Raw genomic sequence first — 45,540 nt, forward strand, 5'->3', positions numbered from 1 at the left:
TGCGTTCTTTTTTATCTGCATGACGGATATTGCGCTGACGCTGGAGAAGTTCGGTCTGACGGAAGAAGCGTTCTGGCAACTGTGCGCGGCTACGATTATGGACTACCAGCGGGAGCATCCAGAGTATGAGGAGCGGTTCGAGTGGTTTGATCTTTTTGCCGAGGATGCGCTGATTGAAGAGATGACCAAGCGCCGCCTGTATGGGGACGGAGAGCTGTATTTCCGTAAGGTCAGCAATCCGCTGAAGTTGGCGAAGGACGTTTTCGGATGAGAACCAACACGCTTAAGGAGAAAATTGAACGTAAACAGCCAGTGTTCGGCCTTTTTGTCTCTATCCCGCATCCGGTCATCATCGAGATGATTGGACATGCGGAGTATGATTTTGTAATTATCGACCTGGAACATGCCGCAACGAATATGGAATCGGTGGAAGAGCTGGTTCGTGCTGCGGAACTGGCAGGGATGACCCCGCTGGTACGCATCTCAAAGGTAGAGCGAGCAGAGATTCTAAAGGTATTGGATTGCGGCGCACAAGGCATCGTCATACCTCATGTGGAACAGCGGGAGCAGGTGGAGGAAGCGGTTCGTCATGCGTATTATCATCCGCTTGGCATGCGGAGTCTGAACAGTGGGCGACCGGGGGTATTCGGCAAGTATCCACTCACCGGGTATATTCAGGAAGCGAATGAACAGGTGATGGTTGTACCGATGATTGAAAGTGTGGAGGGCGTCCGGCAAAGTGCGAGCATTCTATCTCATCCCCAGGTGAGCTGGGTACTAGAGGGGGCGGCAGACCTGTCGCAATCACTTGGCGTACCGTGGCAGACGGAACATCCAGACGTGCAACGTTCGCTAGGTGCATTACATGAAGCCGCGAAGCAGTGCCAGGTACCGTATGCAACGGTGGCCAGAAGCAAGGAAGGCATGGCGCTGTGGGCGGAACGGGGGGTATACATATACGTGTTGGGCGATGACAGGAATACGGCTTTTCGGGCGTACGAACAGAAACGGAATGACTATGGAAATGCGGGTGGATTGATATGAAATCAAGCGTATGGAATATGATCCATGAACTGCAAAAAGATAGTGAAGACCCGGTATGTGCTTATGTTTACGATCTGGCTGGTATTCAGAAGCAGGTCCGTCACATGCTGCACACGCTGCCCAGAGGCATACGGCTGTTCTATGCCATAAAGGCCAATCCGGATTCTCGAATTATTGAGGCTTTGCTGCCCTGGGTTCACGGGTTCGAGGTAGCATCCATTGGCGAGTTGCTCAAGGTGAGGAGCGTAAGTAGCGAGGTTCCAATCCTGTTTGGCGGTCCGGGGAAAAAGGAGAATGAGTTGAAGCAGGCTATCGAGCATCAGGTGCGTTTTATTCATGTGGAGAGCCTGCTGGAACTGCGGCGTGTCATCGCCATTGCTACAAGGAGAGGAGAGGAAGTTCGCATTCTGCTGCGGATCAATCTGAGAAGTAGCACATTGCCACGGACCCGGATTGTAATGGGCGGTGGTCCGAGTCCATTCGGCATGGATGAGGAGAGCGTGGAGGAAGCAGTCCGGGTCATTCGTGAGGAAGGTGCGGGTTCGATGCGTTTATGCGGATTTCATTTTCACTCGTTATCGAACAATGTGGACGCAAGACTGCATGCCGAGATGATCGAGCTGTATTTGCAAAAGGCGGAGATGTGGCAGCAGACATATGACCTGCATCTTGAAGTAATTAACGCTGGAGGCGGGTTTGGTGTCACATATGATGGTAGCCCCGGGTTCGACTGGTCCCTGTTCACATCCCTGATTGAGCGAAGTGAAGCTAGAGGGCGCCTTGCTTCACGCGGCATACAGTTGTATTTCGAGCCAGGTCGCATGCTTGTCGCTGACCACGGTTATTATGCGGCAGAGGTTACGGATATCAAAACATCGCATGGTCAGCATTTTGCCGTGTTAAGAGGAGGTACACATCATAATCGTCTGCCCGCATCATGGGGACACAACCATCCATTTCACATTATGTCTACGGACCGTTGGGGGCATTCGTTTGCAAGACCAGAGGTACGGGACAACAAAGTTCACGTGGTCGGAGAACTGTGCACACCCAAGGATCGTATGCATTCAGATGCGGAAGTAGAGCGGCTACGTGTAGGCGATATTGTTGTGTTCGAGAAGTCGGGAGCCTATTGCTGGACCATCTCGCATCATGATTTTCTGGGTCATCCGCACCCGGCATTCCATTATTTGACGGAGGACGACAACCATGTCAACAGTGATGAAGCGTGCCAGTCTACAAGACGCTGAGCGCCGGATTATGGAGGATCTGATCAATGCATTTCTGGCCGAGCAATTGCTTCCGCTGGAAGGGCATCCGTTCATTGAACTCTCTACTTCACCAGAACCGTTCCGCCGAATGTTTCTGGGGGATGGTAATGGAGGTCCTCCGCAGAGCGGACGAGGAATAGCTGACGGACTCGACGGCAATGTCGCAGGCAAGGATAAGCAGGATGAGAATGGAACAGGTAGGCATAGTGGACAGCTTATGCTGCATCGGAAAGGGATTTTGTTTCTGGTGGAAGCAGGCAAAAGGCAGGGATATCAATGGCTACAAGGTTCACCTGTCTATGGAGAGACACCGGATGGAGGATGGAAGCTTCTTGAATCTCCAGCAGTCGTAGGACAGGCTGTGCTTCGGATGACGCTTTCCGATGAAGCATACGCGCATCCCGGGGTTGCGGAATTCTTGACAGGCATGGAAATAGCCACCGAGCAATTGGCACTGGGACTCCAGCAAGTGCAAGGGCTGGGAGAACAAGTTCCGTTCAATGCCTACGATTGGTTTATCAAGGGAGAGCAGGTTGCAGCGCTACGAGATCGTCCATTTCACCCCACCTCTAAGGCCAAGGTGGGATTCACAGAAGCGGATGTGGCCCGGTATGCAGCGGAATTCAGGAAGGAGATCCCGCTGCGATGGGTGGCGGTGCGTTGGGATGCCGTACAACAGGGATGTGGGGAAGGGCTGTCCACACTGGATGTACTGGATGAAGAACAGCGGAGCAGGCTGGAAGCAGAATTGGCCCGGAAAGGCCTGAATCTGCAAGAATACATGCCCATGCCAGTACATCCATGGCAGATGGAGCATATCATCTTGCCGCGTTTTACTGGAGAAATCGCGGACGGCACCATCATTGTACTGGATATCGAATTGGGAGAGGTGCAGGCGACATCGTCCCTGCGCTCGATGGCTCCGATGGAGGAATCCACACAGATGCTCAAGCTTCCGGTCAGTGTGTTGTCTCTCGGGGCCGCCCGCTATCTCCCGGTGGTGAAGCTGCTGAATGGTCTGGCTGGGGAGAAGATGTTACGACAGGCGGTGGCCTGTGATGAATCGCTCACAGGTAAAGTGTGGCTCTGCGAGGAACGGAACTGGTGGGGATACATGCCGGAATCCATGGGATTGTTCGATGATCATCCTCGCCATCTGGCCGCCCAGATTCGCATCTATCCGCCAATGTTGCTGGAAGAAGGTGTGCAGGTCATTCCCATGGCTGCGCTTGGGGTGACGCTGGAAGGTCGCCATATGTTATCCGACCTGCTGGGCAGAGAATTAACCAGTGAAGAGGTCATGGGATTCTACACCGATCTGACGGCGTTATTCTATGATGTGGTGATGCGGCTGTTCAAGGTAGGCGTTGTACCCGAAATTCACGGTCAGAACTGCTGCGTGGTCCTGCGGGACGGACAGGTGAACGGCCTGTTATTCCGTGACCACGATTCCGTACGTTTGCATCAGCCGTATCTGGACAAACACGGCATTGCGGACCCGGGTTATCATATTCGGCCAGGATACTCGAACAGCTTGTATAATGAGACGATCCGCAAGCTGATCTTCTACGTGCAGTCGCTGGGCACGCAGGTGAATCTGGCTGCAATTATGGAAGCGCTAAGCGAGGTGTATCCTATCCCGGAAGCGAAGTTATGGGATATTACCGAGCAGGTGTGGAAGGAAGCGCTACGGGTGGTGCCGCTTCCCGAAGCTGACCGGGCCGAGCTGTTCCAAGCGGTATTCGAGAGCAGGGAGTGGCCGGTGAAGCTCATTGTCCGTCCGTTGCTGGAAGCGGACGGTGTGCCTGGGGCGATGCCATCGGGCAAAGGCACAGGGCATAATCCTTTTTACAAAGGATAGAGTTGTGGCTAGAATGTTAGTTTAGATAGGGTGAGCGATGACGGAGGTGACCCGGTGTAATCGGGTTGCCTTTTTTAGGTAAGAGTTCATTGATAGCAGTGAGTGCAGTCACATAGACACATACAAAAACATGACTATAATGAACACATAGTTAAAATTTAGTCTTTATGGAGCTGACGGCTCCAAACATCTCACTTACAAAGGAGAGAATTCATCTCATGAGCATACATTTAGAATTGGATTCCTTGTCCGTTGAAAGGCTAGAAATGGCCCTTTCAGGACGACCGGGAATGTTCAAGTTGTTTTATGACACCGAGGATTGCGGATGCAATGGCGTACTTGTCATCTTGGTTGTCACTACGCCGAATGCAACTGATAAAGTAGTTCAGTCTGAGCCTTATTCTTTTTGGGTAGATCGCCAGCAGGAGCAGCAGTTCGATAGCAGAATGCGGCTTGAGGCAGACCCTAGTTACCCGTCATTCAAGCTAAGCAGTGATGCCGGTATATTTAGTAGCAACATTAGAATTAAAGATGTCCGCATAAAATCGTCTGAGGAGTGATATGGAATGGAAAAGGATAATAGCGATGGGTAAACCATCCATTCAGAACTAGCACCAAACTCCAAAAGACGAACCTGATCCAGCCCAATTGGAAGAGGTTCGTCTTTTGCGTTATATTCAATTCGTTCCTCCAAAAAACGAAGTGTTTAGTGGGCTGCTCTGAAGTGGTACAATAACCTTTATGATAATCGGAGAAGGACGTTGAGAAGATGAAAAACTTGCTCGTTTCGGGCTATCGTGCCCATGAGCTGAATATTTTCAGTCAGAAGCACGAAGGCATTCCATATATTAAAAAGGCGATTGCAGGCAGGCTTATTCCCCTAATTGAAGAAGGGCTGGAATGGGTGATTACCCCCGGTCAATACGGGGTGGATTTGTGGGCCTGTGAGGTCGTTACTGCACTAAAACAGCAATATCCCCACCTAAAATGCTCTATTATGATGGCTTATCAAAATATGGAGGAAAAATGGAAAGAGGACAAAAAGGAATATTTTCAGCAGATTTGTGCCGAAGTTGACTATGTGGGAGTAGTTAGTCGTCAGCCCTATCAGGGAATATGGCAACTCAAGGCACGGGATGAACTCCTTTTCCGCAAAACAGACGGTTTATTGCTTGTTTACGATGAGGATGCCGGAGAGGGCAGCCCACGTTTTATGAAGGAACTTGCATTGAAAAAACAACAGGCAGAGGGCTATCAGTATATCAGCATCAGCTCGGAGGATATCCAGAGTATCGCGGATGAAGAAAGATTATTCATGGACCTCTGATTTTTAAAGCATTAGCCCGGATTTTTGAACAAAAAGGACGTGCTCGTCCCTTTACATTGATGTAAGCGCTATCATAAAATTTAAACAACAATAACTTATCAGTCACATAAAATAAATTTATTGAAAATACAAACCATGAAAGGAGCTAATGATTCAGATGAACAAAAGGTTTCGGTATGCTGCGTTGCTCTGTCTCGGTGTTATGTTGAGTGGAGTGGTCACCCCGATGGATAGCCAGGTCTCTGCTGCCTCTACGAGGCAAATGGAAAAGCTAAACCGTGGAGCCGTTGCTGTTAAGGTGCGTGAGGGTGTACTGGTGAGCTGGCGCTTGCTGGGCACGGAAGCGGATTCGGTCGGCTTTAATTTGTACAGAGGGACAAGCAAGGTGAACGATACGCCGATTACATCGAGAACCAACTTTTTGGACAAGGCAGGTACGACCTCATCTTCGTATACCGTTCGTGCCGTGGTCAATGGAGCAGAGCAGGCCGCTTCTCCTGCGGTGAAGGTATGGAACAACAACTATCTGGATGTTCCGATCCAGCAGCCCGCGGGAGGCACAACCCCGGATAGTGTGAACTACACGTACCACGCCAATGATGCCAGCGTAGGGGATCTCGATGGAGATGGCGAGTATGAGATTGTGTTAAAATGGGACCCTTCCAATGCCAAGGATAATTCGCAATCCGGTTATACGGGAAATGTATTTTTGGATGGCTACGAGCTGGATGGAACACGCAAATGGCGGATCGACCTGGGACGGAACATACGGGCTGGAGCCCACTACACACAATTTCTCGTCTACGATTTTGATGGAGATGGTAAAGCAGAGATCGTATGTAAAACAGCAGACGGCACGGTAGATGGTGAAGGTGTGAAGATTGGGGACGCTTCGGCTGATCATCGAAACACGAGTGGATATATTTTGAAAGGTCCCGAGTTTCTAACTGTGTTCTCAGGTGATACAGGCAAGGCTCTTAGTACGATTGACTATGTACCACCACGCGGAACGGTATCGAGCTGGGGAGATAATTATGGTAACCGTGTAGATCGTTTTCTCGCCGGGGTTGCTTATCTGGATGGCGTGAGACCCAGCATTGTGATGGCACGTGGTTATTACACCCGCACCGTTCTGGTCGCATATGATTGGCGGAACGGCAACCTGAGCCGACGCTGGACCTTTGACAGCAACAGCTCCACCAATGCTGGAACGGCTGGACAGGGGAACCACAGTTTGAGCGTGGCGGATGTGGATGGAGATGATAAGGATGAGATCGTGTATGGCTCGCTGGTTGTAGACGATAACGGAGCGAAGCTGGCTAACACGGGGATGGGACATGGAGATGCACTTCATGTTGGCGATCTGGACCCCGACCGTTCAGGTTATGAAGTGTTCAAAGTGAACGAGGACAAAAATGCCACCTACGGAGCTGCCATGTACGACCCGCGTAATGGAAATATTTTATGGGGCGTAAATACAGGCAAGGATACCGGAAGAGGCATGTCGGCAGACATTGACCCGCGGACTAAAGGGAACGAGCAGTGGGCACCGGGTATTGGTTTGCGTTCAGCCAAGGGACAGCTCATTACCAACACGCTACCGTCATCCATTAATTTTGGCATCTGGTGGGATGGGGATCTCCTCCGTGAACTGCTGGATCATACCTCATCAAGCGATGGAAAAATAGACAAGTGGAACTATACGAACTCGACTACTTCCAACTTGCTTACGGCAACAGGAACGAGTTCCAATAACGGAACCAAAGGAACGCCGTCCTTGCAGGCCGATCTGTTCGGTGACTGGCGTGAGGAAGTCATTTGGCGCAAAAGTGATAATTCGGCGCTGCGTATCTACACAACACCATACGAGTCAGAACACCGATTCTACACGCTTATGCATGATCCAGTGTATCGCCTGAGTGTTGTCTGGCAGAACGTAGCTTATAATCAGCCGCCGCACACCGGGTTTTATCTGGGAGAAGGGATGTTCAAGCCCCAGCAGCCGAATATATATACTCCTTGATATGTCGTTCGGTAGTGGTCTGAAAGCAGGTAGAATGAACAAGAACAGAGAGGGCTCCAAGCTAATTGGAGCTCTTTTTGTCATGACAGCCCACAAGATAACGTATGATTTCCATAAAAATGGGAACATTAGTTCTTATTGGTGGAACATATGTATGAAAAAGGAGGCGGAATCGGTGAGTTCTTTAACGACTGAAGCCATGATCGAGCTCGTAACTAATGTCGGATTCCCTGCTGCATTAAGTCTGATTCTGTTAAAATACATCCTTGTCACTTTGAGTCGCAGATTGGAGGAGCTGGACCGATCTGTTAAGCAACTGTCGCTATCCTTGGAAGAGATGGAGGCAAAGCAGTTGAAACAGTCAGAACAACCGTCCCCGGCAAATACGGACAAACTTCGTGCAGAATGAACAAAAAAAGGCAAATAGAAACAATTTAGCAACCCAATCGAGAAGCGAAATTCTTATAATAGAAACGTGTGCAGTTTATGCAGACATATGATTATGGAGGTGTATATGAGTATGAAAATAAATACGAAGCTATCCGCACTATGCATTGCGGCCACACTTATGAGCGTGGCGCAGGCCGCCGCTGCCGCGCCCGCCGTGACCGCTCCAGCGGAAGCGACGCAACCGAGCGTGGCCAGTCCGGCCGCATCCGTCCCAGCCCAGGTGCCAGCACCCGCAGCGTCTGCGCCGGCTACGATGCCAGCCCCGGCGCAAGCGCCGTCGGTTCCAGCCGCCTCGACCCCGGCCGCAGCCGCAGGTTCTGCCAAAGCCGCTACACCCGCAGCTCCGTCTGCACCAGCACAGCGTCCATCTACATCGGTAGCGCCAGCGGCTGCTCCGTCCGTACCGTCGACTGTGAAGCCGTCTAAGCCGCAACAGCCGTCCACTTCGGCGCCAGCAGCCGCGGCTTCCAGCGTGAAACCGACGCAGCTGGACAAGCTGAATCACGAGAGTGCGGTTCCGCTTGTGCTGGAGGCGCAGTCTCGTTATCAGTATGCGATCAGTGGTGGCAGCCCGGTGGGTGAGTCGTTCCAGTTGAACGGTAAAAGCTACCGCTATCTGTCCGAGGATATCGGCACGAAGACCAAGCTGATCAGCTATTTGACGCAGGCCTATACCAAACAGGCCAGTGAGCAATTTGTCGGCAAATTTTTCGTTGAAGTCAACGGCAGACTAGCTCAGTTGAACGCAGATGGCGGAAATTTGCTAGAGTTCAACCGGGCTACGGCGAAAATGGTGACCATGACTCCGGTGAAGCGCAGCTATCTGCTGACCGTGCCTTATCCGGCAGAAACCAAGCAGGCGAATGCGAAAATCACCGTGAATTTTGAAAAGGTCGGCAACTACTGGAAAATCAGCTCCGCACCGCATGTCATTTTCTAAATTAAGATTTTGCAACAGGCTTCATATGGGGTAAAGTGATGTTAAGGCTTGTTTCGTAAGCCCTAATTCAATACAGGGGAGTGCTGTGCAATGATGACACCCATTAAGGTAAAAGACGTTAAGGATATTGAAAAAATCAATCAAATCGTTTCGAATTATACCTATGACATCTGGATTCATGGCAAAAGCGGCATGGCAGATGCCAAATCCATTTTAGGCATGTATGTGCTGAAGCTGGATGAACCGCTAACTCTGGTTGTACCTGACAATGTTAATCCCAAGAAGCTGTTCAAGGAGTTGGAGGAATTTATCCATTTTCCTGCTCAAGAAGAATAAAAGGCAAGAAAGCACCTGCTCTATTACTAAAATAACGCAAAGAAGCCGTGGAACCCTAGTCCCACGGCTTCTTTTTTAGTGTTCTTCCTCGTCCAAAAACGGGAGATTCACCGAATAGTACATAACCCCCATAAGCAACACGCCGCCAACCAGATTTCCGAGCGTGACCGGAACGAGATTATGGATCACACCAGCGACAGAAACCGTACCCGGATGATCCAGCACGAGCGCAATGGCGAAAGTACACATATTAGCCACACTATGCTCATATCCCGAAATGAAAAAGCAGAACACAAACAGCATCATGGCAAACATCTTTGCGCCATTTTCCTTCATAAACATTGGAACAAAAAAGGCAAGACAGACCAGCCAATTACATAAAATAGCTCGGAAGAATAGCTGCATTGCAGGCGCTTCCATTTTATGCTCAACCACACTCAGTAGAAAGCTGTTCACGCTGGAGGAGTCAAACAGCCCGGTCAAGTAAATAAGGAGTGCAAATACCCCCGCACCCAGCAAATTACCGCCATAGCTGGCAGCCCATAATCGAAGCACCTGCCCCCAGCGCAGCTTTTTACGGAGCGCAGCATAAGTGTAATAGAAGGTGTTACCTGTAAACAAATCCCCGCCGCCGTAAGCGATCAGAATGATGGCCGCTCCGAACGTGAGTGCCGCCATGGGATAAGTGAATGGAGAATGCTCCATGTAAAAAAAGTTGCCCGTCTTGAAGGCTACAATAACGCCGAACCCGATGAACATACTCGCCAGCATGGAACGTGCCAAATACCGGAGTAGGCTCTGCTTGTAAATTTTGTACTTCTTCATGGCTAGCTGTTCGACATTGCGTAAGCCTTCCGTCTCCATATTTAAGGACAACCTCCTATTTTCTCATATGTAAGTCTTTAAACAGACTTTATTTTTTCCGAAACATGTCCAGTCTATCAGCAATCCTGTTAGCTTAACAAACCAAGTTTTTGCAGTCCGTACAAAATACCGTCTTCATCTGCGCGTTTTGTGACCATTTTAGCTGCGGCTTTGGCTTCATCACAGCCGTTGCCCATCGCGACGCTGTTATGTATAGCTGTCAGCATCTCCACATCATTTAAACCATCGCCAAAGGCGTATTGATTTTCATCGGCAATGCCCAGTCTGGACGTAATTTCGCGGATGCCCTTCGCTTTGGAGCCAGAATGAGGGACAACGTCCACAGAACTCGGATGCCAGCGCACAAAGTCAAACGCCTTGAATACCGCTTCATAGAAAGGCTCTTCTTCTGCTGTACACATCAACAGCGTCTGATAAATATCTCTTCCCTGGAAATAGAGCGGATCGTATCCAACTGAAATCTTGGCCTTCAGCGTTTGGACCGATCTCTCCACAAGCTCATCGTTAGGGATATTGGCCTTCATATCCATATGATCCATATATACGAGAGCATGATTATGTGTGAGGGCCAGATCGGTCATCGCTTGCAACGCTTCTCTGTTCAACGGATTGGTAGCGACCACTTCCCCGCGAAGCACGACATATTGCCCATTAAAGCTAACGTAGGAGTCAATTTCCAACTGCTCGCGGATATCTTTGAACATAAAAGGCGCACGGCCTGTTGCGATGGCCACCTCATGTCCCAGCTCTTTCAAAGCAAAGACGGCCTTTTCTGCCGTTAACGGCATTTTCTTGTCATCGTCCAGTAACGTACCGTCGATATCAAAAAAGATAATTTTTTTGTCTGACATGTCCATACACCTGACTTTCAATAATGTATTGTCGAAATGAACTCATATGGATTCATTATATCAAAGGAACTGCTTCTGAATACACAAATACGTATAAATCCTCATGAATGTCCGACCTCTATAGCTTACAATATGAAATAAGGATTACTGTAAAATATAATTTCTATCTCCTATTTTCTTAGATGGGATGTGATCACCATGACAAAAATCCAAGTCACACCGGAGCAGCTGGACAACGTGGCCTCCCAATTTGCCAATGCCCACGGCACACTGTATAACCAGTTAAACGGCCTGGATAGCACAATGAACCGCCTTCACAGCCAGTGGGATGGTATGGAGAGGAATCGTTTTTATAATGACTATCGTACGGCTAAATATACACTTTCTTCTGTATTAAATAAGGTTCAATCCATTGAAATTGAGCTGAAAAGCATCGCTTCGAAGTTTAGAAATGTGGATGGTGAAAGCACACGTGGCTTCTGGACAGCCCTAGCAGCGGCAATGAACGCTAGCGCAGCGCTGGCAGGCAGTGCAGAGGCTGGAGATCATGGTGGAGAAATTGCCAAGCAGCCAAAAAACATAGACGAATGGGATCAGGCAGACGCGGATAAATACCATCAATATGAGGAACTACTGAAAAACGCCGAGGCCGTCGGAGACAAGCAGGTTATGCAGAAAATTCACGACCAGATGAATGTCCTGCAGCTGCAATATGAAGACTCGGTTACCCGTACAGATTACAATACAGGAGAGACCTCTAAGATCACATCAGATTCCCTTGTCGCCGTCACCGAACTGACAGGTAAAGACGGAAGCAAGACGGATATATCTATAGATAAAAAAGGGAATGTTGTGAGTTACGAGCAAAATACGGATAAATACGATTACTGGGTCCAAAAGCATACCCAATCCGCCGGAGAGCACGCTCTAGGTAAAACGGCCCAGACCGTCACCGGATATGGAATAGGTCTTATTTTGTCGCGCGGGGCTGGTGTTAGTGGAGCAGGTTCGGGCATCGGTTCTGGCGCAGCCTCCGGCTGGGGGGAACACGTCGTCGGCATTGGTGGCGGCATGCTCAGTGACAAAGTACTCTTCTCTGTACCCGATGAGGGCGAAACCCGTACCATGATCTACCGAACGAATAAAGAAACGGGACATATTGAAAATATGGTCGTTGTCACCAAAGGTGAGAATGAAATGGAGTATCGCTATTGGGAGGATTATAACTAGGTCGTGAGCTGTGAACGATGATAACGTGAATAGGAGTATCTATAAAATCTACAGTCTTTTTTTCTGGAACAGGTGAGCGGCAGTTGGAAACTGTCAACTCGCTAGCTGGAGAAGTCTGTAGATTTTTTTGTTTACCAATTTTTTCGGAGTTGGTGAGAGGCACAGTGCTTCTGCTAAATCGGAAGGCTGTGCCTTTCTATCAACTCTACCATTTCACAGACTTGCAATTGGGGTACTAAATGATGGATGATGGAGGAGAGAGTTTTATGTAGAAAATAGGGCTAAAGATAGAGAGGATACCAATATTAAATAGATCGGATTTACCGTATTTTTGTATATTATTGTAGAAAAAGATCGTAATTCAGGTTATAGTAAAGGAAGAAATTAACTAGGATGCCTTTACCCAAATACGTAATTGTGGAGGGAAACATGAGTACATTTAAAAATTGGTTGAATACAACTAAAAAAGGACTTGGAGACCAAGTTAAGAAGTTCAAGAATAAAGATTTTATGGAAGCTGTTGTTGCAGGCTGTGCATTAGTAGCATTTGCTGACGGTACGATTAGTCCGGAAGAGAAAACAAAAATGGCCGGATACATAAATATCAGTGAAGAATTGAAAGTATTTGATATGGGTGAGGTCATCAACCGTTTCAATCACTATGTAGCGAACTTTGAATTTTCACCTCAAATCGGCAAACAGGAAGCACTGAAGGCGATTGGTAAATTGAAAGGCAAGCCTGAAGTAGGCCGACTCGTTGTTGGCGTATGTAGTGCCATTGGTGCAGCTGACGGTGACTTTGATGCCAATGAACAGCGAATTGTTGCTGAAATTTGTGGCGCGCTTGGTTTGAATCCGTCTGAATTTAGTCTGTAAATTTTACGGAAGGGAGGTGTGTTAATCAGTGGCTGTAATTAATCTGGTCAAGGGCCAGAAAATTGATTTGACCAAAGGCAACACAGGACTAACCAAGGTTATAGCTGGATTGGGATGGGACCCAGTGCAGTCCAAAGGATTTTTTGGCATCAAGAAGCAACCGAACATTGATTGTGATGCTTCTGCCATTTTGCTGGACGCAAACGGGAAACTGACTCAGTCAGATAACGTAGTGTGTTTCCATAATAAAAAAAGCCCATGCGGCTCAGTCGTTCATTCCGGTGATAATCTGACCGGACAAGGCGACGGTGATGATGAACAAATTGCGATTGACCTGGCACGTATTCCTGCCAATGTCGACAAAGTGCTTGTTGTTGTGAATATATATGATTGCGTAAACCGGAAACAGGATTTCGGCATGATCGAGAAGGCGTATATCCGCATTCTGGATGGTGCTAATTCCAAGGAGCTGGTGACGTTTAATTTATCTGATAATTATGAAGGGCTGACCGCACTGGTATGTGGAGAACTCTATCGTCATAACAACGAATGGAAGTTTGCTGCAATCGGTGAAGGAACCCATGCCGTACATATTGATGTGCTGGCTCAGCGTTATATGTAATTTTAGTTACTCATACAAAACTTAATGTGAAAAGGGGTTCTTACTCATGGCAATTAACTTATCCAAAGGTCAAAAAATTGATTTGACGAAAACAAATCCAGGTTTGTCCAAAATTATGGTTGGTCTCGGTTGGGACACAAACAAATACGATGGCGGTAAAGATTTTGACCTGGACGTATCCGTATTTTTGGCTAATGCGGAAGGTAAAGTAGAATCCGATAAGAACTTTGTCTTTTTTAATAATCCACAAAATGAGAACGGTTCTGTCGTTCATACAGGGGATAACCGCACAGGTGATGGCGATGGAGATGACGAGCAAATTAAAATTGATCTGGGCAGCGTGCCAGCTAACGTAGAAAAGATCGCTTTTACGATTACAATCTATGAAGCACAAGAACGCAGCCAAAACTTTGGACAAGTGTCCCGTGCTTACGCTCGTATCGTAAACGAAGCAAACAATGAAGAATTGGTCCGCTTTGATCTGGGAGAAGATTTCTCGATCGAAACAGGCGTTGTTGTAGGCGAACTGTATCGTCATAGCGGTGAGTGGAAGTTCAATGCCATTGGTAGCGGCTACCAAGATGGTCTTGCAGGATTGACGCGTGATTACGGTTTGGCATAAAAAAATCTATACAACGAAAGCAGGTATGCGGAATGACCATTAGCCTTTCCAAAGGACAACGTATTGATCTGACCAAAACGAATCCTGGCTTGACCCGTGTTGTTGTAGGTCTTGGATGGGATACGAATAAATATAGTGGTGGCGCGGACTTTGACCTGGATGCTTCGGCTTTCCTACTTTATGAAGACGGTAAAGCCAAAGCTGCGGATGATTTTGTATTTTACAACAACCCGACAGGCGGAGCAGGATCGGTTACTCATACGGGCGATAACCGCACAGGGGAGGGCGATGGGGATGACGAGCAAATCATCGTTGATTTCTCGAAGATTCCTGCGAACATCCACCGTATCGGGATCACGGTTACCATTTATGATTACGAGGCACGCGCGCAAAACTTTGGGCAAGTATCCAATGCTTTTGTACGTGTGGTAGATGCGGCAACGGATCGTGAAGTGCTGCGCTACGATTTGGGAGAAGATTTCTCCACCGAAACGGCCGTCGTATTCTGTGAATTTTACCGTCAGAATGCGGACTGGAAATTCCAGGCTATCGGTAGTGGCTTTGCTGGTGGATTGGGTGCGCTTGCTAAAAACTATGGCTTGGACGCTCAATAATATCCACTTGGGGTGGTGTCCATAGGGCGCTACCCTTTCTTTTTAAGCTATTACATTAGCGTACGCTGGCACATGACAAACCGACAGAAAGGTGACACAATCATGGCTGTTATCGTAGTAAAGGGACAGAAGGCGGATTTGACGAAAACAAATCCGGACCTGACCCATGTCAACGTAGGGATTGGCTGGGAGTCCCCAGCGTCTCTGGAGCTGGATACTTCGGCATTTTTGCTGGGGCCTGGAGGAAAAGTATCGGGCGATGAGGACTTAATTTTTTATAACAATCCGACCACGCCCTTTATCACCTATTCAGACGGACAACAGTCCGGTGACAAAAAGCAATTTGCCCTTGATCTGACGCGAATTCCTGCAAATATTGAGAAGATTGCGTTTACGCTGACGATTTATGATGCGGATCAGAAACGGCAAAATTTTGGACAGGTTCAAGGTGGGTTCATTCGTTTTGCTCATCCGGTTAGCGGAGAGGTTTTGCGGTTTAATTTGGACAGTGGATTTACCGTGGAAACGGCGATTGTCATTGGTGAATTGTATCGTCATAACGGGGAATGGAAATTCAACGCGATTGGCGCAGGCTTTTCCGGTGGATTGGATGCGTTGTGCGTTAATTTTGGGATTGAAGTGGAAAATAATCCGGCTCCTCCCACGCCAGTGCCTACACCTCCGTCTCCAGCGCCTCGGCCAGCACCAACGCCGCCACCAGTACCACCTGCTCCGAAGCCAGAGCCATCTGCAACACCGGTGAATCTGAATCTGCGGAAAATTGAGCTGAAGAAGAAGGGCGATACCATCAACCTGAAAAAAGGCTCAGGCGGATTGGGTGAAATCCTGATCAATCTAAACTGGAACCAGGTGCAGCAAAGCAAGGGCTTTTTCAATCGCGGCTCCAAGGGTGTCGATCTGGATTTGGGCTGCTTGTATGAGATGAAGAACGGAGATAAAGGCGTTGTGCAGGCGCTCGGGGAAGTTTTCGGTTCTCTAAATCGCTTCCCGTACATTGCTCTGGATGGCGACGACCGTACAGGCTCTGTGAAAACAGGGGAAAATCTTCGCATTAATGGTGCTAAAATTTCTGAAATTAAGCGAATTTTGGTGTTTACCTTCATCTATGAAGGAGTCACGAACTGGTCACAAGCGGACGGGGTAGTCACGCTGTACCAGAAGGATGGGCCGGACATTATCGTTCACATGAATGAACATGACAATCGCAAAGGGATGTGTGCAATTGCCATGATTCAAAATGTAAACGATGAAACGTTCAGCATTGAAAGACTCGTGCAGTTCTATGGCGGTCATCGTGAGTTGGATCGGGCATATAACTGGGGCATGCGCTGGTCGCAGGGTAGCAAATAAATTGAATTATCGGAGGCACTCTTTTCATGTTGAATGATTTGTTTAAAAATATCAGCGAAAACTACGGCCATTTCTTTTCATGGAGTGATGTTGTAGCTACGCTTACTGATCCAGTGAGTTGGGGGATTATAGGAACTCTCATTTTGCTGGAAGGACTTTTATCGGCGGATAACGCCTTGGTTCTCGCAGTTATGGTTAAACACTTACCTAAGGAACAACAGAAGAGAGCCCTATTTTACGGGATTTTGGGTGCGTATATATTCAGGTTTCTGGCTATCGGCTTGGGTACATTCCTGATTAAGTTCACCCTGATTAAGGTACTGGGTGCGGCTTATCTGCTCTATATCGCTTATAAGGGCTTATTCAAGTCCGAAGGTGATGGAGAAGTGAAGAACAAACCTACTTCTTTTTGGAAAACCGTATTAATGGTCGAACTGATGGATATTGCCTTCAGTATTGACAGCGTCATTGCCGCTTTCGGTGTGAGCGAGAAAGTATGGGTTCTGTTCCTGGGTGGTATTCTCGGCGTTCTGATGATGCGTGGTGTTGCTCAAGTGTTCCTCAAGCTCATTGATAAATTTCCGGAACTGGAACAGACAGCCTTTATTATGATCGCCATTATCGGGGGTAAAATGCTGGCTGCTGCTTTTGGCTTTCATATGTCGCAGGTTTTATTCTTCGGCATTTTGATTGCTGTCTTTGTAGGCACAATGGTTATCAGCTCGGCGAAAAGAAAGAAAAAGGCCGACAAAGAGGCTTAATGTACAAAGTATAGCGAAATCCCTCCTGAAACTAAGGGGGGATTTCTTTTATACCCGAAGCACAGGGCTTCAGTCAGGCAAGAAAGAGCAAGAGGAGGGGAAGGGCCCTGAAATATTTTAATGATTTAACCTCTGAGGAAGTAGAAGCGATCTTTTATACTCCACCGTTGGAGTTTCATAACCGTTCTCCCAAAAGTATATTGGCTTATGCGATAGGAGCGGCTTTGTACATGCCAGCCACCCGCTCGGAAGTAGCAGAAGAGATCAAAAATGGAAAACATGAAGGGCTAACTACGGTCATTCTGGATCTGGAGGATGCTATAGGGGATCAGCAGGTCGGTCAGGCAGAACAATCGCTGGCACAGCAGCTGCTTCAACTATTGTTCTATGTACGGACGGGGATGATGAGTGAACAGCAATTACCTTTGTTATTTGTGCGTGTGCGCTCTGTGGAGCAGTTGGAACGGCTACTGAACGGTTTGGGTGAATCTTTGCCGCTGCTCACGGGCTTTGTTTTACCCAAGTTCTCTTCGGATAATGGACGGGCGTATTTTGCACTCATTGCCGAATATAACCGGAGTATGCATATAGGGGCAGGAAACGAAAGCAACATGCCTGTGCTGTACGGATTACCGATTCTTGAAAGCTCCAAAATCATTTATCGGGAAACCCGCTGGAAAGAGCTGCTGTCGATTAAGGAAATTTTAGACGAGTACCAGGAATATGTGCTCAATGTACGAATTGGGGCAACCGATTTCTCCAGTCTATATGGCTTGAGACGCAGCCCGGATATTACGATTTATGAAATTGCCGTCATTCGGGATTGCATCGCAGATATTATTAACTTGTTTGGACGCGTGGGCTCAAATTATGTCATTTCCGGTCCTGTATGGGAATATTTCTCTCACCGAGAACGTGTCTTTAAACCTCAATTAAGAGTGTCTCCTTTCGAAGATGCACTTGGAAAGCCGGGACGACACTTGCGGATGGACTTCATCTCAGATGCCGTAGACGGATTGATTCGAGAAGTTATGATGGACAAAGAGAATGGGATTATTGGCAAAACGATTATTCATCCTTCCCATATTAAACCGGTACAGGCCATGTATGCGGTGACACATGAAGAGTATATGGATGCACTTGAAATTGTTGAGCGTAATGACGGTAGTCTGGGTGTATTCAAAAGTACCTATGCCAACAAAATGAATGAAATTAAGCCGCATTTGAATTGGGCTCATCGTATTATAAATAGATCAAAAGTATACGGGGTGTTACATGAACAACAACATTTTGTCAGTCTCTTACCCAACCACGAAAACACATCTGCTGCCAATTCTGGAGCAGTTCAGCGTTAAAATTACGGAGACACATAATCCATTCCGCCTTCCTGTGGACAAGCTGTTTGCGATGGCGGCACGGGTCAACAAAAAACGTTCGTTTTTATTTGTCAGCAAGGTGCTGGGCAAGCATATTCCGGTAAACCCATACACCTCTCTGCTCAGTGGTGCGGCGCTGGCGATTCTACTATATAAGGAGCTTGTCCCACAAGCGGGACACCAAATGGATGAACTGATTGGAGAGGCTGTGAGAGGACTTCTTGACCCGGACTATGCGAAAGAGGCCTACCGAAAGTTGATGGATGAGCGTTTAGCTTTTGCTTTTACAGAGCCGATCAAGTTTGTTGGTTTTGCCGAGACGGCTACAGCACTGGGACACAGCATGTATCGGTTGTTTGACGATGGAGCCTCGTATATTCATACGACGCGCGAGGATATTCCGGGCCTTCGGCCTATTATTCGGTTTGAAGAAGAGCATTCGCACGCTGTTGATCATCGTTGCTATGCACTGGATGAAGATGCTTTTGCGGGAGATGGCCCGATTGTGCTGGTAGATGATGAAATTACGACGGGAAAAACAACGCTTAATATCATACGGGATATTCAGGAGCATTTTCCGCGTAAACAGTATGTGATTGCTTCGTTATTGGATTGGCGGACAGACAGCGACGAACAGGCTTTCACTGATCTGGAGGCAGAGCTAGGCATTACCATTACGCCTTTAAGCTTGCTCAAAGGAAAGATTGAGGTACAGGGTGTACCGATCCTAGATCACGCAGCATATGCCGGACAGGCTGGGCACTCAGAACATGCAGCCACTAGCATGGCAGAGGTTAATAAAGACGCTTCTGGAATAATTGACCACCGTTTTGAAAGGGATACTCCCAGTTTTGAGCGGGTAGTACACAGTTCCATGTCAACAGACGGGTATGCCAATACAGCTCCTTATCTAAAATATACAGGCCGTTTTGGTCTACAATCCGCTGACAATTCAGCATTGGATGCAGAAATCACGCGTACAGCTGAACGACTGAACCAACTTCGTTCTGGGCAACGCACGCTGGTTATGGGCACGGGAGAATTCATGTACATCCCAATGCGGATTGCAGCAGAGCTAGGCCCGGATGTGTATTTTCAATCGACGACACGCAGCCCGGTGTATCCCCACCGAGAAGAAGGGTATGGCGTCGCTTGTGGTGTGACATATCCTTCGCCTGAGGACAGTACGGTACGCAATTTTATTTATAATGTAGACCCCGGTCAGTATGACGAAATATTCGTTTTGATGGAAAGGGAGTCGGACCCAGAGCGGATGAACCCCATGCTGGAGGCTTTGACCCGTCTGGGCTGCGATAAAGTGCATGTTGTTTATTTTAATGGGTTAACTAGTCAGGAGAGTAAAGGAGCGCGGATATGAAGCAAGCACTTATGGAGCAAATACAGCAGAAGAACATTCATCCGCCCGAACCGCTGGGCAGTTATCCTGCCTCGGATGTCACTTTTTTATTGAAGGATTTGAGCCGGGTTACGTTGGAAAAAGGGACGGAGGATCGTGAAGAGGCGATTCAGTCGGGAGTCCATTATTCAGAAATGCTGCCAGTGGAATATGAGCCGACAGCAGAGTATATTGCATTGTTTCACGAAACGCTTGCCCAATCTGCCAAAAAGGTTGCATTAGCGGCAGCTTCTGTGGCTGAGATGATTGTGAGAAAAAGAGGCCTGAACACGGCGATTGTTTCTCTGGCTAGAGCAGGGACGCCCATTGGTATCCTGATCAAGCGTTATATTGACTGGAAGTATAGCGTATCCTTGCCGCATTACAGCATTTCTATTATTCGTGGCAAAGGCATTGACCGGAATGCGATTTTATACATTTTACAGCAGCATGGGCTGGGGATTGAACTTCAGTTTGTCGATGGCTGGACGGGAAAAGGGGCGATTCGCCAGGTATTGATTGAGGCCTGTCGTGAGATGAACACGGATTACGGGTTGCATCTAAATGATGATCTGGCGGTGTTGGCCGATCCGGGCAGATGTTCGGAGACCTTCGGTACACGAGAAGATTATTTGATCCCAAGTGCTTGTCTGAATTCGACTGTATCCGGTTTGATGAGTCGGACGGTATTACGCGACGATCTCATAGGCCCTGACGATTTCCATGGAGCCAAATTTTATGAATCCTGGCGGTCAGTGGATCAGTCTAATACGTTTGTGGATACGATATCCGGGTACTTTCAAGACGTGGCTGAAACGGCAGTTGCATATGCAGAACAAATGACATTGAATCCGCCTGCGGTGACATGGCAGGGCTTATGGGATATAGAGGCGATTCAGCAGGCATTTGGTATTCGGGATATCAATCTGGTCAAGCCCGGAGTGGGGGAGACGACTCGTGTACTGCTGCGCAGGGTGCCGTGGAAAATTCTGATTGACCGCGAAGATAATCCGAATCTCCAGCACATTATGCTGCTGGCCAAGGACCGTGGAGTGCCTGTAGAGGTATTTGAAGGATTGACTTATTCCTGCTGCGGAATTATCAAGCCGCTCAAGGGGGGACAAGAATGATCTACGCAAGTGATTTGGATCAGACACTGATTTACTCCAAACGTTCGCTTGGCGTACCACTGGAGTCCCCTGGTCTGTTGCCTGCGGAACAGATAGACGGGGCAACGTCGGCTTTTATTTCTGAACAAGCCCTGCAATGGCTAAAGACACTGCCTGAAGATGTGATGTTTATGCCCGTGACGACTCGGACGATAGAACAGTATAGACGAATCACCGTGTTTCAGACGGAGTTGGTTCCCGCATATGCCGTGACAAGTAATGGTGGAAACATCATCGTCGGAGGCGAGGTGGATCGAGAGTGGAATCGGCGTATTCATGAACAAGTACGCCGTGATGGTGCTCATGCGGAAGAAGCACGTCAGGTGTTCGGACAGGTGCTGCATGAAGACTGGGTGGTAAACGAACGCTTTTGCGACGAGTTATTCTATGCTTTCATGATTGAACGGGATCGTATGCCGCTGGAACAGGTGCTGGAGAAGGCGCGAATCATGCGTGAAATGGGCTGGGAGGTATCCATTCAAGGTCGTAAGGTGTATTTGGTACCTGCGGCCGTGAATAAACAAGCAGCCGTGGAGCACATCCGCAATCTCACGAATGGAGGGGCCGTGGTTGCGTCCGGTGACTCTTTGCTAGACCGTTGTTTGCTGGACTATGCCGATTATGCGATTGCTCCGCGTCATGGTGAATTGTATCGGGAACAGCTGCGGGATAAGCTGGAGGTCAATTACCGTTTTACAGAAGTGTCGGGGGTTTATGCAGCGGACGAAATCATGGCGTATGTTCATGCAATACACCGGAGTGTGTTCGCAGCTCAAACTTCATTTTCAGAATAGATAGGGGACGTGGCTCTGTGAAGAAGGTTAAGGTGTATTTTAACCGCTGGTTTTCAGTGGCGTATCATTATATGAATGCTATTCGTAACAATGAGGACGGTATTCCGTTCGAGATCTATGCGACGCACTCTGATCCGCAGCACATGGCGCTACAGGCCAGTGATATAGCTGAAGTAGAGCCTCGCATCAGTGGTGTGGAGTACGCACGGTTTTGCGCTGATTTTTGCAGGCGGCACGGAATTGATGTCTTTATCCCCCGGTGGAATATGCTCGATATTAGCAAGCATCTTTATTTGTTCGATGATATTGGGACAAAAGTGATGGTATGCCGGGATACCGAACTGCTGGAGCAACTGATGGAAAAGGATCTGTTTTATGAATCCATTCGTCAAAAGGACATTGTCACGATTCCCGACTATGCCATTGCCAGCAATGCCGAGCAGTTTAAACAGGCTTATGAGTCGTTAATAGCACATGGGCATAAGGTATGCTTCAAGCCATGTAATGCAGAAGGCGGGATGGGCTTTCGTATCATCGACAATGAACGTAATCCGCTGGAGGAACTGTTCGGCCATGCGCTGAATCATATTTCGTTCGAGGAGGCACACCGCGTATTGTCATCCACAGAATCATTTCCCAATCTGATGGTGATGGAGCTGCTGGAGGGATACGAATACAGTATTGACTGCCTAGCTGACCGGAACGGAAAGCTGCTAGCGGCAGTTCCGCGTAGGAAAGCAGGAGGACGATTACGGCTGCTGGAGCAGCATTCCGAGCTGTTGAAGGTGGCACAGAAGGTCGCTGAGGCGTATCACATTCCGTACAATTATAACATTCAGGTAAAATATAACGGCGAGCATGCCAAGTTGCTAGAGATCAATCCGCGGATGTCCGGAGGACTTCATGTATCATGTTTGTCCGGTATTAATTTTCCTTATCTAGCGGTGAAATCGGCTTTGGGTCATGAGATCGGTTCACTTCATCCGCAATACGACATTTTAGCCAGTCATATCGAGCAGCCAATCACCATACGTAAATCCGTACATTGACACACACAAATATTGTTTTCTACAATATGGTAAGGGTTTACGTCAGGAGGTACAAGCTATGACGTCAAAAATGTGGGGTGCCACGATTGCTGTGGTTAGCTACCTGATTGCGCTTTTACTAAGTTTTTGGTTGCCATTGTTTGTGTGTTTGGCGATTCCAATCATTGGTTTGGGAGGATACAGCGCCATCATAGCTGTTCGCCATCCTCGCCCCAATCTGACCGGTTCCGTGATTCCGGTGGTGCAGGAGCAGGTCGGTGAGACACAGCAGCATGAAAAGGAAGCTGCCGTTCGACCGGAGTCTATGACAGGACAAGTACCTCAACCAGATCAAGTGAGTAGTGAATTTGCTCAGGTGATGGAGTATTTAGAGGTACTGGAGGATATGGTGATCTCCGAGGGACAGAAGGATGCGCTTGATAACGAGATTGTCGAGAAGGCGCTGGCTCTATTTGCACGTTTGCAGCGGGTCATTCCGCTTTTGCATGAACTGAACAACAGCGAAGTGAATCATACGGTTCGGAGATTGATTTTGAAGGATTTGAACGGACTGATTAACCCGTTTCTTCGGCTCAGTGGCGATGCGAAGCGGACCAACCGGAGGACGTTATTAAACGGATTACGGGATGTAGACAGCAAAATATCGGTAATTGTGTCCACGGTGGAGCACAAGGATCTGCTGGAATTACAGAGCAAAGCGGAGCTTATTCACCAGCGATATAGCAGTTCCGAATTGTAGGCGATTTTTTGAGAAAATAAAAAAAGTAGCAGAATAGCTGCTCTGAATAACAACGATTAGACTTGGGTAACAGTTGTTTTCAGAATAGGAGGTAGCGTATGGTGACCCCATGGGCTGAATTGAAAAAAGAGGATGAACAAAAGGTGACTGAGGAGGCTTCACAGCTGATTCAGAAGGTATCACAAAGCGATGTCATGAGCCTGGATACCTTAATGGATGATATCGGTAAGCTGGGGGTTAAAACGCAGGAACGTGCGGGGCAGACCCTTAAAATGCTGGATCGTCCGGTAAACGACCTCATGTCCGGTGATCGGGCTGAGGTATCCAATATGATCTTAAAGCTACGTGATGAATGCGAAACGCTCCAGCAGAGCAAAAATATGAGTTTTTTTGGCAAGCTGCTGCGTAAAAGCCCGTTAAAAAACTACATTTACAAGTATCAGTCGGTGAAGACGAACATCGAGAGAATCATTACTGCCTTGAGAGATGGTAAGGATAATCTGGAAGAAAACATCGTCAGCATGAGACAGTTGAAGAAGGCTTCCATTGAAGAAATCTACAATTTACAGACGAAGATTGCCTTTGGTAATCGCTTGAAAGAACTGTTTGAGACCGAGATTGCCAAGCCGGAAAACGAAAACCGTAAGCCTCATCTGGAGCGGGGATTACGCAAGGTGGTTACTCGTACGCAGTCAATGACTGAAATGATTTTATTATACAATCAGGCGATTGCAGCAACGGATATTATTAATGATAATAATGATAAACTGATTGATTCTGTAAATAATGCGATTGATAAAACATCGAATCTGATCACTGTATCGGCTATGATCGCGATGGCGCTGGCAGATCAGGATAAAATCATTTCAGCCGTCGATGCGACCAATCGTACCATTGAAGATCAATTCAAGGAAAATGCGAAGCTTCTCAAAACGACGACCGAGAGAACGACAGATCTGCTTAGCAAGCCTTCTATGTCACTGGAGGCTGTGAATCAGGCGATTGGTGATTTGGTATCTGCTTTGGATCTGTCTGAAAAATCAAACCGTCGGATTATTGAAAGCTGCCACGATTATACAAGTAAAATGACAGCAATCAATGCCAACCTTAGCCAACGTCTGGGGATCGAAGGGAAAGAACCATCCAAACCGCTGAAGGATAGCAATTCCTCTGAGGGTCTAAGCTCGTTTTTGAACTGATGACAATGTAGAATAATAGACCCAATCTATGAAAAAGACGCCAGGATGACTCCGAAAGGCGTCTTTTTTTGGTTTGGCAGCAGCTAATAAAGGACATGATGAACATACATAGCATTCTCGTGCATAAACTCTTAAAAAGCGAATGACAAAAGGAGAGAGCGAGCGTATGATGTCCTTTATTTTAGGGTGTGTGATTGTCTATTTACTCGTGGCTGTCAGTAGCGAAAAAGCAGATTCAATTGTGGAGTTAAATGATTCTGTGAAATAAAATTTTTTATTGAAAATCATGCATTTTCTGATAGGATAGAGTTAAATATTGGAATCCCAAAGGAGAATGCATGCTGGAATTTTCATTTGAAATCATCGACGAATCGAAAATCAACATTGTATATCAGTATGGAAGCAGTAGCTTCAATTTTAATTTATTTTTCAACTACGGTGTGTGGACGCTGCATCCTTTTGACGGGATTCTACTGCAGAACAAGGAAATGTGCCGTCTGATCGTTACGGATCTGTTTAAGAACAAAGATTTTCATGTCATGCTGGCGCGCGAAAATATTTTATTATCAACCCTGCGTACCTCTATTGATCTCAATCCCGAAACTCGGGGAGATCGATATCAGGAACAGGAATTTGATGAGCTGTCTGATTTTGCTGAGACACACAGCTTTGAAGAGGTACTGCAAATAGAGCAGGATTCCGTCCGCGAGCGTATAGATTTCTTCCAAAACATCATTCAAAAAATGTATATGGAAGGATTCGGCCCGGAAGACAATGATTTTAACAAGGTACAAGCTATTCTTCGCATTTATAAGGCTGCACATGACCAACTCGGAGAATTGAGCGACTTTCCCCTGAGAGGCGACGAACGACGCAGATGGTAGACTTATTGAAACAAAAAAAGAGAGAGTCCCCGAATTAACTCCGCGGAACTCTCTCTTTTCTTTACACACCTCTAAAACGTATAGAAGCTCTTCGTCGGTTGCCAGCGGAGCGGGCAGAATTGTTCTGAAGAAGCGAAGCGATCGGAAGAACAATCTGCACGCGCAGCGCCCATCAATCGAAAGAAAGCTTCTCATATCACCCTAACTTATCCCCATTAATATCATCGAGCAAAGGATAAGCCCCGTCCCGCACCCCGAAGTATATACCTTGAGGTGGCGGAACATGGATGTTTTCCAGGCTGACAGAGATTCATCGGAACGCAAACGTTCATTTTCCTCCCGTAATGCCTTGGATTGACGAATGAACAACTGTCTGATGTCGGCAAATCCCCGCAGGAAGAGGGTTAGAAAACCGCTTTGCAGAACGTGGAAGATTGCACCGATCACCAAGCCCAGCAACCCCAACAGGAATAGCAGATTTGCAGTAGCCATGTTTTCACGACCATACAAGAGATGGGGGATGGCGTACAGAAATCCTAAAGTACCGACAATCAGGGCAGTGAGCCCGAAACGTAAAATCATTATTTTTCGACCCGTTTCGCAAAGCGCAGGTCTGGGTTCGAACGAGCATCAAATACGATACCTTGAATCTTAGGACTGATTAATGCGGTGTCCGCAGAGAACTGGATCGGAATAATCGGCAGATCTTCCATCAATACGTCTTCTGCCTGGTGGAGCTGTTCAAAGCGTTTTGCCGGATCAAGCTCAAAGGTTGAGGATTCAATCAGTTTGTCATACTCCGGGTTGCTCCAGTTGGTAAAGTTGTTCGAATTTTTGGAAGTATAATGCCCCAATACGCCGAGTGGATCCAGGAAGTTTCCTTCCCAGCCCATACGAGCGATCTGGAAGTTCTTCTGTTTAAAGGTATCAATGTACGTTTTCCATTCCTGATTCTCCAGCGTCACTGCGACGCCCAGGTTCGTTTTCAGCATTTCCTGAATCGCTTCAGCTACTTTTTTATGCTTGTCCGAAGTGTTGTATTTAAAGGTGATCGGTGGCAGCTGGGTCAAACCTTCTTCTTTCAGACCTTCGGCCAGCAATTGTTTCGCTTTCGCAGCGTCAAACTCATAGTATTTTTTCGGTGCTTCATCACGGAAGTCCTTGCCGGATGGCGTTGTTGTTCCGTATGGAACATAACCGTAAGCCGGAGTTTCGCCACCTTTGGTTACGCTGGTAGCCAGTGCTTCGCGGTCAATCGCATAGGCAATAGCCTGTCTGATTTTTTTATTGTCAAACGGCTTTTGTTTTACGTTAAAAGAATAGGTATACACACTGAAAGATGGATGCGACAGGAATTCCTTGTTGCTCTTTTCCTGATCCAGGGTATCTACGGGAAGGCTCAAAATCAGATCCAGATCGCCCGTTTTGTACATTTGATAATAAGTTGTGGAGTCTTGAACCATTTTAAAATTAATCGTTGCCATTGTAATGGCATCTTTGTTCCAGAATTGATCGTTTTTCGCCAGCGTAATCTGCTCGTTATGTTTCCATTCCTTGGCTACATACGCACCGTTGCCGACCATTGTGCCTGCTTCTGCTGCCCATTTGTCATTTTTCTCAACAACCGATTGGTTTACTGGCAGATAGGCATGACCCACTGCGATCGTTGGGAAGAAGCTCAGCGGTGATTTCAGCTCAACTACCAGAGTTTTATCATCTTTGGCTGTAACACCCACGTCTTCAATTTTACCTTTGCCTGTGTTGTAAGCTTCGGCACCTTTGATGTAGTAGAGGGCAGAAGGATCGTAGGCAGCTGTTTTCGGATTTAGTACCCGTTTCCAGGAGTATTCAAAATCCTTAGCTGTCAGTGGGTCACCATTCGACCATTTTGCGCCGTCACGGATCGTAAAGGTGTAGGTTTTACCGTCAGGAGATACGTTTACTTTGCTGGCAGCGCCTTCTACGATTTTACCGGCCTTATCGTATGTATACAGCCCTTCGTACAAGTTATCAATCACAAAGTAGGACGTTGTATCTGATGCGAAAGCAGGGTCTAGCGTATAAGGCTCGCCACCTGCCAGGTTGGCAGTAATTTCTTGCGGGATATCTGCTTGAGGCGCAGCGGACGGGTCGTTGCTTGCTGTTTTGTCCGTGGTGCCAGAGCATCCAGCCAAAGCCGTTACGGCCAAAAGTAAGATGATCGTCATCCAATGCATTTTTTTCATCGTGGTTTTCCTCCATTACTGTGATTAATTATGCCAAAAATAAGGTACACCGTACCGGGGTTATTCATCCTCCTTTCCCGCAGGTATGCCGCGTGTGCGCACTTCGATAAAGGAATTGCCGTTTTTCCTGCTGTTAGGTAAGAAGCTGCGGATCATGGTGACACCCCTCCTTGTCCAATTTCGATCTCTACATTGTTAATGTTGTGAGCGCGGGTCAAGTGCATCCTGAAGCCCGTCTCCAAGTGTATTGAACGCCAGCATGGTGAGCGATATCATCAGCCCGGGGAAAAATAGGCGCCACCATTGACCGCTTAAAATAACGCCAAGTGAATCGTTAGCCATCGTCCCCCAGCTGGCCGAAGGAGACTGAATCCCCAGACCGAGAAAGCTCAGGAATGATTCGGCAAAAATAGCCGACGGAATAGTGAACGTCAAATTTACGATAATGATTGCCGCTGCGTTTGGTAGCAAATGCCTGAAGATAATACGTGAATGAGATGTCCCCAAGCTACGGGCTGCTAACACATATTCTTGCTGCTTCAGCTGTAAGATTTGCCCACGCACTACACGGGCCATACCGACCCAGCCAGTAATGGATAATGCAATAATCATTGTGAGCAGTCCCGGCTTCATAATGACGAGCAGCAGAATGATGACCAGCAGATAAGGAATGCTATACAAAATTTCAATAATACGCATGAGAATGCTGTCGATCCGGTCGCCCGTTTTGCCGTGCCCAGCACAATAGCCAGCAACACAGCCGACGAGAATGCCAAGCACCAAATCAATGGCGGCAGCGGCAAAGCCGATCATGAGTGAAATTCTAGCTCCGGCCCATGTCCGTGCCCATACGTCCCTCCCCAGATCATCCGTGCCAAACCAATGCTCTTTCGAAGGAGAGAGATTCGTTTTCAAAAGGGATTGATCACTGGGTGCATAGGGAACCATGGAAGGTCCCACAATCGCCAGCACAATAATCATGATTAGTAGGGAAAGCCCCAACAGAGCAAGCTTGTTGTTAAAAAGTCTGCGTAGCCGATCTCGCCAGGGTGATTCTTTGGGTCTGGTCAACGTGGGGGTGGGGATCTGGCTACGATCTACAAGACTGAACAGGCTGTCCTTTTCGACAGTAGATGCTGCTTTCATGTTAATCTCCTTTGCTGACTAATTTGATTCGTGGATCGACAAGGCGATAGGATATATCAATTAGAAATAAAGTGACGACCAGAATGGCACTGTAGAAAATGGTCGTCCCCATAATCACTGGATAATCCCGGTTAAAGATACTATCTACGAAGTATTTACCGATGCCGGGAATGGCGAATATTTTTTCAACGACAAAGGTACCTGTAATGACGGAAGCAAATAGCGGTCCGATAAAGGAAAGCACCGGAATCAACGCATTGCGTAGTCCGTGACGAAGGACTACTGCCCAAGAGGACAACCCTTTTGCTTTGGCAGTTCGTATGTACTCCTCATGCATGACCTCCAGCATACTCGTCCGCATAAAGCGGGCGATAACGGCAAGCGGTGAAACAGCGAGAGCCAGCGACGGGAGCACCGTATGCTGCCAGGTTCCCCATGAGGCGACCGGAAGCAGATGCCATTGGACGGCGACATATTTGATTAACAGCGGTGCCAATATGAAGCTGGGTACGGAAATACCAACAATCGCGATAAACATCGAGATATAATCCAGTGGTCGATTATGGTGTAGAGCAGCTAGCGTTCCGAGCGAAATACCGGCAATAATTGCGACCACGATGGATTGAATACCCAGCAATGCAGAAGGTGGAAAACCTCGGGCAATGAGCATATTGACGTCCGTCGTTTTCGATTGAATAGACGGGCCCATATCCAGCACTAGCAGATTTTTGAGATACAGCACATACTGTACAGCGAGCGGCTTGTCCAGGTTGTATCTGGCACGCATGTTTTGCAATACCGCTTCCGGAATGGTTTTGGAATCGTTCGAGAACGGATCACCCGGAATGATGTGCATGATGATAAACGTTAAAGTGACGATAATCCACAACGTAATGAACATCGTAAAGAGACGTTTTAAAATGTACATGGGGCTTTATTTCTCCTGTCTATCAAGCTGATTTACATACTATTGCTGTTGAAATTTTAAAATAAATAAAAGTATATAAGAATACTAGGAAATGATAAAACGGTTTAGGTGACATGTCAAGGTAAGGTTTTACATTATAGAACGCAGGTCAAATTTTCGTCACAGGTTTTCCATTTATATAAGGCTAAGATTCCGCTTATTCCTCTCGACGAGTATCCTGCAGTATGTTATGATGATACTCTGATAACGTGTTAACGAACTAAAGCGTTTGCCACCTGTTCTTGGATACGGGGGTCACCATTGTTGGAGGGGAATAAGATGAGAAAAGCAGCCATGTTTACGATGTTGATTGGATTGATGATGATCGTGTTGGCCGGATGTTCCAGCGGTAAGGATGACAGTAAATTGATTATTGGAATTGATGATAAATTCGCCCCGATGGGCTTTAGAGATGAAAATAACGAGCTGACCGGCTTTGATATTGATTATGCGAAAGCGGCCGGGGAACAAATGGGTAAACAGGTGGAATTTCAGCCGATTGACTGGTCTGCCAAAGAATCCGAGCTGAACAGCGGACGTATTGATCTCATTTGGAATGGATACACCATTACGGATGAGCGTAAGGAAAAAGTGCTGTTCACAAAGCCATATCTGAAAAACAGTCAGGTGATTGTCATTCCGGCTACTTCCAGTCTTTCCAAGCTGGCTGATCTGACGGGCAAAACGGTCGGACTCCAGACGCTGTCTTCAGCAGCCGATGCATTGGATGCGAATCCGATCAAAAGTAAATTGAAGCAAGTGTCCGAGTTCCCGGATAATGTTCTCGCTTTGACAGACTTGAAAACCGGACGTCTGAATGCGGTTGTCATTGATGAAGTCGTTGCCAAGTATTATATGTCGAAGGAACAAGGGACGTATAAGCTGCTTGATGAATCATTGGCCCCTGAGGAATACGGCATCGGTGTGAAAAAAGGAAATGAAGAGCTGTTGACGCAGCTGCAATCTGCTTTGGATGAGCTGCACAAGAACGGAAAAGCTGCTGAAATTTCGAAAAAGTGGTTTGGTGAAGATAAAGTATTAAATTAATACGTAGTGTATTGAACTAAGGGTTTAGGAGTCGAAGGTCATGAGTATGGAATATATTTTACGAATTATGAAGCCTATGCTTGAAGGGGCACAGATGACGGTTATTTTATTTTTCATCACGCTCATCTTGTCTATTCCATTGGGTTTTATCGTTACGTTGCTGGCCAAAAGCCGGATTAAGCCAATCGCCTGGCTGATGCATACGTACATTTATGTTATACGCGGTACGCCGCTATTGCTGCAATTATTGTTCTTTTGTTTTGGTCTGCCGATGTTGCCTGTCATTGGGGAGTATCTGGTATTGGACCGGACAACGGCTGCGGTACTGGCATTTGTACTGAATTATGCGGCTTATTTTGCAGAAATTTTTAGAGGCGGGATGTTGTCGATTGATAAAGGGCAATACGAGGCTTCGCAAGTGCTGGGCTTGAGCAAGTCGCAGACACTGATTAGAGTCATTGTGCCGCAAATGGTACGGATTGCTTTGCCTGCGGTAACCAATGAAGCGACAACACTGGTAAAAGATACGGCACTACTGTATGCAGTAGCGGTACCGGAACTGCTGCATTTTGCCAATACGGCTGTAAACCGTGATTTCTCGATTGTACCTTATGTTGTAGCGGCGGTTATTTATTTGTTGTTAGCTTTGGTGCTGACGCTATTCTTTAGGGCGCTGGAAAAACGTTTTAAATTCGAGTAAAAGGAATGTCGGGATATGAATACTAATGCAATAGAAGTAACCGATTTGAAAAAATCGTTCGGCAAGCTCGACGTTCTGAAAAGAGTGAGCTTTAACGTTAAAGCCGGCGAGGTTGTAGCCGTCATCGGTCCTTCAGGTTCAGGAAAAAGTACCATGCTCCGTAGTTTGGTACACCTGGAAGATGTGACAGGCGGGACGATCCGCATTCATGATAAAGCACTGGTGGAAAACGGTCAGTACGCTCCGGCAGGTGACATTAAGGGCATTACCACCGGTATGGGCATGGTGTTCCAGCATTTTAATCTGTTCCCTCACTTGACGGTGCAGGATAATCTGGAGCTGGCTCCGAAGCTGGTGAAGAAGGTGAGCAAGGCTGAGCTACGTCGCCAAAGCGCTGAGTTGCTGGCTAAAGTCGGATTGGCAGATAAAGCAGATGCGTATCCATCCCGACTGTCGGGAGGACAGAAGCAGCGCGTGGCGATTGCCCGGGCAATGATGATGAACCCTGATATTTTACTGTTTGATGAGCCGACATCGGCCCTTGATCCCGAGCTGACGGGTGAGGTGCTGCGAGTTATCAAAAAGCTGGCTGAGGAACATATGACGATGGTCATCGTGACCCACGAGATGAACTTTGCGAGAGATGTGGCGGATCGTGTCATTTTTATGGATAATGGCGAAATTGCAGAATCCGGTACACCAGAGCAGATTTTTGGCAATCCTCAGCTGGAACGGACCAAGGTGTTTTTGAATCGGGTGGAGGCTTAAAAAAATAGTTGCTTGTTAGAGTGTGTGTCTGTGAGCAATATGTTTTTAAGCAGGAAGTATGAGGGAAGAATAAAAGCAAGGGAGATGGCAAACGCCATCTCCTTTTTGTAGTTATAGAGTATGCGAACTGTGTAGCCACATTTGGGCAATATGTAGATTGAGGTTCGTATACAGATTATTATTTTTAATCTTTACATACCTACCGAAGGTATGTAAAATGAAAGATACCTACCGAAGGTAGGTTTTGAATGATGAGAGGAAGAGTCGATCATGAATAAATCTCGCAACGAAATCATCTTTACGTTAATCATCAATATTTTACTGCCTTATCTGGCTTACCGTTTGTTAATTCCGCACACAAGCAGTCTGATCGCTCTGTCCATCGCTGCCCTCGTACCGCTATGCGACTCGCTCTACAGCCTTATACGGACGCGCAAGGCGGATGCGTTCTCCGGTTTCATCTTTCTCGGCCTGATTCTTGGCGTCGTGGCCGTTCTCTTGGGCGGCGATGAACGCTTCATTTTGCTGCGTGAGTCTTATGTAGCTGGTATTATGGGAATGGTGTTTCTAGGCTCGCTGTTTTTGGCCGACCATTGATTTATTATTTTGCCGAGAGATTTACAGGCCATGATCCTCAGATGAACGATAAATGGGAGGGACTTCCGCGCTATCGGTTTAACTTTCGCCTGATAACGGCGGTGTGGGGATTTAGCCTGCTGTTGGAAGCCTTCATCAAAGTAGTGCTGGTGTATTCGATGTCGATATCGACCTTTCTGGTCGTATCGCCGTTCTTCACCTATGGGCTTATTGGATTGACGATTTGGTGGAATATGAGCTTCATTAGACGAATAAAAAGACAGACAAACGGGAGGTAAAAGATTATGCAAGATAAAGCGATGAACGACAGTCTAAAAAAGCTGCTTGAGATTGCCGAAAAGATGATTATGGAGAAAGGCTGTCGGGCGACGACACTACAGGATATTGCGGATCGCAGCGGACTGACTAAAGGAGCCATTTACCATTATGTCAAAAGCAAAGATGAATTGTTCGGTATGATTCTGGAGGCGGGAATGGAGAAAACCAATCAGCGCTTTTTTGAATCTGTCGCCCGGACTCCCGCAGGACCAGAAGGAATCAAATCCCCGCTTAACACCTTAACTGAACGCCTTCGTAACATTGGTAGTGGGGACAGCGCTGCCAGCCTGATTTTTATTTATCTACTCAGCCAACAGGATAAGCCCGCCGTGGCTGGCATTCTGAAACGTTATCATGAAGCATCTATCCTCACTGCCAAAACGTGGATCGAAGTCGGACAGCAGAATGGAGCTATCCCTGTTTCAATCGATGCGGACAGGACAGCTCGGATGTTCACCGTGTTCAAGAACGGACTGCAAGTTCAGCATAACATAGTGACCGATGGCGATAAAATCAACGAACTGGAAATTTATGAGTTCTTGATGAATGCGCTGGGCGCAGGAAGAGGCTAGGCAGCCCCTCCATTCGTCTGAAATTCTCTTAAAATAATTCATTCGTTCAGCTATCCCTGGATTTTACCTTTAAGTTTATATTCTACTGAGGAGAAATCTAGGGATAACAGCGATCGGAAGAACAATCTGCATGCGTAGCGGGCTCACCACCATAACTCCTCCATTATCTATCTATTAGGATCAACAATTTCCTTGTCCTCGCTAAATACTTCAATCATCGTTAATGCCCCCGCCCGGTACCCGTGAATGAATGCTGCTGGTAATTTGCTTTTCAACATCTCCATGAGATCACTAATTTTTTGATTCACTTTTTGCGATTCAGGGTCGGTTGAATTTATTTGTTCACTAGGACGCCATTTCCCATAATACATATCCTCTAAAATCATTTTTTATCAAACCTCCTATGAAAAGTTAAGTGTTTGTCCTCACGTGAATCGAGATTTCCCATTATGCACTGCTAATCACCCAAGCACATTTTACTGCATGTGATAGATGCATATTGATATTTATGCGTTATTTGCATAAATTTTTTTTAGTATATAAGCTGAGTTAAAAATGTACATGAGGCGCCACTAGGCTGTCGGGTGGTGCTTCCCATCGCTGTAATATTGGAATTATTCTATAAAATTCAAAGAAAGCTAAACATAATAGAGTTAAAGCTTTAATTTGCTAGGTTTATATGCAAACGCTAGTATTCTATAATTTCACTCAGAAAGGGGATTAAAGTAAAAAAAAATTACGGAATATGGAACGTATAGGTGATATACTGCAAAGAGAATCAACCAACAAGCAAGTGTATGGGACAAACACAAAATTTTAGGAGGTAGAGTATGTTTAATTTTAGTAAGAAAATGATGACGGTAGTTCTTGCAGCTTCCATGAGTTTTGGGTTGTTTGCAACAACCTCAAGTGCAGCGACAGACTATTGGCAAAATTGGACCGATGGCGGTGGGACAGTCAATGCTGTTAATGGATCAGGCGGTAATTACAGCGTAACATGGAAGGATACCGGGAATTTTGTCGTCGGCAAAGGCTGGACTACTGGATCGCCAAACAGAACGATCAACTACAATGCCGGTGTCTGGGCGCCGTCCGGTAATGGATATTTGGCTCTCTACGGATGGACGAGAAACTCACTCATCGAATATTACGTCGTTGATAGCTGGGGTACTTATCGACCTACCGGAACGTATAAAGGTACGGTGACCAGTGATGGGGGCACATATGACATCTACACAACAATGCGATACGACGCACCTTCCATTGAAGGCGAAAAAACGACGTTTATTCAGTACTGGAGTGTTCGACAGTCGAAGAGACCGACCGGGGGCAACTCCACAATCACTTTCAGCAACCACGTGAAAGCATGGGCGAGCAAAGGAATGAATCTGGGAAGTAACTGGTCTTACCAGATGTTGGCGACAGAGGGGCTTCAGAGTAGCGGGAGCTCTAACGTAACGGTGTGGTAACCACTCAACTGCAAGCTGTTCAACGAACAGGCGCGGTTGGGACTGTCTCACGGGATAAGCGGGTTTTGAGAGCTGTCTGTATAGATAGGGTTTAAATGAATCGATCATGGAGGACTCACCGAGCCCTAAGTATTGTAGACAGGCCGATGACCGTTCCCCTCCAGTCTATCCGTCAGTGCGGATGCGTTGAAGGCCGTTTCCTGCCAGGCGAACGGCCTTCGACGCTGCTGGAGGCGAGTTGCAGGCCATCACGGCCTACTATTTTTCCTATCAGCTTAAAGGATATCTATCCATGAGAAAGCTATTAATATTTATTTTAATAGCGACAATAAGAATGATAACGATAATATAAAATGGACAGCAACGATCAACGAGGGAGCTAACAGTTACCGATTGCCTACAGAAGTAAAGTGGGAATATGCAGCAGGCGGAGGTCAGGCGAGCAAGGGCTACACATACAGCGGAAGCAATAATGACGACGAGGTCGCATGGTATTGGAAAAATGCCGGAGACAAGTACTTATCTGGAGACTGGAACTGGCCTATCATCGAGAGCAACAATAATAAAACAAAATCAATAGGTACCCAGAAACCCAACGAGTTAGGAATATACGATATGTCCGGCAACGTCAGCAACAACGAGATATCATTCCGAGGCAAGTTCGATGCGAATGGCTTTGGTCCCGATCAAGGGTTTCGTATAGCTCGCAGAGAATAGTCGAATAAGGCACTACAAATGAAGGTTAAACTAACGGGCAGTTTAGGTTAATACAGTTCTACCCCACCGAGAAGACAGGGTCGGGGAGTGTCCTTATCCTGCCTTCTTGCATGTTATATGTTTTCTACTGTACTAAATTATCCAAATCCGGCTGCAATTTGGTCCGCAGAACATACAGCATGGTGGCACCAACAAGGAACGCAACGGCATCCGAAATGACAAGCGACCAGACCACCCCGTGGAATCCGTTCATTCGATTAGCAATATACAACACAGGAATCAGAGTAACTCCTTGAATAACTGACATAATAAACGCGGCGGTTCCTTGCGCTGTTGCTTGAAAGATACCGGTAAACAGCGAGGTCATTCCTGTAATGAACAAGGATAAGAACGTCACATGTAGAATGTAGCTACCCATTTCAATTAATTGCGGGTCACTCGTAAATAAACCAATTAAGTGGTCGGAAATCAGATAGACGATAACACCGAACACGATTGCTAACGTCACAATAGCTTTGATTGTAAATCCAATGGTATGCTTCATGCGTAATTTATTCGCTGTAAAAGAGAAGGCAATCAACGGCACAACTCCCTCGCATAAGCCCATCAGAATAAACTCAGGAAATTGCAATAGGCGCGATGAAATTCCGTAAGCCGCTACGGCCTGATCCCCATAATCGACAAGAAAATGGTTAAAGATGAGCGACATTGCACCCAAGAAGATACTCATAACAAAGACGGGAACTCCGATTTTGAATACATTGCTCAGAATATCCGTGGTAGCCTTAAACCATTTTACGGAGACAGTTAAGAATTGGCTCTTATATCCCATATGGAAGGCGTAGAATGCACTCGCAACCAAATTAGAGATGACCGTAGCAGACGCAACGCCGATCACGCTCCAATGGAAGACGAAGATGACTAGCGCATCGAGAATAATATTCACGACAACACTGAGAATCATACCGATCATCGACGTGATTGCTGCACCCTCGGAGCGCACAATATTCTCCAGCGTGAAGAATAATACGACGAATGGTGAACCAATAAGCATAATCGTGACATAGTCCTTCGTGAATCCGAAGGAGCTAGTTGTTGCCCCGAGGCCATGAACGATTGGATCGATCAACGGGAGACCGACCGCCATCACGATAAGACCGAGAACTAAACTGCTGTAAAAGGCGAATGAAGACACATGCTTCACATCGTCATATTTTTTTTCTCCCAGCAAACGGGAGATGAATGTGCCACTACCCATGCCTATCAAGTTGCCTAGTGCCATAATGATCGCGAATAACGGCAAGGTTAGTGCGAGTGCGGTTAACATGGCAGTATTGCCCAGTGTACCAAGGAAATAGGCATTTAAGATGGAATAGATGACATTCATTGACGTACCTAGCATCATCGGTACAGCGAAGTGAGCTACGGCTTTTGCGACCGGTGCTTTTTCAAAGTAATGGAGGTTTTCTGCATCCATGCGAGTCACTACTTTCTTTATTTATTTTGTCCTTCAGTCTAACAGTGTTAGGTTGTACCTTACAGTGTTAGATGATATCATGAACCTATGAACCTGTAAAGCATAAACTTACACTGTTAGATAAAAGGGCGGATACCGATGAAAAAAAAGCAGCCTCAAATTTCGGAGGATAAGATTTTGGAAGCCTCGTGGGAGCTTCTTGGAGAGGAGGGTATCGAGAAATTCAGTATGAGACGATTGGCCGACCGGCTAGGGATTCAGGCTCCCTCTTTGTACTGGTACTTCAAGAGCAAGCAGAATCTCTATCAGCGCTTGGCCAACCAGGTATCGAAAATGATTCTGGAGGAGTTTCATTCCGAGGGGGACTGGAAGGAGCAGCTGACGGGGCTTGCGGTAACGATGCGGAGTGTGCTCTACCGGTCCCCCTGCTCCACGCAACTCATGATGATGACGCTGCCCCACGAACCGGACATCATCCGGTTCACCAACCGTATGCTACTCTGCGTGGAGTCGACGCCGCTTGAGCAAGAGCAGAAAATACAAGTGGTTACTACGCTTGTGAACTATGTCTCCTACTTCGTCCTAGACGATTATCAGCATGAGCGTAATGTCTCCGCTATCCTCAAGGACCAGGGAGCGCTTCCGGGTGAGGAGATGATTCACCTTCTGAATTCCATGAGCGAGACAGAAGTGGGACTATTCCGGAGGATGTTCACGAACGGGCTGTTCGAGCTGATGGGGACCGACGGAGCGTTTGAGTTCGGATTGAAGCTGATTCTGTTGGGGGTTGAGCAGGTGATAAAGGAGCAGGAAAGTAGTATGTAAAAACCGCCCATCCGGTTATTGGATGGGCGGTTTCAATTAGGTTACGTTTACCCTAAATTGTTAGTGAATTTATAATCTTCTGTCTGTCTTTTGTCCTTTGTAAACGTGATTTACTTGTATTAATCATCAAGACAGGAAATATGTATCTTCAACTCAATTACTAAGCATAAAATCAAAAGAAGCATTTATAAAGTTGATGTTATTGTCATATAAAATAATGATAGATTAACTAGGGCGTGTCTTCAAACTCAAGCAAGCCAGATCATAATGGAAGCCAACGTCAAAAAGGCCTTGAAGGTACACGCCAATTTATCATAGCGAGTCGCCAGGCGACGATAATGTTTTACTTTGTTAAAAAAGCATTCCACCAAATGCCGCTCTTTGTAGAGATCCCGATCATATTCCGGTCGAACATGGCGATTCTTCTTGCTCGGGATGACCGGAATCGCCTGCTGTTTATCTAATAGAGCCCGGATGGCATTCGTGTCGTAAGCTCGGTCCGCTAAAACCTGTTTCTTTGTGAGCTTTAGGGTCCGAAGTAAGTCGTATCCTTTCACCGAGTCATGAGCTTGCCCACCCGTTAGCTCAAAACGAAGAGGGTTTCCCAAGGCATCGACTACGCCATGGATCTTGGTGCTGAGTCCGCCTCGAGAACGCCCGATTGCTTGCTTGGCTGCCCCCCTTTTGCTCCCGAGCCATGTTGGTGGACCCGTATAATGGTGGAATCGATCATGACGCTTTCATCGTCCTGCTCTTGCGAAACGTGCTTAAGAACCTGATCCCATATCCCAGCTTTTTGCCAGCGCCGGAAACGAGTATACACCGATTTCCAATGAGGATACCGGTCTGGCAAATCTCGCCATGGGGCGCCCGAACGTGCGACCCAAAGCATCGCATTTAGCATATGTCGATTGTCTATTGCCGGCCGTCCTCCTTGGGGTTTTCGTTCAGGTGGGAACAAGTCTTTTATCCGCTGCCATTCATCATCTTTGATTTCGTATCGTGTATTCATCTACTTTAATTAACCATCTGAAACGATATGAACCAATTTCTGGTTTGAAGACACACCCTAGTATTGGAGTACATTACAGAAAAGAGAACTTTATCACCGATTTTTTTAGCACGTAATAGCGAAGAATTCGCTTTTGATATCCGCCGCTATTCAACTAAAGGGCAGTTATTCAAAGTGACTTCATATCAATGTAAGTTTTACCCGCTCAAGGATTTCGGTGTTTTAAGTCTTGTAAGAACTTCTGATTTACGTAAAGTAGCTCTCCAAGCCGCAAATCACGCGGCATTCAATGAGATATTGTTTTTTTTCGATGTGGATATCTTTTTTTAATATAGACTGTATGTTCAGTCATGATTAAAATGCTAATCAAGAAAATATTACCTCACTGGGGAGGGGAACAAGGTGGAACTTTTTTACGAAATCGAAGGGAATGGAGTCCCTATAGTCATGATTCACTCGGGAGGTGTCGACTCAAGGGTATGGAGATATATGGTGCCTGAATTGGCAAAATCATTCAAGGTCATTACCTTCGATGGTCGAGGAACCGGCCGCTCGCCTGCTATGCAAGAGCCGACTTCACTTGTGGAGGATTTGCGCAAACTTCTCGAACATCTCGGACTGGATCTTGTCACACTTGTTGGCCATTCCATCGGTGGGCAAGTCGCGACTGATTTTGCGTTATCATATCCTTCTATGGTTGAGCGGCTAGTGGTGATTGCCCCTTCATTAACGGGGTTTGCATATTCGCAAGAATTTACCAATTATATAGCATCGGTGAATGCGGCCGCTCCCGATATTTCAAAACTTGTAGAGTTGTCTTTAGCCGGACCGATCTATCGGGCTACGATGGCTAGCCCCCACCGGAGATTTCTGAGTGAAATGCATACTCACTACATGACAAGGGTATTTACCGAGTGGAGGAGCTTTGATGTCCTTTGGCCAGAGCCGCCTTCGATTGAACGTTTAGAGAACATTGCAGCGAGTACGTTATTTATACAAGGAACAATAGAATGGCCGGATATGTATAATATCGCCGAGCACTTCAAGCGTGTACCTGAGATTAGGTTTGCCGAAATCAAAGGAGCTGATCATATGCTTGTCCTTACTCATGCGGAAGAACTAGCAACTAGTATCCGACAGTTTTGTCACAGGAACCATACGTGATTAGATTGGGTATCTCTTGAATCAAAGTATTATAATGGGGTGATAAGAAGTTTTCACTTCTGAAACTGGATTCTTTGATCGAATCATTTTAAAGAAGGAAAACGCAACACCAGATGAATTGGAACGCAACCCTCGTCTCAAGGGGATCTCAAGGAAGAAGTTTTGAACCTCAAAGAGCAACCCGGAAGTAACATCTTGGTGCTTGGAAGCGGCGAGTTAGTTAGGAAGCTGATGAAGCATGATCTCGTCGACGAGTTTCGGATCATGATCTTTCCGTTTATATGGGTGAGTGGAAAGCGTTTGTTTACAGATAACATCAAGACGATGTCTCTTAAGCATGTCTATACCAAGACCTTACATTCGGGAGCAGTTGAATTGACGTACCGTCCATCAAAAGAAGATAACGTTTTTCACCAAGGCTCAGACTGATAAAAACAAAGTCTGAGCCTGCCGCTGTTTTATATTGGAGCCAGTCTTATAATTATAATCCGGAGCCTGACGGTAAACTATACCCAGCTACCCTGCATCCCACAGACGGTTCTTGCGAGCTGTTATTCTGAAAATAAAGCATCCGTTGCAACCGGCTGAAGGATAGGCAGTGGCTTAAGGGAGATGGTCTGGTCGAGATGAACAAACGCATCATAACGATCCGCCATGCTGGAAGGCACGTAATTGCCAAATCGCTCATGAGCAGGCTCATATACCACACCGATGGCACGGTGGCCAATGACCGTATGCAGCATGGAAGATGCATCGGTGAGCATTACCATGCCATTCCGGCCGCCTCCCGCCTGGTGCATGCAATACTCCCAGCTTCCTGGTTGTCCGGGCGGCACGGTCATTTTCTCAACCGGAGCTCCCCAAGCTCTTCCGGCCAGTACCTCGCCCTGATAGGTTCCGAAGCCAACGGCAAATACACGATGTTCTGGATCCTCCCGCAGCAGCTGACCCACATTGACCATGCCATCAGCCATCATATCCGTTGCCCGCGCATCACCGATATGCGTATTATGCTCCCAGACAATGGCTTTTGCCGAGGCGCCGTAATAGGACATGATTCGCTTCAGTGATTGAACCATATGTCTGTCCCGTATATTCCAGGACTGCGGGCCGCCCTGGACCATCGTACGATAATAGGCCTCCGAGCTGGAAGTGACGAGCATGTTCACCTCCGTATTTAGTTCTTCCTCACTTCCCGGATACGCCATGCGCCGGCTCTGAATCTGCTTCAGTAGCTCAATCACTTCTTTCTCACAGCTCTCCGAGAGCAATCCTGCCGCAATGCCATAAGTCTGATGGTCCCTGCTATATGGATCAAAACAGGCGTATGTCCTGCGGGCCTGTTCCAGCTGGGGAGACTTGGTCTTCTCCAAATAACCGATGATTGCCTCCATCGATTCCCATAACGAGTACATATCGATGCCATAAAATCCAACCTTGGGACAGCCACTGCCGCCCCCTTGATTCACCTCATTGTAATCCTTCAGCCACTCCGCGAAATCACGAATATCCGTATTCGCCCACATCCAGGTCGGCCAGCGAGTAAAATCACCCAGTGCATCGGTTGCCGAAGAATCGGCCCCCTTCATTCCTTTAACATACCGGTTCAATCGATAAGCAGAGGGCCAGTCTCCTTCCACGCCGATAATGTTAAATCCCTTGCTTGCAATTAGCTTCTTCGAAAGCTCGGCCCGAACTCGGTAAAAATCAGACGTCCCATGGCTTGCCTCGCCAAGCAGCACAATATCTGCATCTCCGATGGCCTTAACTATGCGGTCTAGATTCTCCATTCCGTCCAATGGGATAAATAAGGCATTCAGCTCTTTCAAATATGCATTCTGCTCTGATAGATTATCATTAGAATTCATGAATGTGTTCTCTCCTTTAGACGGTATGAGTGAATTATTTCCGATTTGTCCATTCATTAACCCAAAACATGTCTCCCTTAGTGATAAGCCCGGGTAAGTCTGGTCGGGGCAAAATTTGATTTGATCTAACGGGACACGATAGCTTAATAAACAACTAAGACACGGCTACCGGCATGGATCGGCCATGTTGTACTAACGGGCAAGATAGCGTGACGAAGTAATCTCGATAAATAAATAGAGGCACAGCTAATTCAGAAGATCGGCTGCCATTTACATTAGTCTAAAAACCATTCAAATAAAATCGGAGCGCTTCGGAAAGTGTTATGGTGTTGGGAAATTGGAAGTCATAACAAAAGGCTGAAGTAATTAAGATAATTGTAAAATGTTGAGGATAAGGAAGGTTACTAAAGTCCTCCACGGCGAAAAAAATGCCCGATTTTTAGCATAGTACCACAGCAGTTCAAGGGATATCATTAAGATGTGCGCAAAAAAGGAGGAGAAATATAATGTCCGTTGAACGTTTTCATATTCACATTGCAGATGAAGTCCTTGATGATTTGAAAAGAAGATTACACCACATCCGCTGGCCGGATCAATTGGAAAACTCAGGCTGGGATCGAGGTGTTGATTTAACTTATTTAAAATCCCTTGTTTCGTATTGGCGAGAACAGTATGATTGGCGCGAACAAGAATCTCAGTTAAACCGTTTTTCCCAGTTTCGCTGCAAGATCAATGGAGTTGATGTGCACTTTGTTCATGAGTACGGAAAGGGTCCCAATCCCATGCCCATTATTCTAACCCACGGATGGCCAGATAGTTACCTTAGATATCAGAAGATTATTCCTCTTCTTACAGATCCAGCTAGCTATGGAGGTGATCCTAAGGATTCTTTCGATGTCATTGTCCCTTCATTACCTGGTTTTGCGTTCTCTAGCTCTCCTGACCATCCTGGTGTCAACAATTATCAGGTTTCCGAGATGTGGGCTAAATTAATGACAAAAGAATTAGGATACGATAAGTTTGCTGCAGCAGGTGGGGATATAGGTTCCGGAGTTACGAGATATCTGGCATCGAACCATCCTGAACTTTTATTCGGGATTCACCTAACAGATATTGGTATCATAAGAGATCTACTTACGTCCCATGAGCAGGTAAAACTTTCAGAGGAAGAACTTCAATACAAGAAAAGAGCATTAGAATGGCTTTCTCTAGAGGGAGGGTACATGTCGATACAATCGACACGTCCACAGACTCTTGCGTATGGACTTTCTGATTCACCAGCAGGCTTAGCCGGTTGGATTATTGAAAAATTCCGAGCTTGGAGTGATTGTGGAGGTGACCTCCGTCAAAGATTTAGCGAAGATGAACTCATTACGCATATCATGGTTTATTGGCTTACTAACACAATCGGGTCGTCAACGCAGATGTATTACGAAAATTCACATTCTCTGCCGTCATTAGGCTATATAAAAGTACCAACTGGGGTTGCATTATTCCCAGCAGATATAGTATTACCACCAAAAAACTGGGCAGTACGCAATTTAAATATAACTCGCTGGACTATCATGGCTCGTGGTGGACATTTTACGGCCATGGAAGAGCCAGAGCTTTTAGCCCAAGAAATTCGTACCTTCTACAAGCCTTATAGAGTGGAATAGTGAGTGTTTATGATGGAGCAGATACCTTAGAATAATATTCAAGAGCGAATAGACTTTTTGAGTATGTGCGAACAACCAATTGATTCAGCGTTTGTTTGATGAAAAAGCTACGGATAAAATCTTTTATTCGAATGCTATTAAAAGGTATTTCAAATTTTAAAATACGCACTGATACGCTAACGGGTACATTAGTTGAAACAAAAAGGTTGCCGTGGCAGCCTTTTTTATTTTATGTTAGGTCTAGTAGGACCAACTTACTAGTTGAGGCCGATTGGATCAATAAATCTGCCTTAAATGATGTGGGTTAGTATCCATTATTAAAGGCGGATTCACGAAATTCAATATAAGGCTCCTTAACGTTGTAAAACCGTGTTTGCTGGCGATACCTCAATAATGTAAAAAAAATACAATTCATTCTCGTTCCTAAAAGCATGCTTAATAGGAACGAGAATGAATTAGTCTATTTCACGTCCCCAAATGTGTATAAATAATTATTGGAACGTTTCAGTATTAATGGTCCCTTTTTTGGAACTAAAAGGGGGATGCATCATATAGTAGATATGGCTTATGTTTGTGTCGGTCGGCCAAATACCAGGCTACTTTCGACGCTACTGTTGATCAAGAGCATGATGCCCAAAAAGTCGTCACAAGATATCTAACTGCTATTCATGAAAAGCATTTATCGGATGCAGTAGATATGGTCAAAGATTCACGGTACCTTTAATGAAGAAAAACAAATTCGTAAGTATAAGCAGTACAGTAATAGAACTGATTTTGATAACTCGGTTATTAATTGGTATAATTTACATGTAGTAATCAGCAAACTTAAATGATATATTATGTATCCGGTCGTAAGATAGGCTGTGATGTATAGTTAGATGGACTTCAAAAATTCAAAGGATTACCTACGAGGTATTATTTACCAGTAGCATGAATCGTCGAAGTATGATATATTATTATTCCCGGTGTTGATATGGCCGGAAATGATTGATCTTTGAAAACTGAACAACGAGTGAGTAAAACGATTTTGTTCGCAAAATCAAACAAGAGATATTTTTATCTCGTCAGTTTCAAAATGAGCTTATCGCTCTTTCTATAAACCAGCCTCGGTTGGTCTTTAATGGAGAGTTTGATCCTGGCTCAGGACGAACGCTGGCGGCGTGCCTAATACATGCAAGTCGAGCGGGGTTGTGTAGAAGCTTGCTTCTATATAACCTAGCGGCGGACGGGTGAGTAACACGTAGGCAACCTGCCCACAAGACAGGGATAACTACCGGAAACGGTAGCTAATACCCGATACATCCTTTTCCTGCATGGGAG

Annotated in this window: 47 protein-coding genes, 1 rRNA gene and 1 pseudogene (1 of these 49 running past the window's edge); 39 read left to right on the plus strand and 10 right to left on the minus strand. The window is 46.5% G+C overall.

Annotation, left to right across the window (positions count from 1 at the left end; translation table 11 throughout):
- From WA407_RS19535 to WA407_RS19580, 10 genes are all read left to right on the plus strand, one after another.
- Window positions 1-271, plus strand: partial view of an IucA/IucC family protein gene (locus WA407_RS19535; protein ID WP_336078183.1) — the 3' portion only. It extends 1,514 nt beyond the left edge of the window; only the last 271 of its 1,785 coding nucleotides appear in the window; the start codon falls outside the window, past its left edge; the stop codon is at window positions 269-271.
- Window positions 268-1,044, plus strand: a complete 777-nt coding sequence (locus WA407_RS19540) for an HpcH/HpaI aldolase family protein (protein ID WP_254329659.1) — start codon at window positions 268-270, stop codon at window positions 1,042-1,044. The genes WA407_RS19535 and WA407_RS19540 overlap by 4 nt, the downstream gene beginning before the upstream one ends.
- Window positions 1,041-2,294 carry a type III PLP-dependent enzyme gene (locus WA407_RS19545; protein ID WP_336078184.1) on the plus strand — a complete coding sequence of 418 codons (1,254 nt, stop codon included), beginning with the start codon at window positions 1,041-1,043 and terminating at the stop codon, window positions 2,292-2,294. The genes WA407_RS19540 and WA407_RS19545 overlap by 4 nt, the downstream gene beginning before the upstream one ends.
- Window positions 2,254-4,176, plus strand: a complete 1,923-nt coding sequence (locus WA407_RS19550; protein ID WP_336078185.1) for an IucA/IucC family protein — start codon at window positions 2,254-2,256, stop codon at window positions 4,174-4,176. Before WA407_RS19545 ends, WA407_RS19550 begins: the two co-directional genes overlap by 41 nt.
- Window positions 4,177-4,394: 218 nt before the next feature.
- Window positions 4,395-4,736 (plus strand): iron-sulfur cluster biosynthesis family protein, encoded by a 342-nt coding sequence (locus tag WA407_RS19555; protein WP_069291208.1) that lies wholly within the window; start codon window positions 4,395-4,397, stop codon window positions 4,734-4,736.
- Window positions 4,737-4,945: 209 nt separating this feature from the next.
- A complete protein-coding gene (locus WA407_RS19560) occupies window positions 4,946-5,503 on the plus strand; it encodes an SLOG family protein (RefSeq protein ID WP_039272489.1) in 558 nt (185 codons plus the stop codon).
- 157 nt (window positions 5,504-5,660) lie between these two features.
- Complete coding sequence (locus tag WA407_RS19565) at window positions 5,661-7,526, plus strand: rhamnogalacturonan lyase (protein WP_442952044.1); 1,866 nt, start codon at window positions 5,661-5,663, stop codon at window positions 7,524-7,526.
- Window positions 7,527-7,701: 175 nt separating this feature from the next.
- Window positions 7,702-7,935: a YvrJ family protein gene (locus tag WA407_RS19570; RefSeq protein ID WP_254329663.1), complete on the plus strand. Its 234-nt coding sequence runs from the start codon at window positions 7,702-7,704 to the stop codon at window positions 7,933-7,935.
- A 111-nt stretch (window positions 7,936-8,046) separates the two neighbouring features.
- The gene (locus WA407_RS19575; protein WP_336078199.1) at window positions 8,047-8,916 is read left to right on the plus strand and encodes a DL-endopeptidase inhibitor IseA family protein; all 870 of its coding nucleotides are present in this window, start codon (window positions 8,047-8,049) and stop codon (window positions 8,914-8,916) included.
- Window positions 8,917-9,006: 90 nt separating this feature from the next.
- Window positions 9,007-9,252 carry an HPr family phosphocarrier protein gene (locus WA407_RS19580; protein WP_071639720.1) on the plus strand — a complete coding sequence of 82 codons (246 nt, stop codon included), beginning with the start codon at window positions 9,007-9,009 and terminating at the stop codon, window positions 9,250-9,252.
- A 75-nt stretch (window positions 9,253-9,327) separates the two neighbouring features.
- On the opposite strand, the gene WA407_RS19585 is transcribed toward WA407_RS19580, so the two are convergent.
- The gene (locus WA407_RS19585; protein ID WP_039272492.1) at window positions 9,328-10,116 is read right to left on the minus strand and encodes a formate/nitrite transporter family protein; all 789 of its coding nucleotides are present in this window, start codon (window positions 10,114-10,116) and stop codon (window positions 9,328-9,330) included.
- Window positions 10,117-10,205: 89 nt separating this feature from the next.
- Window positions 10,206-10,988, minus strand: coding sequence for a Cof-type HAD-IIB family hydrolase (locus tag WA407_RS19590; protein ID WP_254327137.1), 783 nt, complete (start codon window positions 10,986-10,988; stop codon window positions 10,206-10,208).
- Window positions 10,989-11,186: 198 nt separating this feature from the next.
- Between WA407_RS19590 and WA407_RS19595 the strand changes: the two genes are divergently transcribed.
- From WA407_RS19595 to WA407_RS19665, 15 genes are all read left to right on the plus strand, one after another.
- Window positions 11,187-12,218, plus strand: a complete 1,032-nt coding sequence (locus WA407_RS19595; RefSeq protein WP_336078186.1) for a WXG100 family type VII secretion target — start codon at window positions 11,187-11,189, stop codon at window positions 12,216-12,218.
- A 429-nt stretch (window positions 12,219-12,647) separates the two neighbouring features.
- Complete coding sequence (locus WA407_RS19600; RefSeq protein WP_336078187.1) at window positions 12,648-13,094, plus strand: tellurite resistance TerB family protein; 447 nt, start codon at window positions 12,648-12,650, stop codon at window positions 13,092-13,094.
- A gap of 28 nt (window positions 13,095-13,122) precedes the next feature.
- A complete protein-coding gene (locus WA407_RS19605) occupies window positions 13,123-13,716 on the plus strand; it encodes a TerD family protein (RefSeq protein WP_103049752.1) in 594 nt (197 codons plus the stop codon).
- A gap of 46 nt (window positions 13,717-13,762) precedes the next feature.
- The gene (locus tag WA407_RS19610) at window positions 13,763-14,338 is read left to right on the plus strand and encodes a TerD family protein (protein WP_025720839.1); all 576 of its coding nucleotides are present in this window, start codon (window positions 13,763-13,765) and stop codon (window positions 14,336-14,338) included.
- Between the two features lie 32 nt (window positions 14,339-14,370).
- Window positions 14,371-14,952, plus strand: a complete 582-nt coding sequence (locus tag WA407_RS19615; protein WP_023987194.1) for a TerD family protein — start codon at window positions 14,371-14,373, stop codon at window positions 14,950-14,952.
- Between the two features lie 102 nt (window positions 14,953-15,054).
- A complete protein-coding gene (locus WA407_RS19620; protein WP_336078188.1) occupies window positions 15,055-16,323 on the plus strand; it encodes a TerD family protein in 1,269 nt (422 codons plus the stop codon).
- Window positions 16,324-16,349: 26 nt separating this feature from the next.
- Window positions 16,350-17,084: a TerC family protein gene (locus WA407_RS19625; protein WP_023987196.1), complete on the plus strand. Its 735-nt coding sequence runs from the start codon at window positions 16,350-16,352 to the stop codon at window positions 17,082-17,084.
- Window positions 17,085-17,251: 167 nt separating this feature from the next.
- Window positions 17,252-18,439, plus strand: coding sequence for an HpcH/HpaI aldolase/citrate lyase family protein (locus WA407_RS19630; protein WP_336078189.1), 1,188 nt, complete (start codon window positions 17,252-17,254; stop codon window positions 18,437-18,439).
- Between the two features lie 52 nt (window positions 18,440-18,491).
- Entirely contained in the window at window positions 18,492-19,838 is a 1,347-nt protein-coding gene (locus WA407_RS19635; protein WP_336078200.1) for a phosphoribosyltransferase family protein, read from the plus strand.
- Window positions 19,835-20,986 (plus strand): cysteine protease StiP family protein, encoded by a 1,152-nt coding sequence (locus WA407_RS19640; RefSeq protein ID WP_336078190.1) that lies wholly within the window; start codon window positions 19,835-19,837, stop codon window positions 20,984-20,986. The genes WA407_RS19635 and WA407_RS19640 overlap by 4 nt, the downstream gene beginning before the upstream one ends.
- The gene (locus tag WA407_RS19645; RefSeq protein ID WP_235307418.1) at window positions 20,983-21,819 is read left to right on the plus strand and encodes an HAD family hydrolase; all 837 of its coding nucleotides are present in this window, start codon (window positions 20,983-20,985) and stop codon (window positions 21,817-21,819) included. The genes WA407_RS19640 and WA407_RS19645 overlap by 4 nt, the downstream gene beginning before the upstream one ends.
- Window positions 21,820-21,836: 17 nt before the next feature.
- The gene (locus WA407_RS19650; protein WP_336078191.1) at window positions 21,837-22,868 is read left to right on the plus strand and encodes an ATP-grasp domain-containing protein; all 1,032 of its coding nucleotides are present in this window, start codon (window positions 21,837-21,839) and stop codon (window positions 22,866-22,868) included.
- A 58-nt stretch (window positions 22,869-22,926) separates the two neighbouring features.
- Entirely contained in the window at window positions 22,927-23,607 is a 681-nt protein-coding gene (locus WA407_RS19655) for a hypothetical protein (protein WP_336078192.1), read from the plus strand.
- A gap of 98 nt (window positions 23,608-23,705) precedes the next feature.
- Window positions 23,706-24,806: a toxic anion resistance protein gene (locus WA407_RS19660; RefSeq protein WP_235307421.1), complete on the plus strand. Its 1,101-nt coding sequence runs from the start codon at window positions 23,706-23,708 to the stop codon at window positions 24,804-24,806.
- Window positions 24,807-25,144: 338 nt separating this feature from the next.
- On the plus strand, window positions 25,145-25,690 hold the full coding sequence (locus tag WA407_RS19665; RefSeq protein ID WP_061831749.1) for a hypothetical protein: 546 nt from the start codon (window positions 25,145-25,147) through the stop codon (window positions 25,688-25,690).
- 201 nt (window positions 25,691-25,891) lie between these two features.
- Here WA407_RS19665 and WA407_RS19670 read toward each other — a convergent pair whose 3' ends face one another.
- The 4 genes from WA407_RS19670 to WA407_RS19685 form a co-directional block, all read right to left on the minus strand.
- Window positions 25,892-26,272 carry a DUF3899 domain-containing protein gene (locus WA407_RS19670; protein ID WP_165179394.1) on the minus strand — a complete coding sequence of 127 codons (381 nt, stop codon included), beginning with the start codon at window positions 26,270-26,272 and terminating at the stop codon, window positions 25,892-25,894.
- On the minus strand, window positions 26,272-27,915 hold the full coding sequence (locus tag WA407_RS19675) for a peptide ABC transporter substrate-binding protein (protein WP_103049743.1): 1,644 nt from the start codon (window positions 27,913-27,915) through the stop codon (window positions 26,272-26,274). The genes WA407_RS19670 and WA407_RS19675 overlap by 1 nt, the downstream gene beginning before the upstream one ends.
- Before the next feature lie 195 nt (window positions 27,916-28,110).
- Window positions 28,111-29,061: an ABC transporter permease gene (locus WA407_RS19680; protein WP_322174247.1), complete on the minus strand. Its 951-nt coding sequence runs from the start codon at window positions 29,059-29,061 to the stop codon at window positions 28,111-28,113.
- Window position 29,062: 1 nt separating this feature from the next.
- Window positions 29,063-29,989 carry an ABC transporter permease gene (locus WA407_RS19685; RefSeq protein ID WP_061831744.1) on the minus strand — a complete coding sequence of 309 codons (927 nt, stop codon included), beginning with the start codon at window positions 29,987-29,989 and terminating at the stop codon, window positions 29,063-29,065.
- A gap of 318 nt (window positions 29,990-30,307) precedes the next feature.
- Here WA407_RS19685 and WA407_RS19690 point away from each other — a divergent pair, with 318 nt between their 5' ends.
- The 6 genes from WA407_RS19690 (at window position 30,308) to WA407_RS19715 (ending at window position 34,030) form a co-directional block, all read left to right on the plus strand.
- On the plus strand, window positions 30,308-31,075 hold the full coding sequence (locus WA407_RS19690; RefSeq protein WP_336078193.1) for an amino acid ABC transporter substrate-binding protein: 768 nt from the start codon (window positions 30,308-30,310) through the stop codon (window positions 31,073-31,075).
- 40 nt (window positions 31,076-31,115) lie between these two features.
- Window positions 31,116-31,775, plus strand: a complete 660-nt coding sequence (locus tag WA407_RS19695) for an amino acid ABC transporter permease (RefSeq protein ID WP_023987212.1) — start codon at window positions 31,116-31,118, stop codon at window positions 31,773-31,775.
- 15 nt (window positions 31,776-31,790) lie between these two features.
- Window positions 31,791-32,543, plus strand: a complete 753-nt coding sequence (locus WA407_RS19700) for an amino acid ABC transporter ATP-binding protein (RefSeq protein ID WP_025683111.1) — start codon at window positions 31,791-31,793, stop codon at window positions 32,541-32,543.
- Between the two features lie 270 nt (window positions 32,544-32,813).
- On the plus strand, window positions 32,814-33,140 hold the full coding sequence (locus WA407_RS19705; protein ID WP_235307426.1) for a VC0807 family protein: 327 nt from the start codon (window positions 32,814-32,816) through the stop codon (window positions 33,138-33,140).
- A gap of 41 nt (window positions 33,141-33,181) precedes the next feature.
- Window positions 33,182-33,418, plus strand: coding sequence for a hypothetical protein (locus WA407_RS19710; protein ID WP_235307427.1), 237 nt, complete (start codon window positions 33,182-33,184; stop codon window positions 33,416-33,418).
- Window positions 33,419-33,424: 6 nt separating this feature from the next.
- Window positions 33,425-34,030 (plus strand): TetR/AcrR family transcriptional regulator, encoded by a 606-nt coding sequence (locus WA407_RS19715; protein ID WP_069291221.1) that lies wholly within the window; start codon window positions 33,425-33,427, stop codon window positions 34,028-34,030.
- Window positions 34,031-34,197: 167 nt separating this feature from the next.
- Here WA407_RS19715 and WA407_RS19720 read toward each other — a convergent pair whose 3' ends face one another.
- Window positions 34,198-34,416, minus strand: coding sequence for a DUF6809 family protein (locus WA407_RS19720; protein ID WP_254327123.1), 219 nt, complete (start codon window positions 34,414-34,416; stop codon window positions 34,198-34,200).
- Window positions 34,417-34,860: 444 nt separating this feature from the next.
- Between WA407_RS19720 and WA407_RS19725 the strand changes: the two genes are divergently transcribed.
- Both WA407_RS19725 and WA407_RS19730 read left to right on the plus strand, forming a co-directional pair.
- The gene (locus WA407_RS19725) at window positions 34,861-35,499 is read left to right on the plus strand and encodes a glycoside hydrolase family 11 protein (RefSeq protein ID WP_039272535.1); all 639 of its coding nucleotides are present in this window, start codon (window positions 34,861-34,863) and stop codon (window positions 35,497-35,499) included.
- 324 nt (window positions 35,500-35,823) lie between these two features.
- Window positions 35,824-36,216, plus strand: a pseudogene (locus WA407_RS19730) (SUMF1/EgtB/PvdO family nonheme iron enzyme); the annotation flags it as partial.
- Between the two features lie 124 nt (window positions 36,217-36,340).
- On the opposite strand, the gene WA407_RS19735 reads toward WA407_RS19730, so the two are convergent.
- Window positions 36,341-37,693 carry an MATE family efflux transporter gene (locus tag WA407_RS19735; protein WP_254329683.1) on the minus strand — a complete coding sequence of 451 codons (1,353 nt, stop codon included), beginning with the start codon at window positions 37,691-37,693 and terminating at the stop codon, window positions 36,341-36,343.
- A 138-nt stretch (window positions 37,694-37,831) separates the two neighbouring features.
- Between WA407_RS19735 and WA407_RS19740 the strand changes: the two genes are divergently transcribed.
- Window positions 37,832-38,518, plus strand: coding sequence for a TetR/AcrR family transcriptional regulator (locus WA407_RS19740; protein ID WP_336078194.1), 687 nt, complete (start codon window positions 37,832-37,834; stop codon window positions 38,516-38,518).
- A gap of 248 nt (window positions 38,519-38,766) precedes the next feature.
- Here the strand turns inward: WA407_RS19740 and WA407_RS19745 are convergent.
- Window positions 38,767-39,530, minus strand: a protein-coding gene (locus WA407_RS19745; RefSeq protein WP_336078195.1) for an IS5 family transposase whose coding sequence is annotated in 2 segments (ribosomal slippage) — window positions 38,767-39,194 and window positions 39,194-39,530 — 765 coding nt in all. Because the reading frame shifts where the segments join, the coding sequence is not laid out codon by codon here.
- 63 nt (window positions 39,531-39,593) lie between these two features.
- Here WA407_RS19745 and WA407_RS19750 point away from each other — a divergent pair.
- The 3 genes from WA407_RS19750 to WA407_RS19760 all read left to right on the plus strand — a co-directional run bounded on the left by WA407_RS19750 (window position 39,594) and on the right by WA407_RS19760 (window position 41,123).
- On the plus strand, window positions 39,594-39,860 hold the full coding sequence (locus WA407_RS19750; protein WP_235307429.1) for a hypothetical protein: 267 nt from the start codon (window positions 39,594-39,596) through the stop codon (window positions 39,858-39,860).
- Between the two features lie 72 nt (window positions 39,861-39,932).
- Window positions 39,933-40,694, plus strand: coding sequence for an alpha/beta fold hydrolase (locus WA407_RS19755; RefSeq protein ID WP_235307430.1), 762 nt, complete (start codon window positions 39,933-39,935; stop codon window positions 40,692-40,694).
- Between the two features lie 117 nt (window positions 40,695-40,811).
- The gene (locus tag WA407_RS19760) at window positions 40,812-41,123 is read left to right on the plus strand and encodes a dihydrofolate reductase family protein (RefSeq protein WP_336078201.1); all 312 of its coding nucleotides are present in this window, start codon (window positions 40,812-40,814) and stop codon (window positions 41,121-41,123) included.
- A gap of 122 nt (window positions 41,124-41,245) precedes the next feature.
- On the opposite strand, the gene WA407_RS19765 is transcribed toward WA407_RS19760, so the two are convergent.
- On the minus strand, window positions 41,246-42,562 hold the full coding sequence (locus tag WA407_RS19765) for an erythromycin esterase family protein (RefSeq protein ID WP_336078196.1): 1,317 nt from the start codon (window positions 42,560-42,562) through the stop codon (window positions 41,246-41,248).
- A gap of 506 nt (window positions 42,563-43,068) precedes the next feature.
- Between WA407_RS19765 and WA407_RS19770 the strand changes: the two genes are divergently transcribed.
- Together WA407_RS19770 and WA407_RS19775 are read left to right on the plus strand one after the other, a co-directional pair.
- Window positions 43,069-44,220 carry an epoxide hydrolase family protein gene (locus tag WA407_RS19770; RefSeq protein WP_336078197.1) on the plus strand — a complete coding sequence of 384 codons (1,152 nt, stop codon included), beginning with the start codon at window positions 43,069-43,071 and terminating at the stop codon, window positions 44,218-44,220.
- Between the two features lie 1,117 nt (window positions 44,221-45,337).
- Window positions 45,338-45,540: ribosomal RNA gene (locus WA407_RS19775) — 16S ribosomal RNA — on the plus strand; the annotation flags it as partial.

This window comes from Paenibacillus sp. 203 (assembly GCF_037027525.1).
In the GTDB taxonomy this organism is placed as follows: Bacteria; Bacillota; Bacilli; order Paenibacillales; family Paenibacillaceae; genus Paenibacillus; species Paenibacillus polymyxa_B.

Bases quoted from the DNA above. Each gene is read 5' to 3' on its own strand.
- WA407_RS19540 (WP_254329659.1), top strand. From the start codon at position 268: ATGAGAACCAACACGCTTAAGGAGAAAATTGAACGTAAACAGCCAGTG.
- WA407_RS19545 (WP_336078184.1), top strand. From the start codon at position 1,041: ATGAAATCAAGCGTATGGAATATGATCCATGAACTGCAAAAAGATAGT.
- WA407_RS19550 (WP_336078185.1), top strand. From the start codon at position 2,254: ATGTCAACAGTGATGAAGCGTGCCAGTCTACAAGACGCTGAGCGCCGG.
- WA407_RS19555 (WP_069291208.1), top strand. From the start codon at position 4,395: ATGAGCATACATTTAGAATTGGATTCCTTGTCCGTTGAAAGGCTAGAA.
- WA407_RS19560 (WP_039272489.1), top strand. From the start codon at position 4,946: ATGAAAAACTTGCTCGTTTCGGGCTATCGTGCCCATGAGCTGAATATT.
- WA407_RS19565 (WP_442952044.1), top strand. From the start codon at position 5,661: ATGAACAAAAGGTTTCGGTATGCTGCGTTGCTCTGTCTCGGTGTTATG.
- WA407_RS19575 (WP_336078199.1), top strand. From the start codon at position 8,047: ATGAAAATAAATACGAAGCTATCCGCACTATGCATTGCGGCCACACTT.
- WA407_RS19580 (WP_071639720.1), top strand. From the start codon at position 9,007: ATGATGACACCCATTAAGGTAAAAGACGTTAAGGATATTGAAAAAATC.
- WA407_RS19585 (WP_039272492.1), bottom strand. From the start codon at position 10,116: ATGGAGACGGAAGGCTTACGCAATGTCGAACAGCTAGCCATGAAGAAG.
- WA407_RS19590 (WP_254327137.1), bottom strand. From the start codon at position 10,988: ATGTCAGACAAAAAAATTATCTTTTTTGATATCGACGGTACGTTACTG.
- WA407_RS19595 (WP_336078186.1), top strand. From the start codon at position 11,187: ATGACAAAAATCCAAGTCACACCGGAGCAGCTGGACAACGTGGCCTCC.
- WA407_RS19600 (WP_336078187.1), top strand. From the start codon at position 12,648: ATGAGTACATTTAAAAATTGGTTGAATACAACTAAAAAAGGACTTGGA.
- WA407_RS19610 (WP_025720839.1), top strand. From the start codon at position 13,763: ATGGCAATTAACTTATCCAAAGGTCAAAAAATTGATTTGACGAAAACA.
- WA407_RS19615 (WP_023987194.1), top strand. From the start codon at position 14,371: ATGACCATTAGCCTTTCCAAAGGACAACGTATTGATCTGACCAAAACG.
- WA407_RS19620 (WP_336078188.1), top strand. From the start codon at position 15,055: ATGGCTGTTATCGTAGTAAAGGGACAGAAGGCGGATTTGACGAAAACA.
- WA407_RS19625 (WP_023987196.1), top strand. From the start codon at position 16,350: ATGTTGAATGATTTGTTTAAAAATATCAGCGAAAACTACGGCCATTTC.
- WA407_RS19635 (WP_336078200.1), top strand. From the start codon at position 18,492: ATGGCGGCACGGGTCAACAAAAAACGTTCGTTTTTATTTGTCAGCAAG.
- WA407_RS19640 (WP_336078190.1), top strand. From the start codon at position 19,835: ATGAAGCAAGCACTTATGGAGCAAATACAGCAGAAGAACATTCATCCG.
- WA407_RS19645 (WP_235307418.1), top strand. From the start codon at position 20,983: ATGATCTACGCAAGTGATTTGGATCAGACACTGATTTACTCCAAACGT.
- WA407_RS19655 (WP_336078192.1), top strand. From the start codon at position 22,927: ATGACGTCAAAAATGTGGGGTGCCACGATTGCTGTGGTTAGCTACCTG.
- WA407_RS19660 (WP_235307421.1), top strand. From the start codon at position 23,706: ATGGTGACCCCATGGGCTGAATTGAAAAAAGAGGATGAACAAAAGGTG.
- WA407_RS19665 (WP_061831749.1), top strand. From the start codon at position 25,145: ATGCTGGAATTTTCATTTGAAATCATCGACGAATCGAAAATCAACATT.
- WA407_RS19670 (WP_165179394.1), bottom strand. From the start codon at position 26,272: ATGATTTTACGTTTCGGGCTCACTGCCCTGATTGTCGGTACTTTAGGA.
- WA407_RS19675 (WP_103049743.1), bottom strand. From the start codon at position 27,915: ATGAAAAAAATGCATTGGATGACGATCATCTTACTTTTGGCCGTAACG.
- WA407_RS19680 (WP_322174247.1), bottom strand. From the start codon at position 29,061: ATGAAAGCAGCATCTACTGTCGAAAAGGACAGCCTGTTCAGTCTTGTA.
- WA407_RS19685 (WP_061831744.1), bottom strand. From the start codon at position 29,989: ATGTACATTTTAAAACGTCTCTTTACGATGTTCATTACGTTGTGGATT.
- WA407_RS19690 (WP_336078193.1), top strand. From the start codon at position 30,308: ATGAGAAAAGCAGCCATGTTTACGATGTTGATTGGATTGATGATGATC.
- WA407_RS19695 (WP_023987212.1), top strand. From the start codon at position 31,116: ATGAGTATGGAATATATTTTACGAATTATGAAGCCTATGCTTGAAGGG.
- WA407_RS19700 (WP_025683111.1), top strand. From the start codon at position 31,791: ATGAATACTAATGCAATAGAAGTAACCGATTTGAAAAAATCGTTCGGC.
- WA407_RS19705 (WP_235307426.1), top strand. From the start codon at position 32,814: ATGAATAAATCTCGCAACGAAATCATCTTTACGTTAATCATCAATATT.
- WA407_RS19710 (WP_235307427.1), top strand. From the start codon at position 33,182: ATGAACGATAAATGGGAGGGACTTCCGCGCTATCGGTTTAACTTTCGC.
- WA407_RS19715 (WP_069291221.1), top strand. From the start codon at position 33,425: ATGCAAGATAAAGCGATGAACGACAGTCTAAAAAAGCTGCTTGAGATT.
- WA407_RS19720 (WP_254327123.1), bottom strand. From the start codon at position 34,416: ATGATTTTAGAGGATATGTATTATGGGAAATGGCGTCCTAGTGAACAA.
- WA407_RS19725 (WP_039272535.1), top strand. From the start codon at position 34,861: ATGTTTAATTTTAGTAAGAAAATGATGACGGTAGTTCTTGCAGCTTCC.
- WA407_RS19735 (WP_254329683.1), bottom strand. From the start codon at position 37,693: ATGGATGCAGAAAACCTCCATTACTTTGAAAAAGCACCGGTCGCAAAA.
- WA407_RS19740 (WP_336078194.1), top strand. From the start codon at position 37,832: ATGAAAAAAAAGCAGCCTCAAATTTCGGAGGATAAGATTTTGGAAGCC.
- WA407_RS19765 (WP_336078196.1), bottom strand. From the start codon at position 42,562: ATGAATTCTAATGATAATCTATCAGAGCAGAATGCATATTTGAAAGAG.
- WA407_RS19770 (WP_336078197.1), top strand. From the start codon at position 43,069: ATGTCCGTTGAACGTTTTCATATTCACATTGCAGATGAAGTCCTTGAT.